Below are 56067 nucleotides of genomic sequence, written 5' to 3'. Positions count from 1 at the left end.
CGCGCGCTTCGTGGACGCCGCCGTCGCGTCGGGTGTCGTTGTGGGCACGCACTGGTTCCAGTACATCGACCAGCCGGTCACCGGCCGGGTGCTCGACGGGGAAAACGCGCACATCGGGCTGGTCGGCATCACCGATATCCCGTTCAGGGACTTCACCCGGGCCGTTACCGACACCAATGCCCGGGTCGGCGGGGGCTCAGGCGGCGCGCGGTAGCGGCAGGTCGACTCGGCGCTGCCGTAGCAGGTCCCGACCAAGAGCGAAGGCGATGGGCTCGGCCACGCCGACCAGGGCACTGACAGCCAGGTTCTGGTTGACGGCGTAGCTCATGGAAAACGCGATGCTGAAATGCGTCGCGGCGTACTTGATGGTGCGGGCCATGACGAAATCCTCAGATGGGAATGGATCTCATTATGGGGGTGCCGCGGGTGATGTCCAAGTGATCGTTTTGATGTTTTCGATAGCACCTGGCTATCGATGCAGCGCCATGAATCCAACGATGCCGACCACCATCAGGATGGCCACGGTCATGCAGGCGCTGGTCGGCTTGACCCGGCGCGCGTCGATACGAGGCACCAGCCACCAGATCAGGAGCGCACCGAGCAGCATGTCCAGCACCAGCCAGCCCCGGACCCAGGCCAGCTCCAGCAGGGAGGCGTCCAGCGGTTGCCCGTGGCGCGTCAGCAACAGCACCACCCCGCCCACGCCCAGCGCGATCAGCAGCCAGACCAGCATGGCGAGATAGGTGCGGTTGAACACCACCGGGGTGCGCTCGAGCCAGCGCAGGGACGACCAGCCGATCAGGGCAGGCACGACCGCGCCGACGCTGGCGTAGAGCACCAGCCAGATGATGGCCGACAACAGGGTGAGGAGGGTCTGGATCACGTGGCCGCCGGTATCAGTACGGTGTGCCGAAGCGGGACAGCGCCTTGCTCATCAGCCAGGCGGGCCCGATCAACAGGTATTGCAGGTCGGTCAGGAAGGACGGGCGCTTGCCTTCGATCCGGTGACCGATGAACTGGCCGACCCACGCCACCACGAAGACGACGATGGCCGACCACAACAGGCCGCTGCTGCCGATGCTGCGGTAGAGCGAATCGGTCACCAGGGCCAGGATGATGAAGGCAGCCGCCATGGCGAGGCCGATCTTGCGCGACAGCCGATAGAAGTAGAAACAGAAGGCCAGGAACATCGCCAGCACCGCCCAGAGCCCCGGGCGCCCGAGCCAGCCCGGCACGGGCAGCAGCCAGAACAACGCCACCACGGACCAGGTAATGGCCGGCACGCAGATCCAGTGGATCAGCTGGTTGGTCTCGTTCTGGTGGTCACGGCCGTAGTTGCCGAACCAGCGTGCCGCGTCGCGCATGGAAACCCCCGGAAGCGTGGCGTCCCAGGCCGGGCATGGCGCTCCGGCCTGGGCGTGGAAGGCAAGCGTTGAGCCTGGAACGCTGCACGTCAACCTTGCGGTGCGGCAAGGCTCAGGTCAGGCGGATGCCAGCCAGCTTGTCCAGGGCCTCGGCGTACTTGGCGGCCGTGCCTTCGATGACGTCGGCCGGCACCTTCGGCGCGGGCGGCGTCTTGTTCCAGCCCAGGGCCTCCAGGTAGTCGCGGACGAACTGCTTGTCGTAGCTGGGCGGGCTGATGCCGCGCTGGTAGTTGTCCGCCGGCCAGAAGCGCGAGGAGTCGGGGGTCAGCATCTCGTCCATCACGTGCAGCACCCCATGCTCGTCCGTGCCGAACTCCAGCTTGGTGTCGGCGATGATCACCCCGCGCTCGGCGGCGTAGGCCGCGGCAAAGGCGTAGATCGCCAGGGTGGCCTCGCGCACGGCGTTGGCCAGGTCGCTGCCCACCGCATCCACCACGACGTCGAAGCTGACGTTTTCGTCGTGGTCGCCCACAGCCGCCTTGGTCGACGGGGTGAAGATCGGCTCCGGTAGCTGCTGCGCCTGCTCAAGGCCCTGGGGAAGGCGGATGCCGCAGATCTCGTCGGTGGCCTGGTAGGACTTCCAGCCGGAACCGATGATGTAGCCGCGGGCGATGGCCTCGACCGGCACCGGCTTCAGCCGCTTGGTGATGACGGCGCGCTTCGCATAAAGCGCGGGGTCCACGCCGGCGGGAAGCACCGAGGCGACATCCTCGCCGGTGAGATGATTCGGAATGATGTGGTGGGTCTTCTCGAACCAGAAGTTCGAAATCTGGGTCAGCATTTCACCCTTGCCGGGGATCGGGTCCGGCAGCACCACGTCGAACGCCGACAGCCGGTCGGTCGCGACCATCAGCAGGCGGTTGCCGGGCAGGGCGTAGACGTCGCGTACCTTGCCGCGATGGATGAGCTCGAGGCCGGGCAGGTCGGATTGCGAAAGGGTGGTCGGCACGGCGAAAGCTCCGGGAGGGGACGGTTCGAAAGGCGTCATTGTACCGGTGGCCCTCGCGTATGTACTCGCGCATGTACCGGCGGGCCTTATCGTCGGTCCAGGCGGACAAGCCTGGGGTAGGAGCGCACGATGTGCGCGATCCGTCTCGGTCACCTATGGCGAATGAAGCCACCCGCTGCAACGGGCAAGGCGTTTCCAAACGCCAAACGAAGCAATGCCGGACCCTCACCACCAGGTTCACGGAAGCGCCTGCCTGTGCCGATGCCCGGCTTCATTCGCAGCGTGCGGGTTGAGGGTTCGCGCACATCGTGCGCTCCTACCCGCAGGCGGACGTAGCTGAGGATTCGCGCACATCGTGCGCTCCTACCCGCAGGCGGACGTAGTCCGCCTGCTAGAATTCCCGGTTACTGCCCTTATTACCTTGCCATGCGATTCCTACTGCACGCGGCGCTTCTCCTGGCCGTCTCCGCCACTGCCCTCGCCGCCGCGCCGCCTGCCAGGCCGGCGCGACTCGGGCTGTGCGCGGCGTGCCATGGCGAGGACGGCATGGCGCGGATACCGGGTGCGCCGAACCTGGCGGGACAGAAGCTCGATTACCTGCGCGATGCCTTGCGCCAATACCGTGACGGCCGCCGCGACATCCCCGTGATGCGGGCGGCTACCGGCCCACTCACCGATGCGGAGCTCGACCAGCTGGCCCAGTGGTTTTCCGCACAGACCCCCTCCAGGGCCGCTCCATGAATTTTTCCGGCACTCTCATCGGCGCGGTCCTGGGCATGTGGGCCACCCACAACCTGCTCGGCGCGCTCATCGGCGGCGCGCTCGGCTTCATGTTCGACGCCAGTCGCCAGCAGCAGCGCCGACGTACCCCCGCGCAGGGCGGCTACATCGCACCGCTGTTCGCGCTGATCGGCGCGGTGGCCAAGGCGGACGGACGCATCTCGGAGGCGGAAATCGCCATCGCCGAGCGGCTGATGGTCCGCATGAACCTGGACCAGGACCAGCGCCGTCAGGCGATCGATGCGTTCAACGAGGGCAAGCAGCCCGAATTCAACGCCACCGATGTCATCGACGAGCTACGCCAGTGGGTGGGCCACCGCCGCGACCATGCGTTTCCGGTGATCGACGTGGTCATCGAAACCGTGCTGGCCGAGGGCGGCAATCCGTCCACGGAAAAAATGGGCATCCTGCGCCAGCTGGCCTTCGCGCTGCGGGTCAGCGACATGGAGCTGATGGCGCTGATGGCGATGAAGGGCTACGCCTGGAACGCCACCGGTGGCGGCCGCGCCTACGGCAACCCCGGCGGTGGCGGTGGCGGTTACGTGCCGCCGCAGCGAAACACGGCCGGCCCCGATCCCTATGCCGTGCTGGGCATCCAGCGCGGTGCCGATGATCGCGCCATCAAGCGCGCCTATCGCAAGCTGATCTCGGAACACCACCCCGACCGCCTCGGCGACTTGCCCGACGACATGCGCCGCCGCGCGGAATCGCGGGCCAGCGAGATCAATGCGGCGTACGAGCGGATCAAGGCGGAGAAGGGCTTCAAGTAAGGCGGATCCCGCGGCATACGAAACGCAGCGCTGCCATGGCCGGCGGCGCGTCGTGTAGGAGCGCACGCATGTGCGCGACATGTGTTGAGGCCGGGACGGGGAGCTGGCGCGCCAGTTCGGTGGGTGTCGCGAAATGATGTCGCGCACGTGCGTGCGCTCCTACACGGGCGGTGGGGCTGTGTACGCCCGGGTCGAGGCGGGTTTGTGTACGCCGCTTTTAGGGCCGCCGGGTTAAGCTGCCGGCTTTCGTCGACACGACCACGGTATCGCCATGCCCAAGCAAGCCCCCGTCATCGCCCCGTCCATCCTCTCGGCCGATTTTGCCCGGCTGGGCGAGGACACGCGCAAGGTGCTCGATGCCGGCGCGCAGTGGGTGCACTTCGATGTGATGGACAACCATTACGTGCCCAACCTGACCATCGGGCCGATGGTGCTCAAGGCGTTGCGTGACTACGGCATCACCGAGCACATCGACGTGCACCTGATGGTCAAGCCGGTGGATCGCATCGTGCCGGACTTCGCCAAGGCCGGCGCGCGCAGCATCAGCTTCCATCCGGAGGCCAGCGAGCATGTGGACCGTACCATCCAGTTGATCCAGGGCGAGGGCTGCGAGGCCGGCCTGGTGTTCAACCCGGCCACGCCGCTGAACTGGCTGGACTACGTGCTGGACAAGATCGACATGGTGCTGATCATGTCCGTCAACCCGGGCTTCGGCGGCCAGAAGTTCATCCCCGGCGCGCTGGACAAGATCCGCCATGTGCGCGAGCGCATCGACGCCAGCGGCCGCAACATCCGCCTGGAAGTGGACGGCGGCGTCAACGCCGACAACATCGGCGCCATCGCCGCCGCGGGCGCGGACACCTTCGTGGCGGGCTCGGCCATCTTCACCGCGCCGGACTATGCCGACGTGATCCGCCGGATGCATGCCGCCATCGACGGCGGCTGAGCCGATTTTCACGACGCAATAGCAAACCCGGTAGTATGGTAATGGCAGGGTAAGGGTAGCCCCACACGAGGGGCCGCCTGAAAGGGATCGATTCGACCGCTCGGGAGACAGGCTCATGCGCATGTTCCGCACGCTTTCGTTCGCCATACTCGCCACGTTTGCCATGGGCAGCGCGGTCGCCGACACCGTGGCCGAGCCGGCCGACCCGCGCGCCCTGTTGCGCAAGGTCAATGCCTACTGTCCCGGCGGCATCCAGCGCATCCTGCCCGGCGAATACTACTTCTGCGCTGCGGCCCGCGATTTCGGGTATGGGCACAACAGTCGTGCCCGTGAACGCCTGCGCGACGCGGCCTACTGGGCCAACAAGCCCGCCCAGTACGTGCTGGGCCTGATGTATTACAACGGCGACGAAGGCCCGGCCAACCGACCGCTGGGTGTGGCCTGGCTGGCGCTGGCCTCCGAGCGCCACGACCCGCGTTTCGAGCCGGCTTTCGCGAAGGCCTACCTGGAGCTGTCCCCGACGGAGAAGGCGCAGGCGGATGCCTACTGGGCCGACCTGCGCCCCAAGTACGCCGATGCGACGGCCGGTAGCCGCGCGCATCGCATCTACCTCTCGGAGATGCGCAACCTCGAGGCTGCCGCCATGTTCGGCGGCTCGATTTTTCTCGACGGGCTCACCCCACCGAATTCGGACGCGGTCGGGATGTACAACAACGGTGACGGCTCACGCGTCGGCGGTGGCGCGCACGGCTTCTCGATGGAAGGGCTGATCGCCAGGACGGGCGAGGACTATTTCCGCGGCCTCAACGGCAGCGTAACCGTCGGCGATCCGCAGATGGTGCAGCTGGGCAGCGTGGTGACCAAGGCGACCACGCGGGCCGAGTGACGCCCACATAAAAATCTCCCCTGGCCGTCGGGACAGGGGAGCGAAGGAAGCTCCGGCAGGAGCATTCGGGGGAAACCGGTCAGTGCAGGCCGAACAACACGCCCAGCACGAGGGCGCCCAGCGCCAGGGCCACGCGTAGCGGCTCGAAGTCGCGCTCGAGTTCGGTGTTGTCCGCGTCGGGTTTGGTCGTCATCGTCGTATCTCCATCGGCGCCACAAGCGCGCCGTCATGCCTAGTTGAATGCCGCGCGCGGCGGACGGAGCGTCCGACAAAGGGCAATCCGCGGACCGTTTATGGCAAACCGAAGGCAAAGGGTTCGTGCACGGCGCGCAAGGGCCGTGGATAGGGCGAAACGCGGGCAATCCACTGGCGGGCCTTGCGCCGACGGCCCCCCCATAGCACCCTGCGCACGCCGATCCTCCACACCGGAATGCCCATGGCCCGCAGTATCGCCATCGTCGAAGACGAACCCCTCATCCGCGCGAACTACGTCGAGGCGCTGAACCGCTTCGGCTATGAAACGCGGGGCTACGGCTCGCGTCGCGATGCCTCCACCGCCTTCGCCATGCGCCTGCCCGAGCTGGTCATCATCGATATCGGCCTGGGCGACGAGCCGGAAGGTGGGTTCGACCTGTGCCGCGAACTACGGGCCAAGTCGGCCACGCTGCCGATCATCTTCCTGACCGCGCGCGATTCGGATTTCGACGTGATCTCCGGCCTGCGCCTGGGCGCCGACGATTACCTGTCCAAGGACACCAGCCTGCACCAGTTGGCGGCACGCATCGCCGCGCTGTTCCGGCGGATCGAGTCGTTGAAGGCACCGGCGGCCAGTGAGACGGTGATCGAGCACGGGCCGCTGAAGCTCGAATCCGAGCGCATGCGCGTGCTGTGGAACGGCATCGAGATTCCGCTGACCGTCACCGAATTCTGGATGGTGCACACGCTGGTGCGTTTTCCCGGCCACGTGAAGAACCGTGACCAGCTGATGCGCGAAGCCGAGCTGGTGGTGGACGATGCCACCATCACCTCGCACATCAAGCGCATCCGCAAGAAGTTCATCGCGCTGGCGCCGGATTTCGACGCCATCGAGACCGTGCACGGCGTGGGCTACCGCTGGACGCCGTGACGCCCCGCGCATGAGCCTGCGCCAGAAGCTGCTGCTGGTCGCCCTGTGCACGCTGGCCCTGCCGGTGGCGGGGTGGCTGTACGTGCGCCAGATGGAAACGCTGCTGCGCGAAGGCCAGGCGCAGGCCCTGGTGGCCTCCGCGCGCGCCATGGCCCGCAGCCTGGTGGTGGTCGACGCGCCGCTGCCGCCCGCGGGGCCGGCCTGGTACGTGCAGCGCACCAGTGTGCCGATCACGGTCGACGGTTACGCCGACGACTGGGCCTCGCTCAGCCCGTGGGCGCAGACGCTGGGCAAGGCCACGCGCGTGATGCTGGCCGAAGACGATCGCTGGATGTACTTCTACGTGGACGTGCGCGCCCCGCAGCGCCGCCGTGCGGATGCCGCGGACCGTCTCGCGCTCAATGCCGATCACCTGATCGTCTCCATCGCCAGCGGCGACGACACCCAGCGCTACCTCATGGCCAGTGCCGCGCCGGGTGCGACGACGGCCATCGCCCTGGATGCGGATGCCGGCGTCTTGCCCGACCGCATCAATGCGCAGTGGCAGGAGGACGGTAGCGGCTTCCGGGTGGAGTTCAAGCTGCCGCGCGGCCTGCGCCTGGATCGCTTCGGACTCGGTGTCCACATCGCCGCCGACGGCGACAGCGAGCCGCTGACCGCCGACAACCGCCCGCTGCTGGATTTCTCCACGTCGCTGTCGCAGGAAGTGTCGCGGCTGGCACCCGACGGTGTGCGCGTCCGCATCCTGTCCCCCGATGCCTGGTTGGTAGCGCAGAGCGGCAAGCTGTCGTTGCCGGACCTGCCCGCCGGCGATCGTCCCGGCTGGTTTGCGTCGCTGGTGTATCGATCGTTGCTGGCGACGCGGATGGACAGCGACAGCGCGTGGGCGGAAGACGCCCCCCGGGTGGACCTGCCCGAGGTGCGCGAGGCGATGCGGGGCAAGACCGCCACGGCATGGCGTGCGGGCGAGGCACGCGGCAGCGTGGTGCTGGCCGCCGCGATGCCGCTGCAGATGCGCGGCCGCAGCCACGGCGTGGTGTTGCTGGAGCAGCCCAGCCGCTCGGTACCGCTGCTGGCCAACCGCGCGCTGTTCGGCCTGCTGCTGACCAGTTTCGCCGTGCTGCTGGTGGCCGGCGGCGTGCTGCTGCTGTTCGCCACGCGGCTCACTTTCCGCCTGCGTCGCCTGCGTAACGCGGCCGAACGGGCACAGGCCAACGACGGCCGCCTGGACGGCCCGTTCCCGCTGACCGACGCCACCGACGAACTGGGCGACCTGGCACGCAGCTTCGAGCGCCTGTTCGAGGTAGTGGGCGGCTACACGGATTACCTGCGCACGCTGGCGTCCAAGCTGTCGCACGAACTCAACACGCCGCTGGCGATCGTCAAGTCGTCGCTGGACAACCTCGATCATGCCGGCCTGCCGCCGGAAGCCGCGCCCTACCTCGCCCGTGCGCGCGATGGCGTGGCACGCCTGGGCCAGCTGGTTCGTGCGATGAGCGAAGCCAGCCGCATGGAGCGCGCCATCGCCTCGGCGGAGGCGGAGGATGTGGACCTGGCGGCCGTCGTGCGCGGCTGCGCCGAAGGCTATCGCGCCCTGGCCGGCGAGCGCCGCCTCGACGCCGATCTGCCGCCCACGCCGGTGCTTATGCACTGTTCGCCGGAACTTATCGCGCAGGCGCTCGACAAGCTGTTCGACAATGCGCTGTCGTTCACCGCACCGGATGGTTGGTTACGCATCGCCCTGCGCCCCACGCCCGATGGCGCCGACATCGAGCTGGCCAACCAGGGCCCGCCGTTGCCCGCGGCGATGCAGGGTCGCCTGTTCGATTCCCTCGTCAGCCTGCGCGACAAGGCCACCCCCGGCGACGCACCGCACCTCGGTCTGGGCCTGTACGTCGTCCGCCTGGTCGCCGAACGCCACCAGGGCAGCGCCAGCGCCCGCAACCTCGACGACGGCGTGGCCTTCACCCTCCACCTCCGCGGCCTCCCCCGCCAACGCCTGGGCTAACCGCCCCGACACGAACGTCTCCCACACCCCGCCGTTGTAGGAGCTCACGATGTGAGCGATCACCTCATCGTATTTGCGTAGCGGTGATGAAGAGCATCGCCCACATCGTGGGCTCCTACGGGGGCGCGAGGGGAGTCGAAGCCCCATCCCCGTCACGTTGGGCCTACAATCGTGAATCATCCCAAGGTCACCGCTGACGACCCATGATTTCCCGCGAACAATTCGACGCCTACGCCGCCGAGGGCTTTACCCGCATCCCGTTGGTACGGGAGGTGTTCTCCGACCTCGATACGCCGCTGTCGGTGTACCTCAAGCTGGCGGATGGCCCGTACACCTTCCTCTTCGAATCGGTGGAAGGCGGGGCGACCTGGGGTCGTCACTCGATGATCGGGCTGCCGGCGCGGCGGGTGTATCGCCTGCGCGGGCACGAACTGGAAGTGGAGGAAAGCGGCGAGGTGATCGAGCGGCGTCACCTGGACGATCCGCTGGCCGAGATCGAGGTGCTGCGCAAGCAGTACGAGGTGCCGAAGCTGCCGGGGCTGCCCGACTTCACCGGTGGCCTGGTCGGCTACTTCGGCTTCGAGACCATCGGCTACATCGAGGAACGGCTGGCGCAGTGGGACAAGAAAGACGAACTGGGCACGCCCGACGTCCTGCTGATGCTGGCGGACGAGATCGCGGTGTTCGACAACCTCAAGGGGCGCCTGTACCTCATCGTGCACGCGGACCCGTCCAAGCCGCAGGCCTATGCGGAAGCCATGCGGCGACTGGATGCTTTGACGTTCCGCCTGCGCCAGGGCGGTGTGTCGTACCCGCAGCTGCTGCAGCCGGCGGCGCTGGATGAATCCGACTTCAAGTCGTCGTTCACCCGCGAGGAATACGAGGCCATGGTGCGCAAGGCGCAGGAGTACATCCTGGCTGGCGACATCTTCCAGGTGGTGCCGTCGCAGCGCCTGAGCGTCGGCTTCAACGCACGCCCGGTGGATGTCTACCGCGCGCTGCGCGCCACCAACCCGTCGCCCTACATGTTCTTCATCGACATGGGCCCGACCCAGATCGTCGGCTCGTCGCCGGAGATCCTGGTGCGCCTGAAGAACGGCCGCGTGGTGCTGCGTCCCATCGCCGGCACGCGCCGCCGCGGCAAGGACGAGGCGGAGGACATGGCGCTGGAGACCGAGCTGCTGGCCGACCCCAAGGAGCGCGCCGAGCACCTGATGCTGATCGACCTGGGCCGCAACGACGTGGGCCGGGTCAGCCAGACAGGCACGGTGGAACTGGCCGAATCCTTCGTGGTGGAGCGCTACTCGCACGTGATGCACATCGTCTCCCAGGTGGAAGGCGACATCCGTGGCGACCTCTCCTACATGGACGTGATCAAGGCGACCTTCCCGGCCGGCACGGTCAGCGGCGCGCCGAAGGTCCGCGCGCTGGAAATCATCCAGGAGCTGGAGCCGTTCAAGCGCAATATCTACGCGGGCGCCATCGGCTGGCTCGGCTGGTGGGGCGATGCCGACACGGCTATCGCGATCCGCACCGCCGTGATCCAGGATGGCCGCCTGCACGTGCAGGCGGGCGGCGGCGTGGTCTACGACTCCGACCCGGCCGCGGAGTGGGAAGAGACGATGAACAAGGGGCGGGCGTTATTTCGTGCGGTGGCGCAGGCGGCGAGGGGGCTGTAATGTCCACCTCGTCGCGCTTGCAACCGGTTGCGGTCGAAGAGGCACCTACGTTCGGCGCATCCGCCCCCACGGAACGAGAGAGCCCCATGATCCATCCACGCACGCTTATCGCGGCCGGCAGCCTGGCCTTCATGGCTGCCGCCACCGCCACGCCGTCCCTGGCCCGCGAGCCCTTCTGCGACGACATCGCGTCGCGCACGCAGGCCCTGGCGCTGATCGAGACGCTCAATGCCGACCTGCTCAGCCATCCCAGCGCCACGCTGACGCTGGAGCGCTGGTGCGGCGACCACGAACTGGCCGCCGTGCCGACCATCGTCGCGCGCCGGATCAAGGGCCAGGACAAGCCACTGCCCGACGACGCACGGCAGACCCTGGGCATCGGACCGGACGAGCCGGTGCGCTACCGCCACGTGCAGCTGGTGTGCGGCGAGCGCGTGCTGTCCGAGGCCGACAACTGGTACGTACCGTCGCGGCTCACGCCGGAAATGAACCAGATCCTGGACACTACCGACCAGCCGTTCGGCAAGGTAGTGCAGGCGCTGAATTTCCGTCGCCAGACCACCAGCGCCGACCTGCTCTGGGCGCCGCTGCCCAAGGGCTGGGAGATGGATGCGCCGCTGCCGCCGCCGAAGTGGGGCCCGCTGGCCATTCCGCACGATGTGTTGCAGCACCACGCAGTGCTGTTCACCGGCAGCAACCAGCCCTTCAGCCTGCTGGTCGAGACCTACACCTCCGAGGTGCTGGCCTTCGGGCGTCGCCCCTGAGTCCTCAAAGGCCCCCTCAAAGGGCTTGGTCCAGCGCCTGGTAGAAACGCTCCGGCGCCTCGATCATCGGCGCATGGCCCAGCCCGTCGAGCGGAATCAGTCGGGCGCCGGGGATCTTCGCGGCGGCTTCCCTGCCCAGCGTGGGGTAGTCGCCGAGCGTGGCGGCGATGGCCGGCGGCGTGCCGTCCTTGCCGATCACCGTGCGGTCGGCCTGGCCGATGATGAGCACGGTCGGCACGCGAATCAGCGGGAACTCGTAGATCACCGGCTGCGTGTAGATCATCTCGTAGGTGAGCGCGCCGGCCCACGATGACGTCTCGCGCCCGTCGCCTTCGTACTGGCCGGCCTGCATCAGCACCCAGCGGTCGTAGGCCGGCTTCCACTTGCCGTCGTAGTAGCTCTTCATCTGGTACGCCTTGATGCTGGCGTAGGACGTTTTCAGCTCGCCCGCATACCACTGGTCCACACTGCGCCAGGGCACGCCCCTGGCGCGCCAGTCTTCCAGGCCCAGCGGGTCGACCAGCACCAGTTTCTCCACGCCTTCCGGATACATCAGCGCGTAGCGCGCGCCGATCATGCCGCCCATCGAATGGGCGATCACGGTGGCCTTGTCCACGCCCAGGCTGGCGAGCAACGCATGCGTGTTGGCGGCCAGCTGGTGGATGCCGTAGGGGTACTCGCGGGGCTTGGACGATTTGCAGAAGCCGATCTGGTCGGGGATCACCACGCGATAGCCGCGATCGCGCAGGCGCTCGGCGGTGGCCACCCAGTACGGCCCGCAGAAATTCTTGCCGTGCAGCAGCACCGCGGTGTGGCCGTTCGGATGGGCGGGCGTGAGGTCCATGTACGCCATCTCGAACGCGCGGCCTTCGCTGTGCACGGTGAACATCGTGACCGGATAGGGATAGGACGCGCGCTCCAGGCGTGCGCCCAGCGCCTCGACGCGTGGGGTGTCGTCCGCAAAGGCGGGCAGGGCGGGAAGCAGTAGAGAGAGGGCAAGAAACACGCGACGCATCGCCATACTCCGACAAGGGATATCGGCCATCGTAGGACACCCCGGTGTGAAAGCCGGTGGCATACTCACTCGCCTGAGTCCTACAGGGAGTGCCACCTCATGTCCGAGATCGACCCGCCGCTGCGCGAGTATGCCAAGCCACCGCTCACGCGCGGTGTGGACCCGCAGCGCATGAACTGGCTGTGGCAACTCATCGTGCAGGCCACGGATCTGAATCCGTCCGACGTGCGCAAGGCGCTCAATGCGATGGGTGTCGGCGCCACCGACAAACGCGTGGCCAGCTGGCAGGTCGGCGATCGCGATGAAGACTATTTCCCGCTGACCATCGCGGAGCTGGAGCGCAACCTTCGCGCCGTGGTCGCGTGGAAGAAGGCCAGGAGCGACGCATCCGACGCCCCGGCCAGCGATCAGGCATAGCGCTCGGAGAGGAACCGGAAAAACGCGCGAAGCCCCTGGGCTTCGCCACCGCGCGGATGCGCCGGTCGGTCGGCGTCGTTCCACGAGTAGGTGTCCAGGTGCATCCAGTTCTGGTTCTCCGGCACGAACCGCTCCAGGTACAGCGCGGCGGTAATCGCGCCCGCGTGTCGCGACGCGCCGGAGTTGGCGAAGTCGGCCACGTGCGATTCCAGCATGCGCCGGTACGGGCGCCACAAGGGCAGGCGCCACAGCGGATCGGCGGACACCTCGGCCGCCCCGATCACATGATCGGCCAGTGCATCTCGGTTGGTGAACAGCGCCGGCACCTCGGGCCCCAGCGCGACGCGCGCGGCACCGGTCAGCGTGGCGAAATCCACGATCAGGTCAGGCGTCTGTTCCACCGCGAACGCGAGGGCATCGCACAGCACCAGCCGGCCTTCGGCATCGGTGTTGTCCACTTCGACGGTCAGGCCCGCACGCGTGCGGATGATGTCGCCGGGGCGCATGGCGCTGCCGCTGATCGCGTTTTCCACGGCCGGCACCAGCAAGGTCAGCCGCACCGGCAGCTTCGCCTTCATGACCAGGCTCGCCAGCGCGATCGCATGCGCGGCGCCGCCCATGTCCTTCTTCATCCAGCGCATGCCGTCGGACGGCTTGATGTCCAGGCCGCCGGTGTCGAAGCACACGCCCTTGCCGATAATCACCAACCGGGGATTGGACTGCTTGCCCCAGGTCAGCTCGATCAGGCGAGGCGCGCGATGGCTGGCGCGGCCCACGGCATGGATGGTGGGGAAGTTGGCGGCCAGCAGGTCGTCGCCGATCCACTCACGCACCTTGGCCTTGTGCGGGGCCGCCAGCGCGTGGATGGCTTCGGCCAGCTGCTCGGGGCCCATGTCCTCGGCCGGCGTGTTGACCAGGTCGCGCACCTGATAGGTGGCATCGATGATCGGCTGCAGCGCGCGCGACATGGCCGTGTCCACCACCAGCTGTGCTGGCGCACGGCCGCGCGCGCGATAGCGCTCGAAGCGATACGCACCCAGGGCCCAGCCCAGCGCCACCAGGTCGGTGTCGGTCGCTACGCTTTCCTTGGCGATCTCGTAGTTGCCTTCCGGCAGGCGGTAGGGCAAGGCGCCCAGTGCCATCAGCGGTTCGGAGGCGTCCACGCCCACCAGCACGCGCTCGATCGCGCCGTTGGCATCGGGCAGCAGGAGTACCGAGCCGGGGCTGGGACGGAAGCTGGTCGAGGTCATCCACTGACGGTGCGCCGCGGTAAGCCGCGCTTCCAATGCGGGCGCGCTGGAGGCATCGATCATCTCGATCGGGATGGAACGGCGCTTGCCGGGCTTGGTATCGATCAGTGACGACATCAGGGCTCCCGTGCCCCGCGGCATGACACCGCGTATTGGAAAGTGGTGAACGGTATGACAGCTATTCTAGCTGTCAGCGGCCGTCGACGCTTCTATCCAGTCGGCAAGCATTGTCATGTCAGTGAATTCCAGGTCCGGTGCGGGCCCATGCGACCACACCGCACCGTCGCGATTGAGCCACACGGTACGCATGCCGGCCTCGCGCGCACCCACCACGTCCAGCAGCGGATCGTCACCGACGTGAAGAACCTCGTGCGGCGGCAGGCCCAGCGCCTCGGCCGCGGCCAGGAAGATGCGCGGATCGGGCTTGGCCACCCCCACGCCCGAGGCGCTCAGGCGGGTGTGGAACAGGTGGTGGAGGCCGATGACTTCCAGATCGGCGTTGCCGTTGGAGATCGACACGAGCGGCACGCGCTCGACGATCCGCTCCAGCGCGGCCAGGGAATCGGGGTAAAGCTCGACGTTGTTGCGGGCGGCGAAATAGATGCGCCAGGTCTCGTCGACCGGGGCGTCATCGATGCCGCAGGCGGCGAACGCGTGGCGAATGGTCAACCGGCGCTGTTCGCTGAAATCGTGGGAGAGGTGCGTGTTGTCGCGGGCGATCTGCTCGCGAAGCTCGCGCATGGCCTCCAGGGGCCATGCGCGGGCGACATCGGGATGGTGCTGTTGCAGCCACCGGTCCACGCAGTGCTCGGCCTCGATCAGGGCCGGTAGTACCGGCCACAGGGTGTCGTCGAGGTCGAGGGAGACGGCGCGGACGAGCACGACTTAGCGGGCGCCGACCTTCAGCACCTGGCCCGGATGGACATTGTTGTCCTTCAGGCCGTTCATGGCGCGGAGCTTGTCGACCTCGACGTCGTTCTTCTTGGCGATGGAGTACAGCGTGTCACCGGCCGACACCTTGTAGGTGCGCGAGGCGGCGGCCGACTTCTTCTCGGACTTCGCCTCTGCCTTCTCAGCCTTTTCCGCCTTGGCGGCAGGTGCCTTGGCCTTGGGGGCCTCGGCTACCTTGGGCGTCTCAACGCGCGTCGACTTCTCGGTGGCGTCCACCGGGGCCGCCGGCTTGGCGACCGGCTTGCCCTTCACGGTGACGGCATCGGCCGTGACCTTGGCGAACTTGCCACCGACCTTCGCGTTGTCGGACACCGTGACCGCTTCCGAACGAACGCCGGAGAAGCCCATGTGCGCCGACGTGCTGACGCTGGTGACGACGTGCGCGAACTGCGACGGCTCGGCCGTGGTGGCGACGGAGGCCTTGGTTTCCTTCGCGACCTTGGCAGCCTTGCCCGCCTTGCCGGAGACCTGCGCCTTGGCGACGGCGGTTTCCTTCGCGGCCTCGGCGGCCGGCGTAGCGGCGGCCACGGTCGGCGTGGTCATCGCCTGGCCCACGTTGGCACGGGTGCCCACGGTGGAAGCGATCTTCGCGCGACGCGCAGCATCGCCGGAGGCCAGCGACGCGCCATCGGCGTAGGGCACCAGGCTATGCGAGCGCAGCAGCGAGCTGCCGGCGCCGGAGGTGACGAACGCGATGAAGTCCCTGACGTCCGCGGCCTTCGGGCCCGTGTCGTTGGAAACCAGGTAGAGCTCGGTGTACAGCGGGTAGGCACCGCTGCTGACCGTCGACATGGACGGCGCGACGCCGTCGATGGAGAGGATCTTCACCTTCTTGTTGGACGACGCACCCGCGAGGGTGGTGGCGCCCAGGCCCTGCTTGTCCAGCGTGACGCCTTCTTCCAGCTTGGCCACGTTGACGTACAGGCGCGGCGCGGCCACCGGCTGGTTGCCGCGGCCGAACAGCAGCTTGCGCAGGCTGTATTCCACGCCATCGCCCGGGCTGGCCACCGCATAGAGGTTGATCGGCTGGTCGTTGCCGCCGAGTTCCTTCCAGTTGGTGATCTTGCCCATGTAGATCTCATGCAGCTGCATGAGCGTGATGTTGCTGACCGGGTTGGACGGGTAGGTGACCATGACCAGCGCGTCCCACGCCACCGGCGTGAAGGTCAGCGACTGCTCGGCGGCGCCCACGGCGGGACGGGCGGAGCCGGCGATGTCGGCCGAGCCCTTGACCACGGCGTCGATGCCGGAGGCGGTGTTGAAGGGCTGCAGCTCGATCTTGCCCTTGCCGGATTTCTCCCAGGCCTTGGCCACATCGGTGACCACGCCACGGGCAGTGGTGATGTCACCCCGCCAGATCAGTGAGGTGCCAGCGGCGAGAACGGTAGCGGAGGCACTGAGGCCGATCAGCGTGGCGGTGAACAGTCGCGCAAGACGAAGAGACATGGACGGCAAGAACCTCGGGACGGAAGCGGGGTTGGCAATGGGGCGCCATTGTGGGCCAAGGCGGGCCCGGGCGCACCATTGGCGTCGTTCAGCATCCTGCCCACCCCAACCGGAACGTAGCCTGTCGGGATGGGCCTGCCTGCAAACGGGGTCAAAGCATCGCGTAATAGACGGCCTCGCCGCGCACCACTGTCAGCAGCAACTGCCGTCCGGCCAGGGCGCTGCCGACGGGCAAGCCCTTCACCGAGGCCACCTTGCGCTGGCCGATGCCGATCACGATGTCGCCGTCGCGCAGCCCCGCACGGTCGGCCGCGGAGCCACGCTTGATCCCGCTCAGGGCCACGCCGAACAGGCCGGCGGCGCGCTGCTCCGGGGTGAGGTCGCTCAGCACCACGCCCGCCAGTCGTCCGTCCACCTTGCCGCCGTCCAGCGTCGCCAGTCGCGGTGCCTCGATGGTGGCCTGCACGTCGCGCGCCGCGCCCTCCCGCTTCACCGACAGCGTGACCTTCGCGCCAAGCGGCAGCAGGCCCTCGGCATTGCGCACGTCCTGCGAGCTGCGCACGGGCTTGCCGTCCACCGCGGTCAGCACATCGCCCGTCTGCAAGCCCGCACCCTCGGCGGGGGAGCCGGTGTCGACCCGGGTCACCACCGCGCCCGTGGTGTCCTTCAGGCCCAGCGCCTGGGCGATGCGCGGCGTGATGTCCTGCACCTCCACGCCCAGGTTGCCGCGGCGCACCTTGCCGTAGGCCAGCAGCTGCTTCATCACACCGGTGGCGAGATCGGTCGGGATGGCGAAGCCGATGCCGACGTTGCCGCCCGAGGGGGTGAAGATCATCGAGTTGATGCCGACCAGTTCGCCGCGCAGGTTGACGAGCGCGCCGCCGGAGTTGCCGGGGTTGATCGAGGCATCGGTCTGGATGAAGTTCTGGAAGCCCTTGCTCAGGCCCGAACGACCCAGCGCGGAGACCATGCCCGAGGTGGCCGTCTGGCCCAGCCCGAACGGGTCGCCCACGGCCACCACGAAGTCGCCCACGCGCAGCTGCGACGAATCCGCGATGGGCAGCGCCTGCAGTTTGTCCGCGGGAATCTGCAGCAGCGCCACGTCGGTGTCCGGATCGCTGCCGACCAGCTTGGCCTTCAGGTCGCGCCCATCCTGCAGGGTGACCGTGATGTCGTCCGCGCCGCCCACCACGTGGTGGTTGGTCAGCACGTAGCCCTTGGCCGCATCCACCACCACGCCCGAACCCAGGCTCTGCTCCACGCGCTCGCGCGGGGCGCCCTGGTTGCCGAACAACTGGCGGAACAGCGGATCGTCGAAGTAGGGATCGCGCGCCCGCACGCGTGTCTTGGTGGAAATGTTGACCACCGCAGGTGTCACCTTCGACAGCATCGGTGCGAGCGAGGGCAGGGGCTCGCCATTGATGGCGGGTGGCAGGCTGGCAAACGCGGGCGTGGCGAGGGCCATCGCCAGGGCGCCGCCGAGCAACAGATTGGGCATCCGCCGGGGGATAGGAAACGGCATGGGTGTACTCCTTGGCTGTGTGCACCAGGCACATCGATCGCCGCCTTCGACCACAGTCGCGTCGCCGGGTTTCAAACGGTGAGATGCCTGTCTTCGACACTTTACATCGACCCACGGCGGGGGTAAGGTTCCCACCGGTCGTAACCACAACATCTTGTGTTCCGCTGTTCGCTATTTACCAAGCACTGGTGTTGCGGATCGTCAGGTACCAGCGACAAACCTTCGTCCGCCAAGGCATTTTTGCCGGCGGGCAGGGCGAGCGAGGATGGTCGGCAGCACTCGGGGGGAGGGCTGTCGATGCGTGGGGCCGACTCAGCCCAACCCACACGGCCTACAGAAGCCGAGACACGAGGACGACACATACATGAGCACTGCACGTGCGCAAGCCATGGGGCTTGAGACCGCGGCCATCCCGCTTCAGCCCGCCTCGTACGACATCTGGGACAAGAAATACCGCCTGAAGGCGAAGTCCGGCGTGCCCGTGGACGAGTCCGTCGACGGCACCTACCAGCGCGTCGCCCGCGCCCTGTCCGAGGTGGAAGCCACCGACGAGCTGCGCGCGCACTGGCACGAGCGTTTCCTCTGGGCGCTGCGCCGCGGGGCGATCCCCGCCGGCCGCATCACGTCCAACGCCGGCGCGCTGGCGCACAAGCCGGCCACCTCCACGATCAACTGCACCGTGTCCGGCACCATCCTCGACTCGATGGACGACATCCTGGAGAAGGTGCACGAGGCGGGCCTGACGCTGAAGGCCGGTTGCGGCATCGGCTATGAATTCTCGACGCTGCGCCCGCGTGGTGCCTACGTCTCAGGCGCCGGCGCCCACACGTCGGGCCCGCTGTCGTTCATGGATATCTACGACAAGATGTGCTTTACCGTCTCGTCGGCCGGCGGCCGTCGCGGTGCGCAGATGGGCACCTTCGACATCAGCCACCCGGACGCCAAGGAGTTCATCCGCGCCAAGCGCGAAGACGGACGCCTGCGTCAGTTCAACCTGTCGCTGCTGATCACCGACGGCTTCATGGACGCGGTGGAGAACGACCAGGACTGGCCGACCGTGTTCCCGGTGCACGTGAAGGAAAAGCACGAGATCGACCTGGACGATGCGTCCAAGGTGGTCTGGCGCGAGTGGCCCACCAAGGAAAACTACGTCACCCGCGAGGATGGCCTGGTCGCCTGCAAGATCTACGGCCACATCCGCGCGCGGCACCTGTGGGACATGATCATGGTCTCCACGTACGACTACGCCGAGCCGGGTTTCATCCTGATCGACCGCGTCAACGAGATGAACAACAACTGGTGGTGCGAGCACATCCGCGCCACCAACCCCTGCGGCGAGCAGCCGCTGCCGCCGTACGGCTCGTGCCTGCTGGGCTCGGTCAACCTCACCACCTTCGTGCGCGACCCGTTCGGCCCCAAGGCCCGGTTCGACTGGGAGGAGTACCGCGAGGTGGTCCGCGTGTTCACCCGCATGCTCGACAACGTGGTGGAGATCAACGGCCTGCCGCTGGCGCAGCAGCGCGAGGAGATCATCTCCAAGCGTCGCCACGGCATGGGCTTCCTCGGCCTGGGCTCCACGCTGACCATGCTGAAGATGCGCTACGGCACCGCCGACGCGGTGTCGTTCACCGACGAGGTGTCGCGCGAGATGGCCGTGGCCGGCTGGGAAGTGGGCCTGGAACTGGCCAAGGAAAAGGGCCCGGCCCCGATCCTGATGCGCGAGTACGCCGTGACCGCCGAGATGCTGCGCAAGCGCCCGGAGATGGTCGCCGACGGCTGGACCGTGGGCCAGTCGATCAAGGGCAGCGTGCTGCACGCCAGGTATTCCCGCTACATGCAGCGCGTGGCCTCCGTGGCCCCGGAGCTGGTGGCCGCCCTGGCCGAGACCGGTGCGCGCTTCACCCACCACTCGTCCATCGCCCCCACCGGCACCATCAGCCTGAGCCTGGCCAACAATGCCTCCAACGGCATCGAACCCAGCTTTGCGCACCACTACTCGCGCAACGTGATCCGCGAGGGCAAGAAGTCCAAGGAAAAGGTCGAGGTGTTCAGCTACGAGCTGCTCGCCTACCGTGCCCTCATCAACGGCGATGCCCTGCCGTTCTCCGACGACCCGAAGACCCGCCTGCCGGATTACTTCGTGTCGGCCGACGACATCAGCCCCAAGGAGCATGTCGATATCCAGGCGGCCTCGCAGAAGTGGATCGATTCCTCCATTTCCAAGACCGCCAATGTCCCCACGGATTATCCGTACGAGGACTTCAAGGACATCTATTTCTACGCCTATAAGCAGGGTTTGAAGGGGTGCACCACCTTCCGTTTCAACCCCGCCGCGTTCCAGGGCGTGCTGGTCAAGGAAGCGGACCTCGAGAACACCCTCTATCGCTTCGAATTGGAAGACGGTAGCGTTGTCGAACTGAAGGGTAACGACGAGGTTGAGTACGACGGTGAAATGCACACCGCCGCGAACCTTTTCGATGCCTTGAAGGAAGGCTATTACGGTAAGTTCTGACCCCGCGGAGAGGGAATACGTATGTCGAGTGAAAACCAGATCGTCGAGGGTGAATTGCCCTCGGACGACACCATCGATACCGACAGCACGCCGGCAGCGGAGACGGAAGTCGCCGCTGACGTTGCGCCTGCTGCACCGGCTGTCGCCAAGAAAGTCGTCAAGCGCAAGCCGGTCGCCAAGAAGGTGATCGACGTGACGGCGGCCACCCCGGCCAGCGACACGGCCGAGCACGACCACCACGCGTTCGACGAAGACGATGCGACCGATTCGGTCGATTCGGCACCCGTCGTGGCCGCGAAGAAGCCGCGCAAGCCGGCGGTGCGCAAGCCGAAGGCTGCCGCTGTCGAAGCCCCGGTCGAAGCGGAAGCCCCGGCGAAGAAGGCAACGCGCAAGGCTCCGGCCAAGAAGGCCGTGGCCAAGAAAGCCGTGGCGAAGAAGGCTGCCGCCAAGAAGACCGCAGTCAAGAAGGCGCCGGCCAAGAAAGCCGCTGCCAAGAAGACGGCCGTGAAGAAGGCGACCGCCAAGAAGGCCGTGAAGAAGGCGGCGGTGAAGAAGGTTGCCGCCAAGAAGGCTGCCGTGAAGAAGGCACCGGCCAAGAAGACGGCTGCCAAGAAGACGACCGCCCGCAAGGCGACCACTTCGGCCGGTCGCAAGACCGCGTCGAAGACCACGGGTCGTACGGCCAAGTCGGCTGCGTCGAAGAAGACGGGGCGTGTCGCCAAGTCGGCGGCCGCTTCGAAGAAGACGGGTCGGGTAGCGAAGTCGGCTGCGTCGAAGAAGACCACGGGTCGGGTGGCCAAGTCGGCTGCGTCGAAGAAGACGGGTCGCGTGACCAAGTCGACGGCGTCGAAGACCACCGGTCGCTCGACCAAGTCGGCAGCTGCCAAGAAGACCGGCCGTACGGCCAAGTCGGCTGCGGTCAAGAAGACGGGTCGCGTCGCCAAGTCGGCCGTCACCGGTCGCAAGACCGCTACCAAGTCGGCTGGTCGCGTTGCCAAGAAGGTCACCGCCGGTCGCAAGACGACCGCGAAGAAGGCCAGCACCCGCGTCGTCAAGGCTGACGCAGGCGCCCGCAAGGCGTTCAAGAAGGCAGCCGCAAGCGTCGCTCGCAGGAGCGGTGCCCGTCCGGCCACGAAGAAGACGGCTCCCAAAGCCGCCGGCAAGACGACCGCCCGCAAGGCGGTTGGCAAGAAAGCGGCTAGCGCCGTGAAGAGGTCCACTGCCAGCAAGACCGGCCGTACGTCGGCGCGCAAGTCCGCCGTCCGTGGTCGTCGCAAGTAAGTAGTACCCATCCGGCCCGGCATCCATGCCGGGCCGGATAACCTGACAGAGAAGAGATCATGGCGTTCAAGATCGACAAGAAGATCAAGGGCTACAACGTCGTCAAGCCCGAGGACAAGGCCACCCCGGCCCCCGCCGCCGCGCCCGTGAAAGAGGCTGCGCCGGTCGCCGAAGTGATCCAGATGCACGAAAGCCTGGAGCGTCCGGAAACCCTGGTCGGCAACACGTACAAGATCAAGTCGCCGCTCTTCGAGCACGCGCTGTACGTGACCGTCAACGACATCGTCCTGAACGCCGGTACCCCGCACGAACAGCGTCGCCCCTTCGAGCTATTCATCAACTCGAAGAACATGGACCACTTCCAGTGGATCGTGGCGCTGACCCGAATCCTGTCCGCCGTCTTCCGCAAGGGTGGCGACGTGACGTTCATCGTCGAAGAGCTCAAGGCCGTCTTCGACCCGCGCGGCGGCTACTTCAAGGCCGGCGGCGTCTACATGCCCAGCATCGTGGCCGAGATCGGCGGCGTGGTGGAGCAGCACATGAAGTCGATCGGCCTGATCCACGACCCGGAGATGAGCGACGCGACCCGCCAGCTGATCGCGGAGAAGCGCGCCGCTTACGAGCAGGCCAACGCGCCCAAGCCGGTCGCCGCCGTCACCCCGGCCGTGGGATCCGACGATGTCGGCGATAAGCAGGGTGCCGCTGCGCACACGAATGCCTCGGGCTTCCCGGCTGGCGCGACGCTTTGTGCCAAGTGCAATACGCAGGCGCTGGTGCTGATGGATGGGTGCCAGACTTGTTTGAATTGTGGGTATTCGAAGTGCGGGTGACAGTTTTTGGTCGCGACTGCGTTTTGATTGGATAGATTGACGTGCCCGCAAGTTTTGAGTCTCTGAACGAATGTCGCCTAACAGTCGCCGACCTTTTCGAATCGGTTGACCGAGAGGTGCTGCCTACGCAATTAGCAGGACCCCTGCGCGTTGTCGACATGTTTGCAGGGGCGGGGGGGCTCTCACAGGGTTTTGCTCAAGCCGGATGTGAAATTGTTGCCGCCACAGATAATGATCCCGACGCAGCTGCAACTTTTCAGGCAAATTTCCCCAAGGCCCAGTTTATCTGCGGGGATATCCGGGACCTAGCCATACAGAAAGCATTTTTAGCATCTGCGCAGGGTGCAGAGATAGTTGTAGGTGGCCCCCCGTGCCAGGCGTTTTCTCAAGTCCGCAATCATTCAAGGCTAATTGACGACTCTAGGAATTCTCTTTACCGGGAGTTCGTCCGGGTCGTTTCCCGTCTCAAGCCGATGGCATTCCTCATGGAGAATGTCACGGGTATGGACCAGATGGGCTTCAGAGAACAAATCATCGAAGACCTGCGCTTGAGCGGCCGATACATGGTGGAGGCTCAAGTAGTCGACGCAGCAGACTTTGGTGTTCCTCAGTCGCGAAAGAGACTGTTGTTCATCGGTGTGCTGAGTCGCCTGCGTCGAAAGCCTCCGAAGCTTGTCGGATCCGGCGCTACTGCTGCTATCTCGCTGACTCGCCAAAAGGCAGCGCTTCCTTCGGAGCAATCGATGTACGACGTGTCATTGTCTGACGGATATGCATTACCTTTGCTAAATGTACTGCGTGATCCTCGCAGACTAGCAGTAGTTACTGTCGGGCAGGCGATCTCCGACTTTGCGTTTCTGCAGCCAGGAGAGCGACTCGATTCGCGCCCCGTATCCGAGCTCCCCCCGCCTGCTTCAGCCTACCAAAGAAGAATGCGAATCGGCCTAAGAGGGGTCGTACATAACGTTCAAGTGCCAAGAATGATGACGGATACTGCACTTCGGCTGGCGGGGATCCCCGCGGGAGGAAATCATCGAGATCTCGAAGATGGCCTCCTTGATAGGTATCTTTCTGACCAACGCTGGGGTCAGGCTAACGGGACCGGAAGGTTGTCACGGAAGCATTTCTATGCATATCGGCGCTTGCATCCTGGGATTTGGGCGTGGACTCTCAATACGAAGGCGGACGCTGCATATCACTATTCTTCGATTCGGTCTTTATCCGTGAGAGAGTTTGCTCGACTCCAATCTTTTCCTGATCGATTCATATTTACGACGGATGTGCGAAAAGGTTCCCTTCCTGGGCGTCATGATGGAGGAGCCGCGCATTCGAAGTATCGCCAGGTTGGCAACGCAGTTCCTCCGCTCTTGGCGCAGGCTGCAGCGGAATCATTGTGTCGAGTTCTTATTGGTGATGGCGCGCAATGATTAAAGGGCAGTTATTTTTTGAATTAGTTGCGGATGCGAAATCGCAGGCAGTCAAGGTTTCCTCAGCTTTCGGCGCAGCTAATCGGCAGAAGTTGATCCAGAGCTATTTTGAGAAGGCGCCTGCCTATGAGGCGAGCGAAGTTTGGCGACATGTGTACGCGCTCCTGCTTTGGATTGATCGCACCACTGGTTTGGCTCACTGTTATGAGAGCGATAAGTGCCAGCCAGGAAAGCCTTGGTACGGACGTTCGCTGGCGTTTCACTCGTGGCTGGCCGAACAACTTCGGATCGAGCCAACCGAAGTTTCGGAATGTATCGATCTTTTATTTAAGGAGGCGACCACTCAATTGCTTGCTGCCGCAGTCCAGGATCAAAGTGCAATGGCCGCGCGTGCAGAAAGACAGATGAGGCCATACATTGGGAAGTCATTCCCTGTGCCTGGTGAAGATCCTGAACTTGCTCAGCTGCTCGAGTCGTTGCTCGAGCCATATCTAGTAAGGTCTCCGACACCATTAGTTTGGAGTGGTATTGTTCAGCGGCTCCGCGAGCATATATCGACGGAAAACAAGAGAAAGAATCTGGTTGGTGAAGGTTTCGAGGACGTTCTTGCCTTCACTATCCGAAACGCCGTGGCCCCGTCCCTCCAGGCAGTCGTTGATCCGCGCAAGCCAATAAATGAGATTCCTGGGTTTGGAAATCGCGTTGCGGGTGACAAGGACAATAAGGTTGATTTAGTTGTTTTGATTCCGAATTCTCGTCGGACGATTTTAATCACGGCCAAGTGGAGTATTCGCGCGGATCGCGAAAGACAGTTCGCTAGCGAGTTTAGCCAGTATGTGGCATCGCGCTCTGATCAATCGCCTTTTGAATATGTTTTAGTCACTAACGAATTCGATCCTGCTCGCCTCGTACGTGCGTGCGAGCAAGTTGTGGCAAATGCACCTATGTTTCGCACAGTAGTACACATCAATCCGAACGCCCTGGCAGCAGCGTATTCTGCTCCAGTCCGAAGCCGCGAACGCTATGCGGTCAGCGACATGAAGGCAGACTACATAGTTGACAGTGAGACTTCTATGCAGCGCGTACATCGATATATTGAGTCCGGACGACTGGTTTCGCTTTCGAATTGGATAGCGTCGCTTAACGGTTAGGTGCTGAAGCGCTTCCAGCTGCTTCGTAGGCTCCAAAGCTAGCTACTTGCACAGGCCATTCTTGCACGCACCTGATATAGGACAATTTACGCTCATCTAATTAGATGGTGGCGACGTCCCCCCAAATTTGAGTAGCGCCCCGGTTTCGAGTTCAATCCCCCACAAGAAGGAGATTGGACGTGAAGAAGCGTTTTTCCGAAGAGCAGATCATCGGCTTCCTGCGCGAGGCCGAGGCAGGCATGCCGGTCAAGGACCTATGTCGCAAGCACGGCTTCAGTGAAGCCTCTTACTACCTGTGGCGAAGCAAGTTCGGCGGCATGAGCGTGCCCGAGGCCAAGCGGCTGAAGGACCTGGAGTCGGAGAACGGACGCCTTAAAAAGCTGCTTGCCGAGCAGCTTCTGGAGAACGAGGTCATCAAGGAAGCTCTGCGAAAAAAATGGTGAGCGCACCGGACCGGCGCGAGCTGGTGCGCTATCTGATCGGCCAGGAACTGAGTGAGCGCCGGTCGCTGGCGATCGCCGGCATGAGCGCAAGCGCTTACCGATACGAACCGCGGCCCGACCCCAACGTCGATCTGCGCGAGATGATCTGCGCGCTGGCCAATCGCCATAAACGCTACGGCGTCGGCATGATCTACCTGAAGCTCCGCCAGGCCGGTCAGATGGTCAATTACAAACGAGTCGAGCGCCTGTACCAGGAGGCGAACCTGCAGGTGCGCCGACGGAAACGGAAAAAGGTGCCTCCGACCGACAGGCAGCCACTGCTCCGGCCCGCGGCCGCAAACGAGGTCTGGTCCATCGATTTCGTCTTCGATCGCACCGCCGAAGGGCGCGTATTGAAGTGCCTGACGATCGTCGATGACGCCACGCATGAGGCAGTCGCCATCGAGATCGAGCGGGCGATCTCAGGCATCGGCGTAACGCGCGTCATGGACCGCCTGGCCGTCACTCGGGGCCTGCCGAAAATCATTCGCAGCGACAACGGAAAGGAGTTCTGTGGCAAGGCCATGGTCGCATGGGCACACGAGCGCGGCGTGCAGCTGCGCCTGATCGAGCCTGGCAAGCCGAATCAGAACGCCTACATCGAATCATTCAACGGAAGGCTTCGCGATGAGTGTCTCAACGAACACTGGTTTCCCAGCCTGCTGCATGCCCGAACCGAGATCGAAAACTGGCGACGGGAATACAACGAAGAGCGACCGAAGAAGGCACTCGGCGGGCTGACTCCTGCCGCTTACGCGAAACAGTTACATTAACCCCGGACTCAAATCGGACCGCTACTGAAGGCGGGGGGACGTCGCGGCCTTTGTCCCCTTTGAACGCTGCTCTGAAGGGCCAGGCCATAGTGTATGCCAATCAACACCTAGAGACCGAGACTCGAGGCGTTGCATGAATTTGAGCGAAGTTGGAAGTCTGCTGGAAGGCTGTCGAGGAGTGGTTGTAGTGGGGTCATCGCCCCTCGCTATGAGCACCGAGGGCTAACGCTGACCACCATGGCTCATCACGGGTCCCTGAGTTTGTGCCTGGTCCTGTGTCACTTGCTGGCTTTGGACTTGCTGCTGCGCCCGGGTCTGCTGAAACTGCTGCATGGCCTCGGGCCACTTCGCAGCGCTGTGCTCCATCGGCGTCATGGCTTCGGCCGTAGGCACACTGCTCTGCTTATCAAACAGGTGGTCCGTGCGACCCGGCGGAGTTTGCACCGCCCACAGTCGGCTGCCATCATCCGATATCGCGATTTGGGATACACGGTCTAGCCCGTCCGCACGGGCTTGCACAGTGGCGGCCGACGCCAATTGGTCCGTGTGCACATCGGGCGTGCGCCCCATGCTGTGGTCCAAGGCCACGACATGGCCACGCACTTGCTGAAACAGCGCGTGGTCAGGATGGCTGGCGTCGTCCAGTCGGTTGGGCGCTACCGGCACATGCTGATATTGATGCGGGCCGTCGGCCGTGTGGTCAAAGCCATGGGGCGTGGCCGGTTGCGTGCTGCTGTCGAGATACGGGACCGATTGCCTGCTCTTGCCCAAATCGAGCCCGGCCTTCTCCATCATGTCCTCATACAACCCTGCATGCGCCATGTTGATTTGCACCTGGGGCGTGACGCCATGGGGGTGGACGGCCGCGCGCTCTTCCGAGCCAATCACGGCAACGGCCCAGCCGGCGTAGTAGTTCGGGTAATCCTCGACACCACCGTGGCCCAAGCCCAAGGGGTTGCGCGTGTCCCCGGGCTGTAAGTGCGCGGCAGTCGGGCGGTCAAAATAGTTGTGCCCCATCGCGGCCACGTTCGCGGGCGTATGCGGCATGCTCAAATCGGGATTGAGCTGCACGTTGGCGTGCGGCACATAAGTGCCGTGCTGGCGCTCGATGAAGTCGGCCGTTCGCGAGGGCGCCACCTTATGCAGGTCCGCCAAGGTCACGCTGCCCTGGTCATGCTCGACTCGGCTGCGCAACGCATTCCACCCCGCAATTTGCGCGCTGGCCTCGTCCTCTCGCCCGCTTTGAATGTGTCGTTCCACGAGCGGGGTGTAGTCGTGAATGGGGCTGGGTGTGGCTGCCATCGCCCGCACATCGTTCACAAATGCGGTGCGCCCTTGGGCCGCGGTTTGCGCATTGAAGCCGTGTTGGACCTCGTGCCCAATGACAAAGGTCAAATCGTGCGGATTGTATTGACCCACACTGTTGGATCCGACGGTCATCAGCGACTCGCTGACCAAATTCATCGCGTGCCCAGGGGCGTTGAAGCTGCCCCCAACACCCGCGCCGGGAGCGGTAAAGGCGAACGACTCAAGAATGCGGTGCTGCGGTTGCAGCGGGTCGGTCGTCGTCGCCGCGCGTTTGATTTCTTCAGCCAGAGCGGGCGAATGGTTGAGCGTGCCCTGCAAATTATTGAGCATGTCCGGGCTTACCGGGTGCATGGCGCCAGCAGCATCCGGATACGACTTACCGGCAAAGTCCACGACCATCGCTTGCACCCGCAGCACTGAGTGCAGGTCCGGGCTCGACCCCGAGCCTGGGAAGGCCGAAGCGGGCAGGGTCATCGCCCGGGTCGAGGGGTCGTATTCACCCACGGGCCGGTCGGACGAGCCGGGGGCGGCCGGGACGAAGCCGTGCAATACACCGCTGCTGGCTTGCGCGTCCAACTGCTGGGTTAAACCAGGGTCAGACGATAGCGCTGCGCGCAGCGAAGCCACTTGGGCCGGGGTCACCCCGGGCTGCTGCTCAAACTGCTGAACCGCGGCATCAAGGGCGGGATGGGGCGTGGCCATGGCGAATCCTTCGCGGTCAGCGACCGTCGGCGGTTTGCAGGGAGAGCACGCAGGCGATGCCGTTGATGTCCGTGCCATCGCGCGGGGTCAGCGTCAGCACAATGTCGTTCTTGGCAAACTCAATCGCCAAAATGCTGCCAATTTCGGAGGGGACCGGCCGCTCAACCCAGCCGTGGGCGGTCAGCGTCGCGCGCAGTCGGTCCAGGGGCAATGCACACACCGGAGTGGCGTCGGCGCTCCGGTCCGGGTGGTCAAACCAAAAGCTAAAGCCATTTTTCATCGACGGCTTCGCGTCGGATTGCTGCACCCAGTAGGTCCAGCCATGCCCGAGGTCGGCACTGTGATACACCGACCAGCCCGCGCCATTTTCGGCGTCGGGGCCAAGGGTCACCCCGAAGGCTTTTCCTACCTGCGCCGGCACCAGCATCTCGGAGCTGCTCACGGTCGACAGAAACGCAAGCAGGTGCTCCGCAGCAGCCCGTGCACCGGGCAACGCGTGGGCTTCGAGGGATGACACCATGGCTTGGTCCTTAACGGGGGAGGGGGGCGCCGGCTTCGTTACGGCCGAGTCCGGCATCGCGGGGTGCGCTGGCGAAGCGCACGCGACCAAGAGGCTGGCGCCAAGGCTGGCCAGCACGGCGGCGGGGCGCATCATCGGGTCGTCATCCGTGGCTCCTTGAGTCAACCGCAGGTTGCGGCCGAGGGTCATCTTAGCGAAGCAGCAGGGGGATCGCATGATCACCCATGCACGTTTTCGGTGACAGACAGAGCAGCCCTCGGCGGGTCTTCGCCGGACCACCGGAACCGCTCGGTTGCCCGCCGCGGACCTTGAGGGTGAAGCACCGGAGCTAGGTCAGTTGTCGGGTCTGCGCCTGGTCGGTTTCCACTGAGAGCGCTTCAATGGCACTCGCGCACCCATAACCGGTGGACTGGTCCGCCTGGCTGAGGCAGTCGATGACGAGTAGGGCGGTGTGGGCGACGCCGGCTAGTCCTCCGGCACGCGCTTGCACCGCACCCCGGTCAGCGCAAACGCGGGCTTCCGCCACATCGCCGTCCAGCACAGCTTGGCTGAGAGCTATTGTGTCCTGGATGATGCTTGCCAGGTGGAGGATTGAGAATTCGTTGAGGGGCATGGTGCGGGCACGTCCTGTGAACGGCATGCGGCCATCATGGCAGACGGGTGCAGCGCGCCAAAGTCACTTCCTTAGCCTTCTCCCGCAGTCAGTCCCAGCACGACATTGCCGCCATGCGTTTGGCAGAACTTTGGGACCGCAATGAAGCGTGCGTCACGCGATACAATGTGATGCCGAAACGGCTGGCCATTGATTACGATTTGCGCCCGGATTCGTTGTTTGGGGGATATTCGACGAGAAATGTTGTTGGAGTAATGCGCGATATCATGGGTTCCGGTCTTCGGGGAGCCTACCCCTTCGAAGTCAGTTATATGTCTCAGCTACCGGGTATGCCTCAACGCATCGAATCATCACTAATCCTAGTCGACACCGTTGATGCGTTTCTCACCGAGCTGGAATCAAAACTCACTCAGGCCGAGGCCGTCATGCACGCAGCTTCGGCCGGCGAGAAAGACAGCTAAGAATGGTTGCTAAGGACTCAGGATGACTTTCTAGGTCGTCCAGGGCTTTGTCGATGACCTCATTAAGGAGCGCCAGCTTGGGCTTCCACACAGACGGGTCAGGTCGACAATGTCTCCAAGGACTGGGTTAGCGCCGGGTCCGATGCAAGCGTCGCACGCAGCTGGCTGACCTCAGCGGGGGTCACGCCGGGCTGTTGCGCAAAGTGGACGATGGCCGATTCCAGAGCCGGATTCGGGGTCGACATGGAAACCTCCTGTTTGCTCAGCGACCGTCGATGGTTTGGATGGCGTTGAAGCACTCATCGCCGTTGGGGGCCACCAGCAGATTCGACCGAAGGACCGTCAGCACGAGGTCGTTCTTGACGAACTCCACCGAATCCACGCCACCGATTTCCGAGCGGTCAAACTTTTCGGCATAGCCGTGGGCTACCAACTGTTTGCGCAGGGCATCCAGACTCAAGGCGCAAATCGGGCTCGGGTCGGCACCGTGCTTGGGATTGTAGAACCAGAAGTTGAACCCGGCTTTGAAGGCCTTCGAAGGCAGGATGACCTTCACCCCGTAATTCCACCCCGCGCCTAGGTCGGCACTGCGGTAGACGAAGGCGTCGTCTTCAGCGGTCAGTGCGCCGCCAAACTGTTTGCCCACCCGCTCAAGCGTGATGTCGGAACTCGACGACAAATGCGTCAGGAAGTCGACCAGCTGCTGCGTCGCATGGACGGCAGCCGCCGAGCGCGGAGGCGCAACGGAAGTCATGGAGGCTCCTTGGGAAGCTTTGCTGGAGGTCGATGCGGCGGCGGCTGGGCGAGCGGTTGCATAGGGGCCGCTGTGTACGGCTGATTCGTCCAGCGGGGCGGCAGGATGTCCCAATGCAGCGGCACTGGACCAAGTCAGAGCAAACAGCGCGGCACGGCGGGCATGACGCAAGAGGTTCATGGGCTCGGCATCCTCGACTCCTTGAGATCGGGCGCGGGGGCGGTCTTGGCTCAGCGCATCATAGCGGGCCGGCTGCATCACTGCATGGCGACGGGAACACGGTTTCGGAAAGGCTGGAGGGCATGCTTTCACTCGGTGTGGCCAGTGTTAAGCAGCAGTCGAAGATCGTCGATCGACACCCATCTCCCCGACCTTGAAATCAATCGGTGGATAGTTCGGTGGCAATTTGCGCACAAAAGAGAAACATCACTTATCTTTGTGATGGTAGATCCAAGTGTAGACAGCGGCACAAGATGATGGGCTTCGAATATCGCATCTTTAAGCCATCCATCTGTGCTGCCCTGAATAAGGCACGCATCGCAATGGAGTGGCCCTTTCTTCGTCCGTTCGCTAATCAATTTAGAACGGACTTTTTTGCTTCGCTCAATTCGCTTGTGCGTTCGCGTGACGATGGATCCCTCCATGAACTCTGCATCGTCTTCATCTAGGTCATGGCCGATAGGCGTAGAAGGCGCGAAAGCCTTGATGAGCTGAACTATGTCCTTGACGCGCGAACTACGGTTCTCGAAATCTTTCCAAACGCTAATATCGATAGCGGAAACATTCGAAAAGCCTTTTCCGGTCGCGATGCTCTGGAGGTTCGAAAGCTTGAATGCGACCCCCGCGGGATTACGAAAGCTGGGGGATATAGCTCGGCCTTCGTTGCCAGGCAGCCCTCTCAACGTATTCGACAGTTCGATAACTCGATGATCGCTATCGGACAGCGCTACCAATCCTGCATCGTAGAATAGGTCTAGAGCGAGAATAGTTTCATCACGTGTCCACGGCGGGTTTCGTCGTCCGTCAGTCTTTGCCATTGAATTCCCCTTCTGATGAGAAGTATCTCAACATTTGAAGGAGGGGCAAAGGGCTCGACTCGCGTGATGTCGGCAGATTTTAATTTTTTATTTAAATCATGGATATAGTGCTTTTTTTTTACCAGGCTATGCCTCGCGCATCCCGGAAAGGAATGCCGGCGCCCGCGGCCACAAACGAGGTCTGGTCCATCGATTTCTTTGACTGCACCGCCGTGGCACGCGTTCTGAAGCGCCTGACGGTCGTCGATGACGCCACGCACAAGGCAGTCGCCATCGAGATCGAGCGATCTCACGTATCGGCGTAACGTGCGTCATGGACCGCCTGGCCGCCACTCGTGGCCTGCGGGAAATCGTCCGCAGCGATTCGTTTGAACAAGTGTGCTCAGTGAGAGCTGTCAAGATTCTCAGCAGTTCACGTCAGTCGCCCCTGGTGCGCCGATTCCACCAGCTAAGGTGTGGCGATCGACGTTTCGCATCCCGTGCCTGATGTCATTGCCATCGCTGAGGTGCGGCGATACATTGGGGCATTAGGAGATGACCATGTGGTCGCATTCTAGGGAGTAGCCATGGTCGCAATCCCAATCCGATCGGCGAGGTAAACATTTGCCGAACTTAGATCGCGCGTACGTGAGACCGTCCCTGCGGATGCACAAAGCTATGCCATGTCTACTTGCAGCTTGCCTCGTGCTCGCACTCGACAGCGCTGACGCTACGAGTAGTAATCCTTCGGCAGCGGTTCTTCGATCTTCATACACATCCTGCGTCAAAGAAGCAGGCGGAGACATGGCACCTATGCAGGCGTGTATGGACGAAGAGTTTGCATATCAGGACAAGCGCCTTAACGCAGTCTATAAGCGTCTCATGGGCTCTATCGACGAGGGTGGCCAATCGAGGCTTCGAAGCGAAGAGCGCGACTGGTTGAAAGCAAAGCGTAAAGCTTGTGGCCCAGGAAAGGATCCTGGCCAGTTCCAGATGATCGACTCCTACTCTTGCGAGATTGGCTATACGGCTGATCGGGCAGAGGAGCTTGAAGGTCGAGAAAAGCTCAAAAAATAAGTGATGCGGTACTCAAGGAGAGAGCACATGAGCGACGACATTAAGTGGGTCTTGGTCCAGACGTCCGCTCATCACGAGAGCGCTATACGTTCGACCATGCCAACACCGGTACGATTCTGGAGTTCAAGCCCTGAGGACTCTCGATGAAGCATTCCCAAGCGCTACTGCCATTGGTTTTGTTGCTCGCCAGCCAGGCGGTCTCCGCGCAAAACACTTCGGAGCAGCCGGTAAACCTTAATCAGGACCTGGTTCTCACAAAGCAGCAACTGCAGAAGCTTGCGGTTGAGGCGATGCGTGGTTCGTCAGAGGCGGCGTCTAAAATCTCTGTCTTTTACGGTTTCGTGCTCATCAACCCGATGGAGGAACGGCGTTGGGCACTTATTGCTGCAGAGAATGGTGACCCCGTGGCGCAGTACAATGTCTACGAGGATTTCGTGAACAACGACACGGCGCTTGATCGCGAGCGTGCACTGTTCTGGTTGAGGAATTCAGCCAACGCCGGCTACAAGGATGCGCAGGAAAAACTAAAGCGCGTCGAGCAAGAGGGGAGGCATGCGTTGGACCCGCATGCTTTGAAATCAGGTGCGAGCGGTAAGTGAGCAAATGGTTTTGCATGACCAGAATGGCTATCGCGCGCCGGTCCTTACAACTTTGGCTTTACTCAATTCGCGACTAAGGCCTGGGTGTATCTCTAAGTGAATCGTGTCCGGATGGCTTGCACCCGCGTTCTCCGCATAGGTCCTGCCACCAAACTCCGCGATCATCGCTTGCACGCGCAGCACTGCGCCTACGTGATGGTGCGACCCCGAGAACGCGGAGCTGGGCAAGGTCATCGTGCCGGCCGTGCGGTCGTAGCTGCCTACCGGGCGATCGGGTGCGCCGGCCGCCGCGAGTGCAAAGCCGTGCAGCGCGCCGCTCGCCGCTTGCGTATCCAGGCGCTGGCTCACATTGGGGTCGGCGGACAAGGCAGCGCGAAGGGCCGAAACGTCGGCCGGGCTGTTGTGCAAACTGCTAGATGGCCGCATCGAGGGCTAGGTGGGGCGTTGCCATGGGCAATCCATAGTCGGTCAGTGGCCGTCGGTGGTCTGAATGGCGAGCACGCAGGCGGTGCCATTAACGTCCGTGCCGTCCCGCGGGGTCAGGGTCAGCACCACATCGCCTTTGCTGAACTCCACAGCCAGGATGCTGCCGATTTCTGAGGGCACTGGTCGCTCGACCCAACCGTGCGCGGTCAGTGTGCTGCGCAGCCGGTCCAGAGGTAATGCGCACACCGGAGTGGCATCGGCCGTCCGGTCGGGATGGTCGAACCAGAAGCGGAAACCGTTTTTCATCGAGGGCCGGGCATTGGACTGTTGCACCCAATACATCCATCCCTGGCCCAGGTCCGGACTGTGATAGACCGTCCAGCCCGCGCCATTTTCGGAGTCGGGGCCGAGCGTGACGCCGAAGGCCTGGCCCAACGGTGCTGGCTTGAGCCTTTCGGTGCTGTCCAACGTCGACAGGAAGCCCAACAGGTGAGCAACCGCCGCGCGCGCCCCGGGCAGCGCGTGGGCTTCGAGGGAAGACGGCGTGGAATGATCCTGGGTGGTGGGAGGGGGCGCGGCATTGGTCTGCGCCGAGAGGCAGGCAGGCGTGGCGCAGGCGACCAAGAGGGCGGCGCAAAGGCTGGCCATCGCGGCGGCAGGGCGCATCATCGGGTCGGCATCCGTGGCTCCTTGGGATTTTGCCATACCATTTCGGTAGCAGGGGTTATCTTAGCCATGCGGGAGTGCCCCCGCGTGGGGACGAATGCAAGGTTTTGGTGGACGAGTGGCTGCCTTCAGCGGGTCGCTGCCGAGTCACGAAGAAAGCCACGTGACCCGACTACGGTCTGCATGGACACATTCAAGCCGCCGAAGATATCGAGGCTCATATGGATCAGAAAAGTGAATACACGCTATCGCTTCGAATCGAAGGTGAATCGATTGATTTCGGAGAGATAGACGAAGGGTTGGGTATAGTGGGCTCTCGGATACTCGTCGATAGGCCGTCAACGCGTTTCCGGGCTAGGCAGAACTACCGGCGATGGGAGGCAGAGGCTTCCCGCTTGGGTGTCAGGTTTTTCGACAACATCAATGACGCCTTCTCCGCACTGGATTGCGCCCGCCTCGCTTCGGGGGTCGCGGATTTGGCTCTGTATGAGGGCGGTAAGGTTTACTGGTGGTGCGGATGCTTTCATGGCGTCACGCCAGCACATACATTGATGCCAAGAGAACTGTTGGGAATTCTCGGAAGAGCCAGGGCTCCAGTTATTCTGGACACCTATTTTTCCCCGGAATCTACCTGCGTCGCCGCGGTATCAGACGTCGAAGACATCGGCGAGCAATTGATCGATGACTTTGGGCACCGATACCGGTTCACACTGACAGATAGTGAACTACCGCCGCCCATTGGTAGTTGGGGAAGCTATTTCGACGATTTTACTGAAGGACTTGAGTCGGTGCTCGGTGGTCTTGCTGACGTGGAGTGCGACGAGGCGCTTCTGCGCGGCGCGGTCAGGCGAATCGTGTGCGAGCATACGCAACATGCGTTTGATGGCGGACCGCAGCTAAGTGCGGAGCAGTCGCTCGCAATTGCTTCGCGGGGCCTGGATCTTGAGATCGTATGGATAAATGACTGAGATGAACGCCATGGCTTGCCCGGCTCATCCAGGGCAGACGTATTGTTTGGCCGGGAGTAGCAGTCAATCGCAGTATTGATCGCACGGCTTGTGTAGGAGAGCGGCGGTTCAGTAGCCGGCTTGTGCGGCTGATTACGCGGAGGATTGATTAATGCAAAGACGTCTCATGTTCGTGACCAAGGTCTGCTCCGTTCTCGCGGTGGCATGCTTGGTCGCCTGGATATCTTATTGGGCCGGCTTCGCTCAGGCCTTGCAGATAGGCCAGTACAACAATCAAATTCACGACGATGCACAGGCGAACGAATACGACTATCTCGCGAAGAAACTCGCTGCTGGAAAGCTCGACGACGTCGCATCTCACCTGAAAACGGTAAGTGGCATTCTCAAGCAGCAGGTCTCTGTAGAGGGGAGCGAGCGTCTTACGCTTATGGATCTGCTCGTTCCTGGGTCTGGCATGTCCTTAGTGCGTGATTACAATGAACGTCGGGCCGGTGACGCCTTAGATGCCCAGCGGCATTAGATCGTTCGGTAATGGAGTTTTTCGGAAGCACGCCGCCAAGCAGCATGTCTGAGACAGCAACCTTCAGATACGGAAAACTCTTGTGGCTGGCCTCTGTGCTTTCGGTGGCTCTACTCGCCATGGCTGCCTATGCTTTCTTCAAGGCCGCCATGGTATTCACTTCCGGCGATCTGATCTATTTCTTGGTGGGTATTCCTTTTGTCATTGCATTTGTGACGTTTCCGATGTTCGCTTACCAAGATGTCGTGGTTTCTTCTAAAGGTATTGGTCGATCGTTCTTCGGCGTCCCGAACGGATTCGTCTCATGGGGCCAGATCACAAGCGTGCGCTGCGGGGTCCTCTCCGCAGGTGATCGATCCGTCAGTAGCTACCATCTCCGTGTGGGTAATCGAGCGATATTCGGCGGTGTGCGAGTCATGACGATGATCGATGATGTCGACGTGTTGGTTGCGAGAATTGACGCAGAGGTATCGAGGCGGACGATTTCGATCACAGCCTGGGATGTCGATACGCTGGTCACGTTGGATCGACTGCCTCCCCCGAAAAAGGGGGCGGCAGCTTGGAACTGAGCACCATGCGACTGGGTTGCTGGAATCCCATGATTTGCATGCGACCACCATACGCAGCGTATTCTGCTTGGTGTATCAACGGCACCGACGTTCATGCCTTCAAATCCAACCCAATAGCCTTCCCGTCTAGGCCCATCATGATATCCAGCACGCGCTGGTGCCTATCCGCCTCTTCGATCCGTCCCACCGGTCGCGTAAAGGCAATCACTTCTTTAAGCCAGTCATAGGAGATCCGGGCTGGCATGGCTCTCGTCTCCTCGTATGAGCCGATGCCGATCGGTCCAGGAAACGTAAGGCTTAAGTCCGTGGCTTCGTCAGCGGATATTTTTCCGGACTTGATGAGCACGCTGAGCGTGTCGTAGAACTCGCCAACGGTCATCTTCTGGAAGTCGAGTTTTTTTACGGATTGAGTGTCGTTCAGATTCTGAGGCTCGGATATTGGCGCTGTGCTTTGTGTAAAGCGCTGTTCTGTTTTCATGAGAGGTGTCGGTGTTCCAGAGGGATAAGAAATATGCACGACGGTTCCTTGGCGCTAGTGTTTGGTCTAGCTCGCCCTGCAAACAAAGTGCCTTTTTGCGCGGGCGTGGCAAGAGCGCGTAGAAGGACTACACGTTTTTAAGCGGTAAGGAAGCTCGACAAAGCTCGCCAGCGGCATATAGGCAGTACTGCGTCATCTACGTTTGTCAGGCAGCACATCGCCTGCATCAGGAGAACGTATGAAACGCATCTATCTGTTCGCAGCGTCGCTGGCCTTCGGCGCGCCGATTGTCGTCGCATCGGCACAGTCCTTCGGCTCCGGCACCGCGCCGCCTGTATCCGAGGTCATCGTGACGGCTGTGCAGTCGTCGATTGGCGGGGCCGAAACGACCAGCGGCGCAACCTCGACCCGTATGCATCACGGGGGCTCGTTCGTTCGAATCACGACGCTCGAAAAAGGCATAGGCCAAGCCGTCGCAACGATGAACGGCGCGCAGCTACAGGAGTTGAGGGTGACCAACGTCTGCACCCAAGCCGCTGGCTACTGGACACCTTGCAGGAATGGTCAGACGGTGCAGGGTCGCCTGCGTGTATGGGATGCGACTGGCAAGGGGAACGGAAGCTTCGTCATCCGCGTAACGTCATCCAACTGGCCGCGCAATACGGTCACCAAGATGCACAGCATCCAGTGATCTTTGATTTAATCCATCGAAGCGGAAGCTGAGCAAAGGGTCGCGGCCGATGCGCTGATGGCCTCGGCCGCGATCCCTCGCTATCGCTAAAGGGTTGATGCGGGCCTCATCTGGTGGTTTCGCCGCTCGCTCATCGCGGCGTGCATTGATATCTGGCTACGACATTCGTCTGATCGATCGACTGCTCTTTTCCCGCAGAAAATACCGGGCTCGACGTGGAGCTGAGCTCCAGCGCCGGACCATCGCATGCTTCCACGGCGCGTTGGTCACACGCTTCAAGTTGATGAAATTGTGCGTAAGCCATGCAACTGACCACCACCACCCCGGTAGCATCCGGATGAGGCTTCGGAAACAACTCGGCGCAGCCAGTCGCGGCCATCACGCTCACGCCCATCAACACCCATCGACGAAGCCTCATTCCCTGCTATCCCCTTGTCCCGACTCAGCCGCAGCCCCCTGGCCACCCGGCAGCCGGTATGTAATCCGGTCGAGATAGCCGGCGCAAGCCCTGCACCGGCTTCGTCCCCTTGACCCAGTTCTCACTCCCCACCACCCCAACCCTGCAACACTCCCCACACTCGCAACCGCCGTCCACCCGCTCCACGCTCCAGACCAACGGCCCCTTGCGTGCATGTGTCCCGCCGGATCACCGCCCACGGTCCGGCGTTGAGCGGGGTTTGGGGGAGGGGAGCCTCCATGGCCCTTCGTGGGTATCCAGAGGAGCGTTTTTCATCATGCGAGTGCATACCCTGCTGGCAGCCGCCAGCCTGACGGCCTTGGCCGTCGTTTCTCCCACCTCGGCCACCGATCGTCCCCACCTGGCCGATCCCCAATCGGATGGCCCCACCGCCGTCGCCCGTGCCCGCGTCGCGGCGGACGTACTGCTGGCCTCGTACGATCCCGACAAGGCCTGGTTCCCCGCCAGCTGGTGGAACTCCGCCGTCGCCCTGCAGACCATCGGCGACTACATGCAACGCACCGGTGACCGCCGTTACCTCGGCCAGCTGGACAACACCTTCGAGAAGGACAAGGGTGCTTTCCCCGCCGGCGTGCTCTCGGGCGATCCGCTGCTCGGCAACTTCACCAGCCGCGCCATCGACGACTCGGAGTGGTGGGGCCTCACCTGGCTGCAGGCCTACGACCTGACCCGCGATCCCAAGTACCTGGACATGGCGGTCACCATTGCCGACTACGTCAACGGCTACTGGGATACCTCCACCTGCGGCGGTGGCGTCTGGTGGGATGGCGAGCGCACCTACAAGAACGCGGTGACCAACGGCCTGTGGATTCGTCTCACCGCGGAACTGCACAATCGCATTCCGGGTGACACGCTATGGCTGGGACGCTCGCGCGCCGCGTGGTCATGGTTCCAGGGCAGCGGCATGGTCAACGCCGATGGCCTGGTTAACGACGGCCTCACCAACGCCTGCACCAACAACGGCCAAACCGTGTGGAGCTACAACCAGGGCATGCTGATCGGTGGCGGCCTGGAACTGTGGCGCGCCACCGGCGACCCCGCCATCCTCGCCAGCGTGCGCCGTCTCGCGGATGCCGCCATCGGCCCGAACGGGCTGGTCACCGACGGCATCCTGTCCGAGCGTTGCGACGCCGCCGACCAGACCTGCGACGACAACGGCAAGCAGTTCAAGGGCATCTTCACCCGCTACTGGACTGACCTGGTCGACACCACCCACGACCGCCGCTACGCGACTTTCCTCGATCGACAGGCCGACAGCGTGTGGGACAACGATCGCGATGCCGCAGGCCGGCTGGGCACCCGCTGGTCCGGCGCCACCAGTGATAGCCATCCCAACGTGTTCGACTGGCGTACGCAGGCCAGCGGCCTCAGTGCCCTGCTTGGCGATATCCCCGCCACGCTGCCGCACGAATCGCTGGCGGCCACGCTGTCGCCGGCCCAGCCGGTCATCATGCCCTCGGCATCGGGCCTCACCTCGGTGGCGCTCGACCTCGGCATCTCCGCCACCGGCGTGCTGCCTGTGCAGGCATTGACCGTAATCGATATCCCCGCAGGATGGCGCACCACGCCACGTGCCGCCCGTCTCCCCCTGCAACCCCGCGGCAACGCAACACCCGTGTACGGCAACGTTCCCTTGCAGCTCACGGTGCCGTACACGGCGACCGACGGGCACCATGCCGTCACCGCCAACGTCATGGCCGCCGGCCTGGGCTTCAGCACGCAGGCCGACGTGCTGGTGGCGCACGCGATCGACTTCGACACGGGGACGGTGGACGAGAAGCCGTGGCTGGTCGATGCCGGCGGCTCGCAGAGTAACGGCGTGCAGAACCGCTTCGCCGACGGCAATGCGCACTTCACCTATCGGTTCCCGTTCCCGGCCGATACCACGTCCGCCCACGTCACCCTGACCATCGACGCCGAGTACCTGGTGCAGGTCAGCCTCGACAATGCGCACTGGACCACCGTGTTGCAGGAAGAGCGCCCGATCACCGACGGCTCCAACAAGGCCGACCACCGCATCGACCTGACGCCGTACCTCGGCCAGGCCAGCAACGGCTCACGGCCGATCTATCTCAAGGTGTCGGACTCGTTCCCCCATGACGGCTGGGGCGGACGCGTGTACCACGTGGCGGCCACGATCGTGCAGTAGCGGTACGGGCACCTCTGCCCCTGCGTGAGCGGCGGCGGAGGTGCCTTCTTATGTTGCGGCCACAGGACAGGGCATACGGCAGATAAAGCCGGAGGGATCGGATATCGTTCGCGCTACCACCCCGATCGAGGCCAGGCACGATGCGTTTCCCCATTCCGCTCGCGATGCTTGTCGCCTGCCTCATCGCCCAGGCCGCCACAGCCCGTGACCTCGGCGTCACACCCCTCACGGGCGAGCAGCGCGACGACGTCGCCAGCTACTACGACAACGGCAGCCAGATGCTCAAGGCACTGGCTTATCCGGATGCTTACAACAACCTGCGCATGCTGGCTTTCGGCGGAAACCGCAACGGTCCGACGATCGACGGCAAAAGCTATGTCTCGCTGCACGCCTACGGTTTCATCGAAGACCACGGCGGCTATCTCGCCAAGTGGGAGATCAAGGACACCAACGGCGGCCCGCTCTGCGGCATCCAGCCACTGACGTCACTGGTCGATGTGATTGATGCGGGTGACGGCAATGCCTTGGTGGTGGTGCCGTACTGGATCGACTGCGACGGCCTCGATCCGGCCACGGTGAAACTGATCACCGTGTACAAGGACACGAAGTACGCGATCCGCGGCAACCTTCCGCGGCAACCGGGTGACGAGAGCACGCGTGTGCCGGGCGACAACTTCAAGGCATTGCCGGAGGCAGTGCAGAAAACGGCGATGGCGTATTACGACAAGGTCGAGGCGGCGGCGAAGAAGGCTTCCGGATGGACCGATCCGGAGGCGTCACGATGAAGCGGCGTGCGCTGTCTCGTCTTCCTACCCAAGTCATGTTGGGTTGGATCGCTTTTTCTTGCCTTGTTCTTCAGGGTTGTCACGCCGCGAAGCCTGAAGTGGCCATCGCATCGCATGACGACCACCACGGCGCCGTCAGCTACACGCTGGCGCCGGCCGCAGCATCGCAGCAATTAAGATTGAAGCGAAGCGAGCACGCCTTCGGTGCCGAGCCACTGGCCCACGAGGCACCGGGTTATCCCGCAACACTGATCCCGCGAAACCTTCCGCCCCAAGTGGTGCAGGTCAAGGCAATCATTGACGAAACCGGGCACGTCACCGAAGTCAGGGATACGGACATGTCCAGCGATCCGGATCATGCCATCTTCGTAGCCGCATGCCGGGAGGCGTTATTGCGCTGGACGTACTCGCCGATGACAGTGGTCCAGGAGTTCGACGATGGCAAGGGCAACATCAGTCAGGTGCGGAAGAACGCGGCCTTCAGCCTGGACTATGTTTTCCACTTTGCGTTGCTTGACGGTCGTCCCGCGGTGACGGAAGGGAAATAGCCCCTTTTCTCATCCCCGCGACTACAGACAACCGCAAGTTGATTTGTTACGTTCGTCACGTCGCCTGCGCCGGGTTCCACACGCACCGCAGGCGACCACCGCATCAAGCGGTGAAGCGCGGCCCAAGGGTGCTACCAACACCCCTGGACCGCTGACCATAGCCAACTGAATAGAGAGTTGATCATGGCTGACACCGATCATACGGTACTCGCTCGCCCGCCGAATCCCCCCGGCGACACACCCACCGGTTACCGGGCGGTCTGCCTCCCTCGCAGATACGGTTGAAGAACCGCGGCGCCTGCCGTTGGAGTTGAGATTTTTCCCTGCCGAAGCACGCGGCGCGTTATGGCGTGAGCGGCAGAAAGGCGAGCGCCGCTACACACGTCGTCAATCACACCGTCCGGCGCCCGGTCACGGGCAGCCGTGAACCCGCGAATCCGCATGATCCGCGGCACAACCGGTCTTTCGACGGGTGTGCCGCACCTGTGCAGCGCGGTCGACGGTCAACAGGAGTACGCGATGACCCCTTCGAACGAGCATCCGACACCGGACCGGATGTGCTACCACGCCGACCCGGAAGCGACCGCCCATGCGCTGTTGAACGAGGCCACCGAGTGGTTGCAATTTGCGCGCGGGCTGACCGGACTACTAGCCGACCTGATCCACGAGGCCGATACCGTGGATTGCAAGCGCATGGCCTTGGGTCTGGAAGCCATTGGCGCACTGACGAACATGGGCGTGCAGTGCGCGGCGCAGGCGCATGTGCGGATGTGTTGGGGGCAGGCGAGGGAGCAGAAGATACCTTCAGGCGATGTATGAGAGTCATCTCATTTCAGGCGTGCGGGCATCGTATATCGTGGAAGTGCGTCGCTTGTAACGGCAGTGCAGGCTTTTCTAAGCTTCGCGACTTGATCGAATACCCAAGCATGTGGGTACGTGGTCGTCTTGCTATCGAGGCAACTGAGGAATTCATTCGTGTCGACGGTTATTGCGATGTTTCCTGCCAGAAAGAGAATGTTTTTTTGGTTGCTTTTGACGGGCCTTTCTACTTCGGCGTGCGCCGAAGACATTTACCCTGCTGATGCCGAGGACATTCAGGCGTCTAGCGAGGCCATAGGTCTGAGGCAGCCCTACATCGATTGCGTGGGAGGTGGCGCGATGACCACGGCTGCCATCCTCCAATGTGCGCATAAAGAGTTTTCGTATCAGGATGATCGACTCAATCGAAACTACAAAATGGCGATGTCTAGACTGTCACAAGATGGAAAGACAAAACTTCGAACAGAAGAGAGGCAGTGGCTTGGGGAGCTGAGGAGGCGTTGTGATTTTCCCGAGGACGGGGGAACTGCGCATCAAATAGTTTCCGCAGATTGTGAGGTCGAGGAAACGGCTAAGCGAGCCGCTGATTTGGGGCGGTTGATTCGACGCTAGATGGGCGGAGGTAGCCACGTTGAAATGGAACGAAGTGGGAGTGCCACGAGGAATCGGTCTGGCGATATCGCTGATCTTTACTACGACGATGCCGACGCAGTCGCGATCTCAGGAATATGCTCTGGTCATTGATGATATCGAGCGGTCGGCCAGAGCCATCGGCTTGCGTCCGACCTATGTCGACTGCATCCGAGGCGGCGCTAGGACCACGCCGGCCATGTTGGATTGTGCCGATCTGGAGTTCGCATTCCAGGACAAGAGGCTCAACAAGACATACGGCGCCGTCATGTCATCCCTTGGTGACTCTGAAAGAAGCGCATTGCGAAGTGAGGAGCGCAAGTGGCTCTCGCTAAAAGCAAAGAAATGCGCCCTTCCGGATGATCCTGGGTCGACGGACCATGTGATCGCAGCGGACTGCGATGTTACCGAGACCGCGCGAAGGGCGACGCTACTTGAACAGCGTCGTCCTCGGTAACTGGCCGATCAGCAAGAACGAACAGAAATTAGGATGGAAGCGATGGACCGTAAACAATGGAAGTTAGGTGACACCTCCGCAATTTTTGAAAGCCAAGGCACGCCGGGTACCGTTTCCACAGGTAAAGGCGATCATGGCGGTGTTTCGTATGGAACTTATCAATTCTCAAGCAACGCGGGTACAGCGCGGGAATTTGTCCGGCAATCTAAGTACGCCTCGGCTTTTGAGGGTCTCACCCCTGGTACTAAAGAATTCGGTGATGCGTGGCTCAAGGTGGCGAGCGACCACCCTGATTTCGGCGCCGATCAAGAGGACTTCATAAGAAGAACTCGCATCGATCCCGTACTGGCCAGGCTTGAGAAGCGGGGTCTGGATCTCGGCGATAGAGGGCCTGCGGTCCAGGACATGATCTGGAGCATGTCTGTGCAGTATCGGGCGCACACGCCGTCACATATCCAGCGTGGCTTAACCGAGGCGTTTGGTGCGGAGGTGGATGTTTCCGCTCTGTCCGATGTTGATATCGTGCGTGCCGTGCAACAGTCGAAACTCCTGCATGTCCATGAGGATTTCAGAAGTTCCGAGCCCAAGGTTCGCGAATCCATCGAAACGCGTATACGAGCGGAGGAGAAGGCGCTTACACGGCTTGCGGAGACGGGTTCGGTGGGCACGTTAGCCCAGACCCATGCCGATTGGAATGAAGTGTCGCCCGTGCGCATAGGGTCTTCCCGGCCACGGATTGCGGACTTGCAAGAGCGTTTGAGAGGCATGGGTATTCTTGACCGTTCGGGCGAGCGAGTGGTGGCGGATGGTGATTTTGGCCCTTCGACGCAATCGGCGGTCAAGACTTTTCAGGTATCGGTGGGCCTGCTACCGACTGACGCCGCTAGTGCACTCACGATGTATCACCTGAATGCGCAACTCAGCGCTAGAAATGCGCTCGCTTTAGATAGGGCACGGGGTACGGACACCGTGTGTCGTCTTGACGATGCAGCCCATCCCGATCACGACTACTTTCGCAATGTCCGTGCCTGCGTGATGGATATCGATCGCCGTCTTGGACGATCGCCCGACCAATACACGGATAACCTGGCGTCCGCATTGACGGTGCAGGCGCGGGCGGATGGCCTTCGCGATGTCGGTAAGGTCACCTTGTCGACATGTGGAGAAGTTATGTGGGCCTATCAAACCCCTCCCGACTGGGGATATGACCTCTTTGCCAGGGATACATCGATTAGGACGAAGGAATCATGCACGTCCATGGAGGAGAGCGCAGCCAAATGGCCGCAGGCCATGCAGCAGTTCCAGACCCTCGATGAGGTGCGGCAGAGGAGCGAACAAGATATCAGTGATCGGCACCAGGCACGAATACATGGGCGAAGCGAGCCGGACTACGGCATGGCCCGCTAACCTAGTTCGCCCCCAATTCCGGCGTCGTCTTCTCCAGGATCTTCATCGACTTCGCATTCTCGGCCTGCCAGGTCGCGATCTCGGCTTTCGTGGTCGGTGTCGATCCTGTGGCACGGGCTTTTCCGTCCGCAGTGGTAATCGGTGCCTGCGCATTAGCGGCGTCGCTCGCAGTCATGGCGGCATAAGGCACCGGTGCTACCGCGTGCGACGCATAGTAGTCGGGGTAGGGCGCCGCCCGACGCGCCTGGCCGTCGGGAGCATTCGCCCTGGCATTAGCCACGTTCTGCGACGTTGATCGGATGATGCCGGCGGACATGTTGCTCAAGACGCGCGGGATATAAAAGCAGATGATCAACACCATCGCGGCGAAAGCCACAAGCCTGGCAGCGATGGATTTGGCCGAGGCCGGACGGCTCCTTCGCCTGTGGCGCCTTTCAACCACCCAACTGGGCATCTCGCCCCGTGCCGAGGAAGAGGGCATATCCACCTCCGGGATGGGCCCCAGCATGGCGCGGATCTCAGCACCCCCGATCAGCTGGATCGGCATGTACTTCTCTGCCGAGCGCATCGCGTAGTTGGTGAACTCGCCGGAGGAAATGAGGATGGCGCGTTGCGCACCCTGGGTATGCATGACACCGATCAGTTCGTGCACGGCGTTATGCGGCACCTGACCGGTGTTCCAGTGCTTGCACTGCACCACGGTGTATTCGCCGCCGCGGAACAGCTTCAGGTCGATGCCGCCGTCGCTCATCCCGAACGTGGCCCCGGTACCGGTGTGCTCCACGCGGTAGCCTTGCCCGCGGTAGTACTCCGCGACACGGCGCTCGAAGTCGTCCCAACCCACCCGGGTCAGCGAATCGTCCCAGCGTAAACGCACGGGCTTCCAGCGATTACCCATGAATGATCTCCGGGTATGTCGCACGGGCCAGGAGCAACTGCACCGATACGATCGAAGGCATGTTTTCCCCTTGCTGCGCGGTGTGCGGGTTCCGCTGGGACAAGCCCAGCGGTGATGGAAATGGTACTTACGAAACAGCGCCTTGGGCAGTCGGCCTATAAGCGTTTCCGGCCCGATCGATTCACGCAGGAAGCTTCGGGCGCATTTAAGGATTGAAGAGGAAGGGCGTTGTACCAGGATATCTATTCGGCGATCTATTCAGAAGCGTTGGCGATCTATTCAGGAGCCTCCGGCTGGCCTCTTTTTCGTATCGATGGAACGGGAGTCGGGCACCCCTTCGGTCGTCTCATGTCACAGAAGGACGTCGGGACCCTTCTGGTGGGTGAATCCCCGCCATGGCTTCGCGATGAGTTCGCCGAAGGCCGGTTTCCCGGCATTCCCCTGGTTCCTAGATGACCAGCGACCCCAGGGGTTTCTTGGTCGCGGCCTTGCCCAGCACTGGGCACGAAGGCTGCAAGCACCTCCCGATGTCGTGCTGTGGAGCGATAAGGTCGTACTCGCTGCCCTATTGCTGCGCGGGGAGGACATGCCGGGCAACTTCGTCGTTGGCTTCGACGCGCTCGACCGTGCCCTGAAGTCAGGATTCGACACCATCGACGAGCGCTCCCGCGGTTTACGTTACGGTGCCTTTGCCGAGGCCGCACTGTCACCGGTTAGCCCCGGTGCCCTGGTGGCTGGAGAGCAGCCAAAATTCACCGCGTCCGTCATCGACGCCGCAGGCCATATCCGACACGTCATCGTGAAATTCAGCGAGCCTGTCGACAGTGGCCCCATGGCGCGTCGCTGGGCGGATCTCCTGATCTGCGAACACCTGGCAGGCAACGTGCTGTCCGAACACGGCCATGCAAGCGCGTCAAGCGAGCTGGTCGAGTCGCAGGGCAGGGTATGGCTTGAGGTCACTCGCTTCGATCGCGTGGGCGCGTACGGACGTCGCGGCTGCGTAAGCCTGGCGGCATGGAGTGATGCGCATGACGGCATCCGTGACGATTGGGCTGCCGCGGCCACGCGTATGCATGGTGGCGACTGGATCGACGAATCCGCGCTGGACCAGGTGCGTCAGCGATGGTGGTTCGGGCGCATGATCGGTAACACCGATATGCACTTCGGCAACCTGTCGTTCTTCCTCGATGACAGTCTTCCGCTCACGTTGACGCCCAGTTACGACATGCTGCCGATGCTCTACCGGCCTGCTGCAAATGGGGCCATTCCCGTGCGTGACTACACGCCTGCCACGCCATCCCCGCGTGATATGGCCTATTGGCATCGTGCCGCGATGTGGGCCGAGCTGTACTGGGCACGGGTGGCCCAGCATGCGGGCGTGAGTGACGCCTTCCGGCGCATCGCGGATGCAAACGGTGCCGCGGTGCGTGCAGCCATCGAGCGGTTCGCCTGACGCGGTACCGTCAACCGCCAGGCAACTGCATCAGCTCCAACGTGATGTTGTCCGGCCCCGACACATACACCACCAGCGTCCCTTGCCTTGGCCCACCGGGAATCGCCTGAGGACTCCCTTTCACCATCCACCCCGCCGCCTCGATGCGCGCGATCGCCGCATGTATGTCACGCACCGCCAGCGCCAGGTGCACGGCACCGATGGCCCCCGCACTTTCCGGCGCCGAACCATGGCGAGCACCCTGCGAGTACGCCAGCAGCTCGACCATGTAACCATCCGGTGCCCTGACGATAGCCGTGCGCACGAGAGGATCATCGACGCCTGTGACCTGATGCAGGAACGTGCCGCCCATCTCCGACTGGCGCTCGAGCGTGAAACCGAGGGCCTCTGTCCAGAAGCGTATGGCGTCGTCCAGCGATGACACGACGAAGCCCGTATGGTCGACGGCGATAACGCCTGCGTTGTTGTCCACGGCGAATTTTTCCCAGCGGCGATGACGAAGATCGTATCAGCACTCGTTTCCCGCCCTTCACTTCGTCGATAATTGCCGCCTGCATCGGCGCTACTGCCCAGGCATTCAGTGGAAAAAAACGAATGAACCGTACTCACCGTCCCGCAGGGACCGGCTCCCCGCGGCTTTGCCAGGCGCTGCTGGCCGCCGGCCTTTGTGTCTCCCTGTCACCCGCGTTCGCGCAGGACGCCTCGGGGGCGCCGCTCTCCGGCGATATCCACGCCAACCTGCCCGGCGCACTGGCCGATGATGGCCGCTTCCAGCGCGAGGCGATCAACCAGCACCTTATTACTCAGTACGCCGACCAGACCGAAGACGCTGTGGCCACGTGGGCATCGGCGTGGGGCCATCGCGGCCACCACGACGAGGACGGCAACGCGGCCAGGCTGGACACCAAGGGCAGCGGTGTGATGGTGGGTGCCGACATGGGCGTTGGGGCACAGTCGCGTCTCGGTGTTGCGCTGGGCGGCGGTCGTGTCTCCGCGGATACGCGTGACGAGTCGGCCAGTGGCCGCTCGCTGACCGCCGCGATCTACGGCGGCGGCCAGTACGGCAACGTGCTGATCCAGGCGGGCGGGATCTACACGCGCTACGACATGGATACGCATCGCACGGTGGTGGACCTGGGTACGCTGGCCGCCCGGCTGGCAGGCAGCATGAAGAGCCAGGCGTTGCAGGGTTTCGTCGAGGCGGCCTACGAGTTCCGCTGGGATACCGGCGGGCTGGCACCGTTCCTCAGCCTGGCGCAGCAGCAGTTGCGCACGGGCTCGGTGAACGAACGCGGCGTTTTCGCGGCGTTGCACGTGATGAGCGACAAGAGCGACGTCACCTACGGCACGCTGGGCCTGCGCGGCCGCAAGGACTTCGGCGAGGATGGCCGCTTCGGGATATTCGGCAGCGTGGGTTGGCAGCATGCGGCGGGCGATACGCAGCCTGCCCGTCGCCAGCGCTTCATCGCGGGCGGCACCACCATCGAGTCGCTGGGTACACCCATCGCGGAGAACGCCGGCGTCGGTGTGGCGGGCATCCGCTTCCTGGCCACGCCCACGGTGACCGTGGATGCGTCGTGGAACGGTCAGTTCGCCAGTGCGGCGAAGGACCAGTCGGCGCGGCTTGCGCTCAACTGGGTGTTCTGACCGCTCAGGGCATCGCCACCGTCGCCGCATGCGTGGCGGTGGCCTGCATCGACTGCATCTGCGCGCGCTGGATCTCGTGGATGTACACGCCGTACATCACGCACAGCATCAGGCCCATGACGATCACCGCGCCCACGGCGGCGACCATGGGCGCACGGCTGCGCAGGTGATCCGCATCCTCGGCCCACGGCGGCACGCCACCCGGCAGCAGCACGGGCAGGGGCGGCTCGGGCACCTTGCCCAGGATGGCGCGGATGCGCATGCCGTCGATCAGCGTGACGTGGGGCAGGCGCTCGGCGAACTCCACGGCCGAGCGGCTGAACTCGCCCGAGGTAATGGCGATGACCTGGCTGGCGCCGGCGGCCGGCATGGCGTTGACCAGCTGGCGAACGTCCTGGTGCGGCACCTGCTGGGCGACCCAGTGGCGGCACTGGACGATGATGGATGTGGCGCCGCGCGTGAGGGTCAGGTCCATGGCGTCTTCCGCGCGATGGCGTCCGGCGCGACCGCCGGTGTGTTCCACCACGTAGCCCTGCTCACGGTAATGCGTGGCCACCAGGCGCCCGAACTCGTCCCACGGGATGCGTGTCAGTGCGTCGTCATGCCGAAAACGCACAGGCTTGGTGAACCTCATCGCCGGTCTCCCGGGAGGTCACGCAGCAAGGAAGGGCGCACGCGGGCGCTATACGGGACTGCCATGGTGGTTCCCCTCGTCCGAACGTTGCGCACCCCCTTGGCACGTCGCTGGACAGTGTGGAATATAGCGGGTTGTTGCCGGAATTCCTGTAGGCGAAACCCTACATTTGGGGACGCAGTTGTGAACCTGTCTTCACGCGGTGCCGGTAGATTTGGACGTCTTGCCATCCACTCCCTCTTGAGGACATGCCTCCCGTGCCGACCCCGACCCGATCTATCGCCCTTGCCGTGCTCTTGTGCTCCCCGGTGCTGGCACACGCCGCCGGCTTCGACTGCGCCAAGGCCGGCACCCCGGTCGAGAAAGCGATCTGCGCCTCGCCGAAGGTGTCCGCGCTGGATGGCGAGCTGGGCCAGGCGTTCCGCGCGGCCCTCTCCGCGCATCCCGGCATGGCCGATGCCCTGAAACTGGATCAGCGCCACTGGCTGGCCGAGCGCGATGCCGCCGTGTGGTCGCAGCTGCGCCAGGCGCCGGGCAAGCCGTTGCCGGACACGGTGGGCGGCTATCGCGAACGGATCGACGTGCTCAAGGGTCTGGACACGCCGGCACCGGCGCCGCTGGATCGCATCCGCGCGGCCTTGGGCAAGGCGTCGGACGGTTCGCGCGACGTGCTCGACCAGCTCGGCGAGCACGGTGTGCCCGTGACGCGTGCGAAAGAGATGGATCTGGAAAAGCCGGGCGATTTTCCCTATCAGCCGGACAAGGCGGTCGCGGCGGCGCTGGCGGCCGCGGACGGTTCCGCACAGTGGCGCAAGTTGCCCGGCTCGCCGGTCAGTGCGGTGGCTTCCCTGCAGGGCACGATGCATTGCTGGGAGGAAACACCGTTCCGTATCGAAGGCACGAAGGCCATCGCCGTGGAGGCCCCGGCGTCGTGGGGTGCCGACTGCATGTCGACGCACGACCTGGCGAAGATCGGCGACACGTATGTCGCGCTGTGGCAGGCTTATCCCTCGCCGGATGAAATGATCCTGCAAACCGCGGTCTGGGAGGGCAAGGCTTTCGGCAAGGATGCACGGCTGGTCGCACGCTTCGACCATGCATTGTCGGTGAAGGGCAGCGCGTGCGCCCCGAAGCAGTCGCCGTGCGACGACTTCGCCACGACGGCCATGGCGTCGGTCACGCGTTACGACCGCAGCCCGATGGCGGCCACGCTGGCGCGCAACCTCACCGGCAAGGACAAGGCTACCTACGATGCGCTGGTCGCCGCAGCGAAGGGCGGCAAGAGTATGGCGAAAGCGGATGGCGGCATGTCGCCCGCTCTTCCGGACTTCGGCACCGGCTATGTCGACGGGGTGATGGCTGAATACAGCGAGGATGCCGATGTCTTCCCGCTTACCTTCCGCGGCGAAACCCTGCTGGGCTACATCGACCACGGCCATGTCGGCTGGCGCGTCAACAACGACTGGATCGTCTCGGCCTGGCGCCTGAAAGGCGACGCGCTGGAGCCGGTGGCCTCGGTGTATGTCGAGGTGAAACGCGGCGCCTTCCTGCTCTCGTCGATGGTGCCGGTGCCGCCGCCGGAGGAACATTGAGCCTGCCATGCGGCGTTACCAGCGCACGGTGACGCTGATCCGTACGCCCTGGTCCTTCGCGCCGCCGCCGAACATGCCGCGGTAGCTCGCGTCCACCGAGGTGCCCTTGCTGGTGGCGAAGGCGATACCGACATCGGCTACCACCGCGTGGCGCGGTGTCGGCACGCCGATGGCGCGGAACGGATCGCCACCGCTGGCGTAACGCTGCGTGTCCACGGGGCGCACGTCGTCGCCCCAGGCCTGCTGCACGCCGACGCCGGCATGCCCCACCACGCCATCGGCGAACTGCATGGCGCCGCGCACGCCGATCGTGCCGATGTCGACATGGCCGCGGTTGGCATCGACGCGCAGCGCGGCGATGTCGTTGGTCTCGTGGATGGGATCCTGGTGCAGCTGGGCCCGCGCGAGGTTGACGAACGGGGTGATCGAGCCGCGGTCGAAACCGATGCGGTAGCCGCCGTCCAGCCAGGCCTGCGCAACGCCGCTGTCGTAGCGTGCGGAGGCGGTGTTGCCGATGCCCAGGCCGGCCACGCTGGCGCGGCGGTGGCTCTGCAACTGGCTCCATGAATAGCTGACGCCGCCCTGCCAGTGCCACGCACCGTGGGCGCCCGCGGCATACACGCCGACGATGGAGGTCTTGGACTGCACGTCCGCGCCTGGCGTGCGTGCGGTGAGGGTGCCCGCGCCGGCGATCAGGCCGACATGGGCCTCGCCCAGGTCGCGGTCCACGCCACCCAGTACGCCGCCGCCATTGCTGCGCAGGCGGGCGGCTTCGTTGTTACGGTCATGGTCGCCCCAGTGGCCCCAGGTGGACGTCCACAGGCCGTCGTCCCGTGTGCCGCCTTCTTCCTGCACCAGCGAGTGGCGCAACACGGTTGCGCGGATCTGCCGGGCGTCGTCCAGCATGGCGGTGCGCGTGGAGGTGAGCATGCTGCCGTCGATGACGGCCGCCGCGGAGGACGACGAAAACACGAGCAGCCCCGTGCCGACCCCGAGGGCGGCAAGGATGGGCAGTTTCTGACGTGACGCGCAATGACGGTACGGCGGCATGGGTGCTGGATTTCCCCGGTGAGGCGACGGGGAACCGACGCGCGTCGGCCCCCGGGGATATCGCAGCAATGCCTGTGCCAGCGCGTGTGAAGGCCTTCACACAGGTGAGGCGCTGGCGGGTTTACGCCTTGCGGCGGCGCAGCGCGTAGCCGATCGCCAGCAGGGCGAACCAGGCCGGGCTGGCGATGAGCGCCTGGCGGGTGTCGCTTTCCAGGGCCAGCAGGCCCAGCACGAAGGCGAAGAAGGCCAGGCACACCCAGCACATCACCACGCCGCCGGGCATCTTGTACGACGACACGGCGTGCAGCTCCGGACGCTGGCGCCGATAGGCGATGTACGCCGCCAGGATCAGCGACCACACGAACATGAAGAGGATGGCCGCCAGCGTCGTGACCAGCGTGAACGCGGTGACGAGATTGGGTACCACGGCGATCAGCATGGCGCCGCCGAGCAGGCAGAGGCACGAGAACAGCAAGCCGCGCGAGGGCACCGCGGCGCGGGACAGCCGACGGAACGCCGACGGTGCGTGGCCTTCCTCGGCCAGGCCGAACAGCATGCGGCTGGTGGAGAAGATGCCGCTGTTGGCCGACGAGGTGGCCGAGGTGAGCACCACGAAGTTGATCAGGCTGGCCGCGGCGGGGATGCCGGCCAGCAGGAACAGCTCGACGAAGGGGCTCTTGCCCGGCACCACCTGGCGCCACGGCGTCACCGACATGATCACCACCAGCGACAGCACGTAGAACAGGATGATGCGCACGGGGATCGAGTTGATCGCCTTGGGCAGGTTGCGCTCCGGGTCGGCCGTCTCGGCGGCCGTGGTGCCGACCAGCTCGATGCCGACGAAGGCGAACACGGCGATCTGGAAACCGGCGAAGAACCCACCGATGCCCATGGGGAAGAAGCCCCCGTCCGCCCACAGGTTGGACAGCGAGGCCACGTGCCCGTCGGGCGAGGTGAAGGCCCAGGCCATCATGCCGAAGCCGGTGACGATCAGCGCGCAGATCGCCACGATCTTGATCAGCGCGAACCAGAATTCCAGCTCGCCGAACAGCTTCACCGTGGTGAGGTTGAGCACCAGCAGCAGTAGCACGCACAGCACCGCCGGCACCCACGGGGCCAGCCCGGGAAACCAGAACTGCGCGTACGAGGAGATGGCGATCACGTCCGCGATGGCGGTGATGATCCAGCAGAACCAGTAGGTCCACCCGCAATAGAAACCGGCCCAGGGCCCCAGCAGGTCGGTGCAGAAGTCGATGAACGACTTGTACTCGAGGTTGGACAGCAGCAGCTCGCCCATCGCCCGCATGACGAAGAACAGCATCACGCCGATGATCAGGTACACGAACAGGATGGACGGCCCGGCCAGGCTGATCGTCTTGCCCGAGCCCATGAACAGCCCGGTGCCGATGGCCCCGCCGATGGCGATCAGCTGCAGGTGGCGGTTGGACAGGCTGCGCCTGAGGTGCTCGGGTGACGGCTCCTGCGGAAGGGTCATCGGGGTGCTCGGGTCGGGACGAAGCGACGAACATACGGGGAACCGCCCGGGCCCGCAAACGCTTCCGTCCCGATGTCGATCAGCGCGGCCGGGTGATGCTTTGCCCGCCGAACACCTGTGGCAGCACCTTCGGCAGGAAGCTGTGGGGGAAGACGGGAGCGATGGCGCTCGCTTCGTCCAGGCGTTGGACGTGCGCCTCGGTGAGGGTGACCTCCAGCGCGCCCAGGTTCTCCTCGAACTGGGCCGCGGTGCGTGCGCCCAAAATCGGGATGACCTTGGGCATCTGCCGCGCCAGCAGCCACGCGATGGCGGTCTGCGGCACCGAGTGGCCGACATCCTCGGCGACCTCGCGCAGCACGTCCACGATGTCGAGGTTGTGCTCGCTGAGCGCGCCCATGCCGGCGGCCACCGCCGCGCGCGTGCCGTTCCACGGATCGGCATCCTTGTGCCGGGCGATGTCCTCGCGGGTGTACTTGCCACTGAGCACGCCGCTGCCCAGCGGCGACCAGGCCAGCACGCCCAGGCCCAGTTCGTGGGCCATGGGCAGCAGGTCGTGCTCCACGGTCCGCTCGATCAGGCTGTGCTCGATCTGCAGGGCGACCAGCGGTGCCCAGCCGCGCAGGTCGGCCAGCGTCTGCATGCGCGCCACCTGCCAGGCGGGCGTATCGGAGATGCCGGCGTAGACGATCTTGCCCGCGCTGACCAGGTCGTCGAAGCCGCGCATCACCTCATCGACCGGCACCAGGCCGTCCCATACGTGCAGGTAGTAGAGGTCGATGTAGTCGGTGTCCAGGCGACGCAGGCTGGCCTCCACGGCGCGCACCATGTTGCGCCGGTGGTTGCCGCCGGCATTGGGGTTGCCCGGTTCCGTCGCCAGCGAATACTTCGTGGCGACCACCGCCTGTTCGCGGCGACCGGCGAGGAACTTGCCCAGCAGGGTCTCGGACGTGCCGCCGGTATAGAAGTTGGCGGTGTCGATGAAGTTGCCGCCGCGTTCCATGTAGAGATCCAGCATGCGGCGGGATTCCGCTTCGGCGGCACCCCAGCCCCAGTCGTCGCCGAAGGTCATCGTGCCCAGCGACACCGGGCTGACGCGCAGGCCGGAGCGGCCGAGGGTGAGGTAGTCGTTCAGTCGCGTGCTCATCGTGCCGTCCTGTGGAGAGGAAACAGACTCCGACGATAGGCGCGTGGCTGGCGTGGATAAATCGGCCGGCGCGGCATAGGCTATGAAGCCCGGCTTCATAATGGCTGCGCGATGTCCTCCGAACTGCTGCCCGCCATCGCCGCCTTCGCGCGTGTCGCGCACCATGCCAGCTTCACCCGCGCGGCCGCCGAGCTGGGTGTGTCGCCCTCGGCCCTGTCCCAGACGGTGCGGGCCCTGGAAGGTCGCCTGGGCGTGCGCCTGCTCGACCGCACCACGCGGCGGGTCGGCATCACCGAGATCGGCCGGCGTTTCCTCGACGATGCGCAACCCGCGCTGGCGGCACTGGCCCAGGCGGTCGAGTCGGTGAACGAATCGCGCGCATCGGCGGCCGGCCTGCTGCGTATCAACCTGCCGCGGGTGATCGCGGAGGTGATCGTGCTGCCGCACCTGGCGGACTTCGTGGCGGCCTATCCGGACGTGGTGGTGGACCTGCACTGCGATAACACCTTCGTCGACCTGGTGGACGGCGGCTTCGACGCCGGTTTCCGCATCGGCGAGAGCCTGGCGCAGGGCGTGGTGGCCGTGCCGGTGGGCGGACCCCAGCGCCTGGCCACCTTCGCCTCGCCCGGCTACGTGGCGCGGCACGGCACGCCGGTGGACCTGGCCGACCTTTCGGGGCATCGCTGCACCAGCATCCGCCTGGCCAACGACCGCAGCCTGATGCCGTGGGAGTTCCTGGACGATGGCCGCATCGTGGAGCGGGATACCCGCCCGGCCATGGTCAGCAATGACGGCGAGGTGCTGTTGAAGGCGGCGCGGGCCGGCGTGGGCATCGGATGCCACTTCGAGGCGCTGGTGCGTGACGACCTGGCCGCGGGTCGTCTGGTACCGGTGCTGGAGGCGTGCTGGCCCACCTACGCGCCGTTCCATGTGTACTATCCCAGCCGCGTGCACATGCCGCGCAAGCTGCGCGTTTTCATCGACTTCTTTCGCGAGCGCCACGCGCCCGACGCCACCCGAGGATCCACCGCATGACCGCCGACTACCATCAGGCCCTGATCGGGGCGTACATCGACGCCTATAACCGTTTCGACGTCGAGGGCATGCTGGTGACGCTCACCGAC

The 56067-nt window shown here is 63.9% G+C and carries 57 protein-coding genes and 2 pseudogenes (2 of these 59 running past the window's edge); 37 read left to right on the top strand and 22 right to left on the bottom strand.

What is annotated here, in order from left to right; translation table 11 throughout:
• Positions 1–214, top strand: the final stretch of a protein-coding gene (locus AB8808_RS18245; protein ID WP_369930962.1) for a beta-agarase. 1928 nt of this gene lie to the left of the window's left edge; 214 of the gene's 2142 nt are visible here — the last part of the coding sequence; its start codon lies beyond the left edge, outside the window; it ends in the stop codon at positions 212–214.
• On the opposite strand, the gene AB8808_RS18240 is transcribed toward AB8808_RS18245, so the two are convergent.
• The 4 genes from AB8808_RS18240 to AB8808_RS18225 form a co-directional block, all read right to left on the bottom strand.
• A complete protein-coding gene (locus AB8808_RS18240) occupies positions 197–379 on the bottom strand; it encodes a DUF2061 domain-containing protein (RefSeq protein WP_036139620.1) in 183 nt (60 codons plus the stop codon). The two genes, AB8808_RS18245 and AB8808_RS18240, sit on opposite strands and share 18 nt — an antisense overlap.
• A 90-nt stretch (positions 380–469) precedes the next feature.
• Positions 470–883 (bottom strand): hypothetical protein, encoded by a 414-nt coding sequence (locus AB8808_RS18235; RefSeq protein ID WP_369930961.1) that lies wholly within the window; start codon positions 881–883, stop codon positions 470–472.
• A gap of 13 nt (positions 884–896) precedes the next feature.
• Positions 897–1364 carry an Mpo1 family 2-hydroxy fatty acid dioxygenase gene (locus AB8808_RS18230; protein WP_369930960.1) on the bottom strand — a complete coding sequence of 156 codons (468 nt, stop codon included), beginning with the start codon at positions 1362–1364 and terminating at the stop codon, positions 897–899.
• 112 nt (positions 1365–1476) lie between these two features.
• Positions 1477–2373, bottom strand: a complete 897-nt coding sequence (locus tag AB8808_RS18225; protein WP_369930959.1) for a phosphoribosylaminoimidazolesuccinocarboxamide synthase — start codon at positions 2371–2373, stop codon at positions 1477–1479.
• Between the two features lie 426 nt (positions 2374–2799).
• Between AB8808_RS18225 and AB8808_RS18220 the strand changes: the two genes are divergently transcribed.
• The 8 genes from AB8808_RS18220 (at position 2800) to AB8808_RS18185 (ending at position 11332) form a co-directional block, all read left to right on the top strand.
• Positions 2800–3114, top strand: a complete 315-nt coding sequence (locus AB8808_RS18220; RefSeq protein WP_369930958.1) for a c-type cytochrome — start codon at positions 2800–2802, stop codon at positions 3112–3114.
• Positions 3111–3923: a co-chaperone DjlA gene (gene djlA, locus AB8808_RS18215; RefSeq protein ID WP_369930957.1), complete on the top strand. Its 813-nt coding sequence runs from the start codon at positions 3111–3113 to the stop codon at positions 3921–3923. Before AB8808_RS18220 ends, djlA begins: the two co-directional genes overlap by 4 nt.
• A 271-nt stretch (positions 3924–4194) precedes the next feature.
• Positions 4195–4869, top strand: a complete 675-nt coding sequence (gene rpe / locus AB8808_RS18210) for a ribulose-phosphate 3-epimerase (RefSeq protein ID WP_036139632.1) — start codon at positions 4195–4197, stop codon at positions 4867–4869.
• Between the two features lie 115 nt (positions 4870–4984).
• Positions 4985–5755: an SEL1-like repeat protein gene (locus tag AB8808_RS18205; protein ID WP_369930956.1), complete on the top strand. Its 771-nt coding sequence runs from the start codon at positions 4985–4987 to the stop codon at positions 5753–5755.
• A gap of 436 nt (positions 5756–6191) precedes the next feature.
• The gene (gene pdsR, locus AB8808_RS18200; protein ID WP_036139635.1) at positions 6192–6881 is read left to right on the top strand and encodes a proteobacterial dedicated sortase system response regulator; all 690 of its coding nucleotides are present in this window, start codon (positions 6192–6194) and stop codon (positions 6879–6881) included.
• A gap of 10 nt (positions 6882–6891) precedes the next feature.
• Positions 6892–8889 (top strand): ATP-binding protein, encoded by a 1998-nt coding sequence (locus AB8808_RS18195; RefSeq protein ID WP_369930955.1) that lies wholly within the window; start codon positions 6892–6894, stop codon positions 8887–8889.
• Between the two features lie 203 nt (positions 8890–9092).
• A complete protein-coding gene (trpE, locus tag AB8808_RS18190; protein ID WP_369930954.1) occupies positions 9093–10568 on the top strand; it encodes an anthranilate synthase component I in 1476 nt (491 codons plus the stop codon).
• A gap of 86 nt (positions 10569–10654) precedes the next feature.
• Positions 10655–11332, top strand: a complete 678-nt coding sequence (locus tag AB8808_RS18185) for a hypothetical protein (protein ID WP_369930953.1) — start codon at positions 10655–10657, stop codon at positions 11330–11332.
• A 16-nt stretch (positions 11333–11348) separates the two neighbouring features.
• On the opposite strand, the gene AB8808_RS18180 is transcribed toward AB8808_RS18185, so the two are convergent.
• Positions 11349–12347 (bottom strand): alpha/beta fold hydrolase, encoded by a 999-nt coding sequence (locus AB8808_RS18180; protein WP_369930952.1) that lies wholly within the window; start codon positions 12345–12347, stop codon positions 11349–11351.
• A 99-nt stretch (positions 12348–12446) separates the two neighbouring features.
• Here AB8808_RS18180 and AB8808_RS18175 point away from each other — a divergent pair, with 99 nt between their 5' ends.
• Positions 12447–12764, top strand: a complete 318-nt coding sequence (locus AB8808_RS18175; protein WP_369930951.1) for a hypothetical protein — start codon at positions 12447–12449, stop codon at positions 12762–12764.
• Here the strand turns inward: AB8808_RS18175 and AB8808_RS18170 are convergent.
• The 4 genes from AB8808_RS18170 to AB8808_RS18155 form a co-directional block, all read right to left on the bottom strand.
• Positions 12755–14131 (bottom strand): leucyl aminopeptidase family protein, encoded by a 1377-nt coding sequence (locus AB8808_RS18170; protein WP_369930950.1) that lies wholly within the window; start codon positions 14129–14131, stop codon positions 12755–12757. The two genes, AB8808_RS18175 and AB8808_RS18170, sit on opposite strands and share 10 nt — an antisense overlap.
• 66 nt (positions 14132–14197) lie before the next feature.
• Positions 14198–14896: an HAD family hydrolase gene (locus AB8808_RS18165; RefSeq protein ID WP_369930949.1), complete on the bottom strand. Its 699-nt coding sequence runs from the start codon at positions 14894–14896 to the stop codon at positions 14198–14200.
• A gap of 3 nt (positions 14897–14899) precedes the next feature.
• On the bottom strand, positions 14900–16411 hold the full coding sequence (locus tag AB8808_RS18160; protein WP_369930948.1) for a LysM peptidoglycan-binding domain-containing protein: 1512 nt from the start codon (positions 16409–16411) through the stop codon (positions 14900–14902).
• Positions 16412–16562: 151 nt separating this feature from the next.
• A complete protein-coding gene (locus tag AB8808_RS18155; protein ID WP_369930947.1) occupies positions 16563–17933 on the bottom strand; it encodes a Do family serine endopeptidase in 1371 nt (456 codons plus the stop codon).
• 364 nt (positions 17934–18297) lie between these two features.
• On the opposite strand from AB8808_RS18155, the gene AB8808_RS18150 reads away from it, so the two are divergent.
• The 6 genes from AB8808_RS18150 (at position 18298) to AB8808_RS18125 (ending at position 26389) form a co-directional block, all read left to right on the top strand.
• Complete coding sequence (locus AB8808_RS18150) at positions 18298–20445, top strand: adenosylcobalamin-dependent ribonucleoside-diphosphate reductase (RefSeq protein WP_369930946.1); 2148 nt, start codon at positions 18298–18300, stop codon at positions 20443–20445.
• 21 nt (positions 20446–20466) lie between these two features.
• A complete protein-coding gene (locus AB8808_RS18145; RefSeq protein ID WP_369930945.1) occupies positions 20467–21726 on the top strand; it encodes a hypothetical protein in 1260 nt (419 codons plus the stop codon).
• A 59-nt stretch (positions 21727–21785) separates the two neighbouring features.
• Positions 21786–22556, top strand: a complete 771-nt coding sequence (locus AB8808_RS18140; RefSeq protein ID WP_369930944.1) for a TSCPD domain-containing protein — start codon at positions 21786–21788, stop codon at positions 22554–22556.
• A 158-nt stretch (positions 22557–22714) separates the two neighbouring features.
• Positions 22715–23983, top strand: coding sequence for a DNA cytosine methyltransferase (locus tag AB8808_RS18135; protein ID WP_369931287.1), 1269 nt, complete (start codon positions 22715–22717; stop codon positions 23981–23983).
• Positions 23980–25134: a PDDEXK family nuclease gene (locus AB8808_RS18130; protein WP_369930943.1), complete on the top strand. Its 1155-nt coding sequence runs from the start codon at positions 23980–23982 to the stop codon at positions 25132–25134. The genes AB8808_RS18135 and AB8808_RS18130 overlap by 4 nt, the downstream gene beginning before the upstream one ends.
• A 179-nt stretch (positions 25135–25313) precedes the next feature.
• Positions 25314–26389 (top strand): IS3 family transposase gene (locus tag AB8808_RS18125; RefSeq protein WP_369928443.1). Its coding sequence is split into 2 segments (ribosomal slippage): positions 25314–25572 and positions 25572–26389, totalling 1077 coding nucleotides; the frame shifts between segments, so codons are not numbered across the junction.
• Positions 26390–26611: 222 nt separating this feature from the next.
• Here AB8808_RS18125 and AB8808_RS18120 read toward each other — a convergent pair.
• From AB8808_RS18120 to AB8808_RS18110, 3 genes are all read right to left on the bottom strand, one after another.
• Positions 26612–28399, bottom strand: a complete 1788-nt coding sequence (locus AB8808_RS18120; RefSeq protein ID WP_369930942.1) for an XVIPCD domain-containing protein — start codon at positions 28397–28399, stop codon at positions 26612–26614.
• A gap of 16 nt (positions 28400–28415) precedes the next feature.
• Positions 28416–28919 carry a hypothetical protein gene (locus tag AB8808_RS18115; protein ID WP_369930941.1) on the bottom strand — a complete coding sequence of 168 codons (504 nt, stop codon included), beginning with the start codon at positions 28917–28919 and terminating at the stop codon, positions 28416–28418.
• Between the two features lie 328 nt (positions 28920–29247).
• Positions 29248–29532 carry a hypothetical protein gene (locus AB8808_RS18110; protein WP_369930940.1) on the bottom strand — a complete coding sequence of 95 codons (285 nt, stop codon included), beginning with the start codon at positions 29530–29532 and terminating at the stop codon, positions 29248–29250.
• Between the two features lie 47 nt (positions 29533–29579).
• Between AB8808_RS18110 and AB8808_RS18105 the strand changes: the two genes are divergently transcribed.
• A complete protein-coding gene (locus tag AB8808_RS18105; RefSeq protein WP_369930939.1) occupies positions 29580–29993 on the top strand; it encodes a hypothetical protein in 414 nt (137 codons plus the stop codon).
• Between the two features lie 262 nt (positions 29994–30255).
• Here AB8808_RS18105 and AB8808_RS18100 read toward each other — a convergent pair whose 3' ends face one another.
• Both AB8808_RS18100 and AB8808_RS18095 read right to left on the bottom strand, forming a co-directional pair.
• A complete protein-coding gene (locus tag AB8808_RS18100) occupies positions 30256–30927 on the bottom strand; it encodes a hypothetical protein (RefSeq protein WP_369930937.1) in 672 nt (223 codons plus the stop codon).
• A 128-nt stretch (positions 30928–31055) separates the two neighbouring features.
• On the bottom strand, positions 31056–31784 hold the full coding sequence (locus AB8808_RS18095; RefSeq protein WP_369930936.1) for an HNH endonuclease: 729 nt from the start codon (positions 31782–31784) through the stop codon (positions 31056–31058).
• A gap of 170 nt (positions 31785–31954) precedes the next feature.
• Here AB8808_RS18095 and AB8808_RS18090 point away from each other — a divergent pair.
• The 3 genes and pseudogenes from AB8808_RS18090 to AB8808_RS18080 form a co-directional block, all read left to right on the top strand.
• A pseudogene (locus AB8808_RS18090) lies at positions 31955–32128 on the top strand (IS3 family transposase); the annotation flags it as partial.
• A 439-nt stretch (positions 32129–32567) separates the two neighbouring features.
• Positions 32568–32840 (top strand): lysozyme inhibitor LprI family protein, encoded by a 273-nt coding sequence (locus tag AB8808_RS18085; protein ID WP_506193232.1) that lies wholly within the window; start codon positions 32568–32570, stop codon positions 32838–32840.
• A 143-nt stretch (positions 32841–32983) separates the two neighbouring features.
• Positions 32984–33439 (top strand): SEL1-like repeat protein, encoded by a 456-nt coding sequence (locus tag AB8808_RS18080; protein ID WP_369930934.1) that lies wholly within the window; start codon positions 32984–32986, stop codon positions 33437–33439.
• Between the two features lie 468 nt (positions 33440–33907).
• Here the strand turns inward: AB8808_RS18080 and AB8808_RS18075 are convergent, their stop codons facing one another.
• Positions 33908–34570: a hypothetical protein gene (locus AB8808_RS18075; protein ID WP_354514870.1), complete on the bottom strand. Its 663-nt coding sequence runs from the start codon at positions 34568–34570 to the stop codon at positions 33908–33910.
• Positions 34571–34926: 356 nt separating this feature from the next.
• On the opposite strand from AB8808_RS18075, the gene AB8808_RS18070 reads away from it, so the two are divergent.
• From AB8808_RS18070 to AB8808_RS18060, 3 genes are all read left to right on the top strand, one after another.
• Positions 34927–35499: a hypothetical protein gene (locus AB8808_RS18070; protein ID WP_369930933.1), complete on the top strand. Its 573-nt coding sequence runs from the start codon at positions 34927–34929 to the stop codon at positions 35497–35499.
• 151 nt (positions 35500–35650) lie between these two features.
• A complete protein-coding gene (locus AB8808_RS18065; protein ID WP_369930931.1) occupies positions 35651–36019 on the top strand; it encodes a hypothetical protein in 369 nt (122 codons plus the stop codon).
• A gap of 44 nt (positions 36020–36063) precedes the next feature.
• The gene (locus AB8808_RS18060; protein ID WP_369930930.1) at positions 36064–36588 is read left to right on the top strand and encodes a hypothetical protein; all 525 of its coding nucleotides are present in this window, start codon (positions 36064–36066) and stop codon (positions 36586–36588) included.
• 91 nt (positions 36589–36679) lie between these two features.
• On the opposite strand, the gene AB8808_RS18055 is transcribed toward AB8808_RS18060, so the two are convergent.
• The gene (locus AB8808_RS18055; protein WP_369930929.1) at positions 36680–37066 is read right to left on the bottom strand and encodes a hypothetical protein; all 387 of its coding nucleotides are present in this window, start codon (positions 37064–37066) and stop codon (positions 36680–36682) included.
• Positions 37067–37304: 238 nt separating this feature from the next.
• On the opposite strand from AB8808_RS18055, the gene AB8808_RS18050 reads away from it, so the two are divergent.
• The 8 genes from AB8808_RS18050 (at position 37305) to AB8808_RS18015 (ending at position 45030) form a co-directional block, all read left to right on the top strand.
• Positions 37305–37757 carry a DUF4879 domain-containing protein gene (locus tag AB8808_RS18050; RefSeq protein WP_369930928.1) on the top strand — a complete coding sequence of 151 codons (453 nt, stop codon included), beginning with the start codon at positions 37305–37307 and terminating at the stop codon, positions 37755–37757.
• A gap of 734 nt (positions 37758–38491) precedes the next feature.
• Positions 38492–40384 (top strand): glycoside hydrolase family 76 protein, encoded by a 1893-nt coding sequence (locus AB8808_RS18045; protein ID WP_369930927.1) that lies wholly within the window; start codon positions 38492–38494, stop codon positions 40382–40384.
• Between the two features lie 140 nt (positions 40385–40524).
• Complete coding sequence (locus AB8808_RS18040) at positions 40525–41169, top strand: hypothetical protein (protein WP_369930926.1); 645 nt, start codon at positions 40525–40527, stop codon at positions 41167–41169.
• Positions 41166–41717, top strand: a complete 552-nt coding sequence (locus tag AB8808_RS18035) for an energy transducer TonB (RefSeq protein WP_369930924.1) — start codon at positions 41166–41168, stop codon at positions 41715–41717. The genes AB8808_RS18040 and AB8808_RS18035 overlap by 4 nt, the downstream gene beginning before the upstream one ends.
• Positions 41718–42158: 441 nt before the next feature.
• On the top strand, positions 42159–42536 hold the full coding sequence (locus AB8808_RS18030) for a hypothetical protein (RefSeq protein ID WP_369930923.1): 378 nt from the start codon (positions 42159–42161) through the stop codon (positions 42534–42536).
• Between the two features lie 156 nt (positions 42537–42692).
• Complete coding sequence (locus tag AB8808_RS18025) at positions 42693–43148, top strand: lysozyme inhibitor LprI family protein (protein ID WP_369930922.1); 456 nt, start codon at positions 42693–42695, stop codon at positions 43146–43148.
• 19 nt (positions 43149–43167) lie between these two features.
• Entirely contained in the window at positions 43168–43623 is a 456-nt protein-coding gene (locus AB8808_RS18020) for a lysozyme inhibitor LprI family protein (protein WP_369930921.1), read from the top strand.
• Positions 43624–43656: 33 nt separating this feature from the next.
• Complete coding sequence (locus AB8808_RS18015; RefSeq protein ID WP_369930920.1) at positions 43657–45030, top strand: VgrG-related protein; 1374 nt, start codon at positions 43657–43659, stop codon at positions 45028–45030.
• A gap of 1 nt (position 45031) precedes the next feature.
• Here AB8808_RS18015 and AB8808_RS18010 read toward each other — a convergent pair whose 3' ends face one another.
• Positions 45032–45928: a restriction endonuclease gene (locus tag AB8808_RS18010; protein WP_369930919.1), complete on the bottom strand. Its 897-nt coding sequence runs from the start codon at positions 45926–45928 to the stop codon at positions 45032–45034.
• Between the two features lie 313 nt (positions 45929–46241).
• Between AB8808_RS18010 and AB8808_RS18005 the strand changes: the two are divergent.
• Positions 46242–46502: pseudogene (locus AB8808_RS18005) on the top strand (hypothetical protein); the annotation flags it as partial.
• 12 nt (positions 46503–46514) lie between these two features.
• Complete coding sequence (locus AB8808_RS18000; RefSeq protein ID WP_369930918.1) at positions 46515–47381, top strand: HipA domain-containing protein; 867 nt, start codon at positions 46515–46517, stop codon at positions 47379–47381.
• A 10-nt stretch (positions 47382–47391) separates the two neighbouring features.
• On the opposite strand, the gene AB8808_RS17995 is transcribed toward AB8808_RS18000, so the two are convergent.
• Positions 47392–47853: a VOC family protein gene (locus AB8808_RS17995; protein WP_369930917.1), complete on the bottom strand. Its 462-nt coding sequence runs from the start codon at positions 47851–47853 to the stop codon at positions 47392–47394.
• Between the two features lie 122 nt (positions 47854–47975).
• Between AB8808_RS17995 and AB8808_RS17990 the strand changes: the two genes are divergently transcribed.
• Positions 47976–49028, top strand: coding sequence for an autotransporter outer membrane beta-barrel domain-containing protein (locus AB8808_RS17990; RefSeq protein WP_369930916.1), 1053 nt, complete (start codon positions 47976–47978; stop codon positions 49026–49028).
• A gap of 4 nt (positions 49029–49032) precedes the next feature.
• On the opposite strand, the gene AB8808_RS17985 is transcribed toward AB8808_RS17990, so the two are convergent.
• A complete protein-coding gene (locus AB8808_RS17985; protein ID WP_369930915.1) occupies positions 49033–49662 on the bottom strand; it encodes a restriction endonuclease in 630 nt (209 codons plus the stop codon).
• 257 nt (positions 49663–49919) lie between these two features.
• On the opposite strand from AB8808_RS17985, the gene AB8808_RS17980 reads away from it, so the two are divergent.
• Entirely contained in the window at positions 49920–51254 is a 1335-nt protein-coding gene (locus AB8808_RS17980) for a lysozyme inhibitor LprI family protein (RefSeq protein ID WP_369930913.1), read from the top strand.
• Positions 51255–51269: 15 nt separating this feature from the next.
• Here AB8808_RS17980 and AB8808_RS17975 read toward each other — a convergent pair whose 3' ends face one another.
• The 3 genes from AB8808_RS17975 to AB8808_RS17965 form a co-directional block, all read right to left on the bottom strand.
• Positions 51270–52304 carry an autotransporter outer membrane beta-barrel domain-containing protein gene (locus AB8808_RS17975; protein ID WP_369930912.1) on the bottom strand — a complete coding sequence of 345 codons (1035 nt, stop codon included), beginning with the start codon at positions 52302–52304 and terminating at the stop codon, positions 51270–51272.
• Between the two features lie 121 nt (positions 52305–52425).
• Positions 52426–53799, bottom strand: a complete 1374-nt coding sequence (gene cycA / locus AB8808_RS17970; protein ID WP_369930911.1) for a D-serine/D-alanine/glycine transporter — start codon at positions 53797–53799, stop codon at positions 52426–52428.
• Between the two features lie 79 nt (positions 53800–53878).
• Positions 53879–54943 carry an aldo/keto reductase gene (locus AB8808_RS17965; RefSeq protein ID WP_369930910.1) on the bottom strand — a complete coding sequence of 355 codons (1065 nt, stop codon included), beginning with the start codon at positions 54941–54943 and terminating at the stop codon, positions 53879–53881.
• A 111-nt stretch (positions 54944–55054) separates the two neighbouring features.
• Between AB8808_RS17965 and AB8808_RS17960 the strand changes: the two genes are divergently transcribed.
• The gene (locus tag AB8808_RS17960; protein ID WP_369930909.1) at positions 55055–55978 is read left to right on the top strand and encodes a LysR family transcriptional regulator; all 924 of its coding nucleotides are present in this window, start codon (positions 55055–55057) and stop codon (positions 55976–55978) included.
• On the top strand, positions 55975–56067 hold the 5' portion of the coding sequence (locus AB8808_RS17955) for a nuclear transport factor 2 family protein (RefSeq protein WP_369930908.1). It continues 291 nt past the right edge of the window; 93 of the gene's 384 nt are visible here — the first part of the coding sequence; the start codon lies at positions 55975–55977; the stop codon falls past the right edge of the window. The genes AB8808_RS17960 and AB8808_RS17955 overlap by 4 nt, the downstream gene beginning before the upstream one ends.

Origin of the sequence: Xanthomonas sp. NCPPB 2632, from assembly GCF_041228075.2 — a bacterium.
Classification (GTDB): Bacteria; Pseudomonadota; Gammaproteobacteria; order Xanthomonadales; family Rhodanobacteraceae; genus Luteibacter.
Note: the sequence above shows the minus strand (reverse complement) of the source record. Positions and strands in the feature narration are given on the sequence as shown.

Coding starts and splice junctions, on each gene's coding strand:
- AB8808_RS18240 (WP_036139620.1), bottom strand. CDS start 379: ATGGCCCGCACCATCAAGTACGCCGCGACGCATTTCAGCATCGCGTTT.
- AB8808_RS18230 (WP_369930960.1), bottom strand. CDS start 1,364: ATGCGCGACGCGGCACGCTGGTTCGGCAACTACGGCCGTGACCACCAG.
- AB8808_RS18220 (WP_369930958.1), top strand. CDS start 2,800: ATGCGATTCCTACTGCACGCGGCGCTTCTCCTGGCCGTCTCCGCCACT.
- djlA (WP_369930957.1), top strand. CDS start 3,111: ATGAATTTTTCCGGCACTCTCATCGGCGCGGTCCTGGGCATGTGGGCC.
- rpe (WP_036139632.1), top strand. CDS start 4,195: ATGCCCAAGCAAGCCCCCGTCATCGCCCCGTCCATCCTCTCGGCCGAT.
- AB8808_RS18205 (WP_369930956.1), top strand. CDS start 4,985: ATGCGCATGTTCCGCACGCTTTCGTTCGCCATACTCGCCACGTTTGCC.
- pdsR (WP_036139635.1), top strand. CDS start 6,192: ATGGCCCGCAGTATCGCCATCGTCGAAGACGAACCCCTCATCCGCGCG.
- AB8808_RS18195 (WP_369930955.1), top strand. CDS start 6,892: ATGAGCCTGCGCCAGAAGCTGCTGCTGGTCGCCCTGTGCACGCTGGCC.
- trpE (WP_369930954.1), top strand. CDS start 9,093: ATGATTTCCCGCGAACAATTCGACGCCTACGCCGCCGAGGGCTTTACC.
- AB8808_RS18185 (WP_369930953.1), top strand. CDS start 10,655: ATGATCCATCCACGCACGCTTATCGCGGCCGGCAGCCTGGCCTTCATG.
- AB8808_RS18180 (WP_369930952.1), bottom strand. CDS start 12,347: ATGCGTCGCGTGTTTCTTGCCCTCTCTCTACTGCTTCCCGCCCTGCCC.
- AB8808_RS18175 (WP_369930951.1), top strand. CDS start 12,447: ATGTCCGAGATCGACCCGCCGCTGCGCGAGTATGCCAAGCCACCGCTC.
- AB8808_RS18170 (WP_369930950.1), bottom strand. CDS start 14,131: ATGTCGTCACTGATCGATACCAAGCCCGGCAAGCGCCGTTCCATCCCG.
- AB8808_RS18160 (WP_369930948.1), bottom strand. CDS start 16,411: ATGTCTCTTCGTCTTGCGCGACTGTTCACCGCCACGCTGATCGGCCTC.
- AB8808_RS18155 (WP_369930947.1), bottom strand. CDS start 17,933: ATGCCGTTTCCTATCCCCCGGCGGATGCCCAATCTGTTGCTCGGCGGC.
- AB8808_RS18150 (WP_369930946.1), top strand. CDS start 18,298: ATGAGCACTGCACGTGCGCAAGCCATGGGGCTTGAGACCGCGGCCATC.
- AB8808_RS18145 (WP_369930945.1), top strand. CDS start 20,467: ATGTCGAGTGAAAACCAGATCGTCGAGGGTGAATTGCCCTCGGACGAC.
- AB8808_RS18140 (WP_369930944.1), top strand. CDS start 21,786: ATGGCGTTCAAGATCGACAAGAAGATCAAGGGCTACAACGTCGTCAAG.
- AB8808_RS18135 (WP_369931287.1), top strand. CDS start 22,715: ATGTTTGCAGGGGCGGGGGGGCTCTCACAGGGTTTTGCTCAAGCCGGA.
- AB8808_RS18130 (WP_369930943.1), top strand. CDS start 23,980: ATGATTAAAGGGCAGTTATTTTTTGAATTAGTTGCGGATGCGAAATCG.
- AB8808_RS18120 (WP_369930942.1), bottom strand. CDS start 28,399: ATGGCCACGCCCCATCCCGCCCTTGATGCCGCGGTTCAGCAGTTTGAG.
- AB8808_RS18115 (WP_369930941.1), bottom strand. CDS start 28,919: ATGGTGTCATCCCTCGAAGCCCACGCGTTGCCCGGTGCACGGGCTGCT.
- AB8808_RS18110 (WP_369930940.1), bottom strand. CDS start 29,532: ATGCCCCTCAACGAATTCTCAATCCTCCACCTGGCAAGCATCATCCAG.
- AB8808_RS18100 (WP_369930937.1), bottom strand. CDS start 30,927: ATGAACCTCTTGCGTCATGCCCGCCGTGCCGCGCTGTTTGCTCTGACT.
- AB8808_RS18095 (WP_369930936.1), bottom strand. CDS start 31,784: ATGGCAAAGACTGACGGACGACGAAACCCGCCGTGGACACGTGATGAA.
- AB8808_RS18085 (WP_506193232.1), top strand. CDS start 32,568: ATGGCACCTATGCAGGCGTGTATGGACGAAGAGTTTGCATATCAGGAC.
- AB8808_RS18080 (WP_369930934.1), top strand. CDS start 32,984: ATGAAGCATTCCCAAGCGCTACTGCCATTGGTTTTGTTGCTCGCCAGC.
- AB8808_RS18075 (WP_354514870.1), bottom strand. CDS start 34,570: ATGGCAAAATCCCAAGGAGCCACGGATGCCGACCCGATGATGCGCCCT.
- AB8808_RS18065 (WP_369930931.1), top strand. CDS start 35,651: ATGCAAAGACGTCTCATGTTCGTGACCAAGGTCTGCTCCGTTCTCGCG.
- AB8808_RS18060 (WP_369930930.1), top strand. CDS start 36,064: ATGTCTGAGACAGCAACCTTCAGATACGGAAAACTCTTGTGGCTGGCC.
- AB8808_RS18055 (WP_369930929.1), bottom strand. CDS start 37,066: ATGAAAACAGAACAGCGCTTTACACAAAGCACAGCGCCAATATCCGAG.
- AB8808_RS18050 (WP_369930928.1), top strand. CDS start 37,305: ATGAAACGCATCTATCTGTTCGCAGCGTCGCTGGCCTTCGGCGCGCCG.
- AB8808_RS18045 (WP_369930927.1), top strand. CDS start 38,492: ATGCGAGTGCATACCCTGCTGGCAGCCGCCAGCCTGACGGCCTTGGCC.
- AB8808_RS18040 (WP_369930926.1), top strand. CDS start 40,525: ATGCGTTTCCCCATTCCGCTCGCGATGCTTGTCGCCTGCCTCATCGCC.
- AB8808_RS18035 (WP_369930924.1), top strand. CDS start 41,166: ATGAAGCGGCGTGCGCTGTCTCGTCTTCCTACCCAAGTCATGTTGGGT.
- AB8808_RS18030 (WP_369930923.1), top strand. CDS start 42,159: ATGATCCGCGGCACAACCGGTCTTTCGACGGGTGTGCCGCACCTGTGC.
- AB8808_RS18015 (WP_369930920.1), top strand. CDS start 43,657: ATGGAAGCGATGGACCGTAAACAATGGAAGTTAGGTGACACCTCCGCA.
- AB8808_RS18010 (WP_369930919.1), bottom strand. CDS start 45,928: ATGGGTAATCGCTGGAAGCCCGTGCGTTTACGCTGGGACGATTCGCTG.
- AB8808_RS18000 (WP_369930918.1), top strand. CDS start 46,515: ATGCCGGGCAACTTCGTCGTTGGCTTCGACGCGCTCGACCGTGCCCTG.
- AB8808_RS17990 (WP_369930916.1), top strand. CDS start 47,976: ATGAACCGTACTCACCGTCCCGCAGGGACCGGCTCCCCGCGGCTTTGC.
- AB8808_RS17985 (WP_369930915.1), bottom strand. CDS start 49,662: ATGAGGTTCACCAAGCCTGTGCGTTTTCGGCATGACGACGCACTGACA.
- AB8808_RS17975 (WP_369930912.1), bottom strand. CDS start 52,304: ATGCCGCCGTACCGTCATTGCGCGTCACGTCAGAAACTGCCCATCCTT.
- cycA (WP_369930911.1), bottom strand. CDS start 53,799: ATGACCCTTCCGCAGGAGCCGTCACCCGAGCACCTCAGGCGCAGCCTG.
- AB8808_RS17965 (WP_369930910.1), bottom strand. CDS start 54,943: ATGAGCACGCGACTGAACGACTACCTCACCCTCGGCCGCTCCGGCCTG.
- AB8808_RS17960 (WP_369930909.1), top strand. CDS start 55,055: ATGTCCTCCGAACTGCTGCCCGCCATCGCCGCCTTCGCGCGTGTCGCG.